Origin of the sequence: Streptococcus infantis, from assembly GCF_047464615.1 — a bacterium.
GTDB lineage: Bacteria > Bacillota > Bacilli > Lactobacillales > Streptococcaceae > Streptococcus > Streptococcus infantis_Y.
Genome location: NZ_JASHBO010000010.1, coordinates 57672 through 106520, shown reverse-complemented (window position 1 = coordinate 106520; position 48849 = coordinate 57672). Strand labels below are relative to the sequence as shown.

General features: G+C 40.1%; 49 protein-coding genes and 3 pseudogenes (1 of these 52 cut by a window edge). 13 read left to right on the top strand and 39 right to left on the bottom strand.

Annotated elements, in window-relative coordinates:
- Positions 1-124 precede the first annotated feature (124 nt).
- The 5 genes and pseudogenes from QM450_RS07350 to QM450_RS07330 form a co-directional block, all read left to right on the top strand.
- Positions 125-736, top strand: a pseudogene (locus tag QM450_RS07350) (site-specific integrase); the annotation flags it as partial.
- Between the two features lie 171 nt (positions 737-907).
- On the top strand, positions 908-1852 hold the full coding sequence (locus tag QM450_RS07345) for a magnesium transporter CorA family protein (protein ID WP_223140287.1): 945 nt from the start codon (positions 908-910) through the stop codon (positions 1850-1852).
- 12 nt (positions 1853-1864) lie between these two features.
- Entirely contained in the window at positions 1865-2539 is a 675-nt protein-coding gene (locus tag QM450_RS07340; RefSeq protein WP_006146142.1) for a DUF1129 domain-containing protein, read from the top strand.
- A 199-nt stretch (positions 2540-2738) separates the two neighbouring features.
- Positions 2739-3002 (top strand): SemiSWEET family transporter, encoded by a 264-nt coding sequence (locus QM450_RS07335; RefSeq protein WP_004250486.1) that lies wholly within the window; start codon positions 2739-2741, stop codon positions 3000-3002.
- A 153-nt stretch (positions 3003-3155) separates the two neighbouring features.
- The gene (locus QM450_RS07330) at positions 3156-4193 is read left to right on the top strand and encodes a S66 family peptidase (RefSeq protein ID WP_414320147.1); all 1038 of its coding nucleotides are present in this window, start codon (positions 3156-3158) and stop codon (positions 4191-4193) included.
- Positions 4194-4238: 45 nt separating this feature from the next.
- On the opposite strand, the gene QM450_RS07325 is transcribed toward QM450_RS07330, so the two are convergent.
- From QM450_RS07325 to mutL, 4 genes are read right to left on the bottom strand one after another with little or no spacing between them, the layout of a single operon-like run.
- The gene (locus tag QM450_RS07325; protein WP_414320146.1) at positions 4239-4913 is read right to left on the bottom strand and encodes a lysostaphin resistance A-like protein; all 675 of its coding nucleotides are present in this window, start codon (positions 4911-4913) and stop codon (positions 4239-4241) included.
- Positions 4910-5473 carry a DNA-3-methyladenine glycosylase I gene (locus QM450_RS07320; RefSeq protein WP_414320145.1) on the bottom strand — a complete coding sequence of 188 codons (564 nt, stop codon included), beginning with the start codon at positions 5471-5473 and terminating at the stop codon, positions 4910-4912. Before QM450_RS07320 ends, QM450_RS07325 begins: the two co-directional genes overlap by 4 nt.
- A 9-nt stretch (positions 5474-5482) precedes the next feature.
- The gene (gene ruvA, locus QM450_RS07315) at positions 5483-6076 is read right to left on the bottom strand and encodes a Holliday junction branch migration protein RuvA (protein WP_414320144.1); all 594 of its coding nucleotides are present in this window, start codon (positions 6074-6076) and stop codon (positions 5483-5485) included.
- 15 nt (positions 6077-6091) lie between these two features.
- Positions 6092-8041 (bottom strand): DNA mismatch repair endonuclease MutL, encoded by a 1950-nt coding sequence (mutL, locus tag QM450_RS07310; RefSeq protein ID WP_414320143.1) that lies wholly within the window; start codon positions 8039-8041, stop codon positions 6092-6094.
- A 335-nt stretch (positions 8042-8376) separates the two neighbouring features.
- Between mutL and tyrS the strand changes: the two genes are divergently transcribed.
- The gene (gene tyrS / locus QM450_RS07305; protein ID WP_000546884.1) at positions 8377-9633 is read left to right on the top strand and encodes a tyrosine--tRNA ligase; all 1257 of its coding nucleotides are present in this window, start codon (positions 8377-8379) and stop codon (positions 9631-9633) included.
- A gap of 76 nt (positions 9634-9709) precedes the next feature.
- Here tyrS and QM450_RS07300 read toward each other — a convergent pair whose 3' ends face one another.
- On the bottom strand, positions 9710-11773 hold the full coding sequence (locus tag QM450_RS07300) for a heavy metal translocating P-type ATPase (RefSeq protein WP_414320142.1): 2064 nt from the start codon (positions 11771-11773) through the stop codon (positions 9710-9712).
- 1 nt (position 11774) lies between these two features.
- Positions 11775-12053 carry a DUF6110 family protein gene (locus QM450_RS07295; protein WP_000910903.1) on the bottom strand — a complete coding sequence of 93 codons (279 nt, stop codon included), beginning with the start codon at positions 12051-12053 and terminating at the stop codon, positions 11775-11777.
- A 257-nt stretch (positions 12054-12310) separates the two neighbouring features.
- Between QM450_RS07295 and QM450_RS07290 the strand changes: the two genes are divergently transcribed.
- On the top strand, positions 12311-13159 hold the full coding sequence (locus tag QM450_RS07290) for a putative RNA methyltransferase (protein ID WP_371607913.1): 849 nt from the start codon (positions 12311-12313) through the stop codon (positions 13157-13159).
- 108 nt (positions 13160-13267) lie between these two features.
- On the opposite strand, the gene QM450_RS07285 is transcribed toward QM450_RS07290, so the two are convergent.
- From QM450_RS07285 to malQ, 3 genes are all read right to left on the bottom strand, one after another.
- The gene (locus QM450_RS07285) at positions 13268-13474 is read right to left on the bottom strand and encodes a hypothetical protein (RefSeq protein ID WP_083301321.1); all 207 of its coding nucleotides are present in this window, start codon (positions 13472-13474) and stop codon (positions 13268-13270) included.
- A gap of 392 nt (positions 13475-13866) precedes the next feature.
- Positions 13867-16125, bottom strand: a complete 2259-nt coding sequence (gene glgP / locus QM450_RS07280; protein WP_414320141.1) for a glycogen/starch/alpha-glucan family phosphorylase — start codon at positions 16123-16125, stop codon at positions 13867-13869.
- A gap of 22 nt (positions 16126-16147) precedes the next feature.
- On the bottom strand, positions 16148-17665 hold the full coding sequence (gene malQ, locus QM450_RS07275; protein ID WP_414320140.1) for a 4-alpha-glucanotransferase: 1518 nt from the start codon (positions 17663-17665) through the stop codon (positions 16148-16150).
- A gap of 421 nt (positions 17666-18086) precedes the next feature.
- Between malQ and QM450_RS07270 the strand changes: the two genes are divergently transcribed.
- From QM450_RS07270 to QM450_RS07250, 5 genes are all read left to right on the top strand, one after another.
- Positions 18087-19355 (top strand): extracellular solute-binding protein, encoded by a 1269-nt coding sequence (locus QM450_RS07270; RefSeq protein ID WP_414320139.1) that lies wholly within the window; start codon positions 18087-18089, stop codon positions 19353-19355.
- A gap of 96 nt (positions 19356-19451) precedes the next feature.
- Positions 19452-20741 (top strand): ABC transporter permease subunit, encoded by a 1290-nt coding sequence (locus QM450_RS07265; RefSeq protein ID WP_414320138.1) that lies wholly within the window; start codon positions 19452-19454, stop codon positions 20739-20741.
- Position 20742: 1 nt separating this feature from the next.
- The gene (locus QM450_RS07260; RefSeq protein WP_006149616.1) at positions 20743-21585 is read left to right on the top strand and encodes a sugar ABC transporter permease; all 843 of its coding nucleotides are present in this window, start codon (positions 20743-20745) and stop codon (positions 21583-21585) included.
- A gap of 206 nt (positions 21586-21791) precedes the next feature.
- Positions 21792-22592 (top strand): DUF1189 domain-containing protein, encoded by an 801-nt coding sequence (locus QM450_RS07255; protein WP_075232325.1) that lies wholly within the window; start codon positions 21792-21794, stop codon positions 22590-22592.
- Between the two features lie 9 nt (positions 22593-22601).
- Positions 22602-23588: a LacI family DNA-binding transcriptional regulator gene (locus tag QM450_RS07250; protein WP_075232324.1), complete on the top strand. Its 987-nt coding sequence runs from the start codon at positions 22602-22604 to the stop codon at positions 23586-23588.
- Between the two features lie 122 nt (positions 23589-23710).
- On the opposite strand, the gene QM450_RS07245 is transcribed toward QM450_RS07250, so the two are convergent.
- The 15 genes and pseudogenes from QM450_RS07245 to QM450_RS07175 all read right to left on the bottom strand — a co-directional run bounded on the left by QM450_RS07245 (position 23711) and on the right by QM450_RS07175 (position 35457).
- Positions 23711-24652: a YitT family protein gene (locus QM450_RS07245; RefSeq protein ID WP_075232323.1), complete on the bottom strand. Its 942-nt coding sequence runs from the start codon at positions 24650-24652 to the stop codon at positions 23711-23713.
- Positions 24630-26393, bottom strand: coding sequence for an aspartate--tRNA ligase (aspS, locus tag QM450_RS07240; protein WP_075232322.1), 1764 nt, complete (start codon positions 26391-26393; stop codon positions 24630-24632). The genes QM450_RS07245 and aspS overlap by 23 nt, the downstream gene beginning before the upstream one ends.
- Before the next feature lie 148 nt (positions 26394-26541).
- Positions 26542-26757 (bottom strand): hypothetical protein, encoded by a 216-nt coding sequence (locus QM450_RS07235; protein ID WP_060955102.1) that lies wholly within the window; start codon positions 26755-26757, stop codon positions 26542-26544.
- An 18-nt stretch (positions 26758-26775) separates the two neighbouring features.
- Positions 26776-27417, bottom strand: a complete 642-nt coding sequence (locus tag QM450_RS07230; RefSeq protein WP_153224585.1) for a CPBP family intramembrane glutamic endopeptidase — start codon at positions 27415-27417, stop codon at positions 26776-26778.
- 9 nt (positions 27418-27426) lie between these two features.
- Entirely contained in the window at positions 27427-28125 is a 699-nt protein-coding gene (locus QM450_RS07225; RefSeq protein ID WP_414310716.1) for an ABC transporter permease, read from the bottom strand.
- The gene (locus QM450_RS07220) at positions 28118-28942 is read right to left on the bottom strand and encodes an ABC transporter ATP-binding protein (RefSeq protein WP_414310717.1); all 825 of its coding nucleotides are present in this window, start codon (positions 28940-28942) and stop codon (positions 28118-28120) included. Before QM450_RS07220 ends, QM450_RS07225 begins: the two co-directional genes overlap by 8 nt.
- A gap of 10 nt (positions 28943-28952) precedes the next feature.
- Positions 28953-29666 (bottom strand): DUF3169 family protein, encoded by a 714-nt coding sequence (locus QM450_RS07215; RefSeq protein WP_414310718.1) that lies wholly within the window; start codon positions 29664-29666, stop codon positions 28953-28955.
- 55 nt (positions 29667-29721) lie between these two features.
- Positions 29722-30456: a DUF3169 family protein gene (locus QM450_RS07210; protein ID WP_414320137.1), complete on the bottom strand. Its 735-nt coding sequence runs from the start codon at positions 30454-30456 to the stop codon at positions 29722-29724.
- A gap of 13 nt (positions 30457-30469) precedes the next feature.
- A complete protein-coding gene (locus QM450_RS07205) occupies positions 30470-30820 on the bottom strand; it encodes a PspC domain-containing protein (protein ID WP_414310720.1) in 351 nt (116 codons plus the stop codon).
- Positions 30817-31020 (bottom strand): hypothetical protein, encoded by a 204-nt coding sequence (locus QM450_RS07200; protein WP_414310721.1) that lies wholly within the window; start codon positions 31018-31020, stop codon positions 30817-30819. The genes QM450_RS07205 and QM450_RS07200 overlap by 4 nt, the downstream gene beginning before the upstream one ends.
- Positions 31020-31226 carry a helix-turn-helix transcriptional regulator gene (locus tag QM450_RS07195; RefSeq protein ID WP_001176235.1) on the bottom strand — a complete coding sequence of 69 codons (207 nt, stop codon included), beginning with the start codon at positions 31224-31226 and terminating at the stop codon, positions 31020-31022. The genes QM450_RS07200 and QM450_RS07195 overlap by 1 nt, the downstream gene beginning before the upstream one ends.
- A 9-nt stretch (positions 31227-31235) precedes the next feature.
- Positions 31236-31703: pseudogene (locus QM450_RS07190) on the bottom strand (hypothetical protein).
- Between the two features lie 96 nt (positions 31704-31799).
- On the bottom strand, positions 31800-33089 hold the full coding sequence (hisS, locus tag QM450_RS07185) for a histidine--tRNA ligase (RefSeq protein ID WP_414315071.1): 1290 nt from the start codon (positions 33087-33089) through the stop codon (positions 31800-31802).
- Between the two features lie 80 nt (positions 33090-33169).
- Complete coding sequence (locus QM450_RS07180; protein WP_414320136.1) at positions 33170-34417, bottom strand: transporter; 1248 nt, start codon at positions 34415-34417, stop codon at positions 33170-33172.
- Positions 34418-34605: 188 nt separating this feature from the next.
- Positions 34606-35457: an Rgg/GadR/MutR family transcriptional regulator gene (locus QM450_RS07175; RefSeq protein ID WP_414310724.1), complete on the bottom strand. Its 852-nt coding sequence runs from the start codon at positions 35455-35457 to the stop codon at positions 34606-34608.
- A gap of 131 nt (positions 35458-35588) precedes the next feature.
- On the opposite strand from QM450_RS07175, the gene QM450_RS07170 reads away from it, so the two are divergent.
- Positions 35589-36158, top strand: coding sequence for an MptD family putative ECF transporter S component (locus QM450_RS07170; protein WP_414320135.1), 570 nt, complete (start codon positions 35589-35591; stop codon positions 36156-36158).
- 195 nt (positions 36159-36353) lie between these two features.
- Here QM450_RS07170 and QM450_RS07165 read toward each other — a convergent pair whose 3' ends face one another.
- The 15 genes and pseudogenes from QM450_RS07165 to tsaD all read right to left on the bottom strand — a co-directional run.
- Positions 36354-37046 (bottom strand): methionine ABC transporter permease, encoded by a 693-nt coding sequence (locus tag QM450_RS07165; RefSeq protein ID WP_004250431.1) that lies wholly within the window; start codon positions 37044-37046, stop codon positions 36354-36356.
- Position 37047: 1 nt separating this feature from the next.
- Positions 37048-38109 carry a methionine ABC transporter ATP-binding protein gene (locus tag QM450_RS07160; RefSeq protein WP_414320134.1) on the bottom strand — a complete coding sequence of 354 codons (1062 nt, stop codon included), beginning with the start codon at positions 38107-38109 and terminating at the stop codon, positions 37048-37050.
- Positions 38102-39475, bottom strand: coding sequence for a M20 family metallopeptidase (locus tag QM450_RS07155; protein ID WP_414320133.1), 1374 nt, complete (start codon positions 39473-39475; stop codon positions 38102-38104). Before QM450_RS07155 ends, QM450_RS07160 begins: the two co-directional genes overlap by 8 nt.
- A 119-nt stretch (positions 39476-39594) precedes the next feature.
- Positions 39595-40449, bottom strand: coding sequence for a MetQ/NlpA family ABC transporter substrate-binding protein (locus QM450_RS07150; protein ID WP_414320132.1), 855 nt, complete (start codon positions 40447-40449; stop codon positions 39595-39597).
- Between the two features lie 153 nt (positions 40450-40602).
- On the bottom strand, positions 40603-41445 hold the full coding sequence (locus QM450_RS07145; RefSeq protein WP_414320131.1) for a transporter substrate-binding domain-containing protein: 843 nt from the start codon (positions 41443-41445) through the stop codon (positions 40603-40605).
- A gap of 102 nt (positions 41446-41547) precedes the next feature.
- The gene (locus QM450_RS07140; RefSeq protein ID WP_414320130.1) at positions 41548-41871 is read right to left on the bottom strand and encodes an AzlD domain-containing protein; all 324 of its coding nucleotides are present in this window, start codon (positions 41869-41871) and stop codon (positions 41548-41550) included.
- Entirely contained in the window at positions 41861-42556 is a 696-nt protein-coding gene (locus tag QM450_RS07135) for an AzlC family ABC transporter permease (protein ID WP_414320129.1), read from the bottom strand. Before QM450_RS07135 ends, QM450_RS07140 begins: the two co-directional genes overlap by 11 nt.
- A 157-nt stretch (positions 42557-42713) precedes the next feature.
- Positions 42714-43940, bottom strand: a complete 1227-nt coding sequence (locus QM450_RS07130; RefSeq protein ID WP_414320128.1) for an MFS transporter — start codon at positions 43938-43940, stop codon at positions 42714-42716.
- A gap of 70 nt (positions 43941-44010) precedes the next feature.
- On the bottom strand, positions 44011-44676 hold the full coding sequence (locus tag QM450_RS07125) for a lysostaphin resistance A-like protein (RefSeq protein WP_414320127.1): 666 nt from the start codon (positions 44674-44676) through the stop codon (positions 44011-44013).
- Between the two features lie 11 nt (positions 44677-44687).
- On the bottom strand, positions 44688-45365 hold the full coding sequence (locus QM450_RS07120) for a lysostaphin resistance A-like protein (RefSeq protein ID WP_414320126.1): 678 nt from the start codon (positions 45363-45365) through the stop codon (positions 44688-44690).
- Positions 45366-45488: 123 nt separating this feature from the next.
- Positions 45489-46157 carry a lysostaphin resistance A-like protein gene (locus tag QM450_RS07115; RefSeq protein WP_414320125.1) on the bottom strand — a complete coding sequence of 223 codons (669 nt, stop codon included), beginning with the start codon at positions 46155-46157 and terminating at the stop codon, positions 45489-45491.
- A gap of 11 nt (positions 46158-46168) precedes the next feature.
- Positions 46169-46843 carry a lysostaphin resistance A-like protein gene (locus tag QM450_RS07110; protein ID WP_414320124.1) on the bottom strand — a complete coding sequence of 225 codons (675 nt, stop codon included), beginning with the start codon at positions 46841-46843 and terminating at the stop codon, positions 46169-46171.
- Between the two features lie 18 nt (positions 46844-46861).
- Entirely contained in the window at positions 46862-47071 is a 210-nt protein-coding gene (locus QM450_RS07105; RefSeq protein ID WP_414320123.1) for a hypothetical protein, read from the bottom strand.
- A gap of 152 nt (positions 47072-47223) precedes the next feature.
- A pseudogene (locus tag QM450_RS07100) lies at positions 47224-48088 on the bottom strand (XRE/MutR family transcriptional regulator).
- Positions 48089-48197: 109 nt separating this feature from the next.
- Positions 48198-48849: the 3' portion of a tRNA (adenosine(37)-N6)-threonylcarbamoyltransferase complex transferase subunit TsaD gene (tsaD, locus tag QM450_RS07095; RefSeq protein WP_414320122.1), read on the bottom strand. Its footprint extends 359 nt past the window's final position; the window shows 652 of its 1011 coding nt (coding positions 360-1011); the start codon falls outside the window, past its right edge; it ends in the stop codon at positions 48198-48200.

Here is a 48849-nt window from a genome sequence, read left to right as displayed (position 1 = left end):
GCTCCTTGAAGCTTTGACCTTGCTTTCTAAGTTCATAGATCTGAACTTTATCATCATAAGTTAATTTCATAATAAAAATACCCCAAAAGTTAGTTTTTTTCTGTCTAACTTTTGGGGTGCAGTTCAAAATCCAGAATTAAAAAAGTTTCTTGTTTATCTCGATAATTTAGATAGCGATAGATATCGTTATTACTATGAGGCAACGCTCTATAAGTTCCTATTGGCTACTGGTTGTCGCATCAATGAAGCTTTAGCCCTTTCCTGGTCTGATATTGACTTAGACGGTGCCATTGTACACATCACCAAAACACTAAATCGGGATCTAGAAATCAATAGCCCAAAATCTAAGGCTAGTTATCGGGATATAGATATAGATCAAGCGACTGTTAGCATGCTGAAGCAGTACAAACTACGCCAAACTAAAGAGGCCTGGAAGATAGGACAACGTGAAAGCGTGGTATTCTCTGATTTCATTCATGAATATCCTTGCAGTTCAAAACTTAAAAGAAGATTGCTAACACATTTTAAGCGTGCTGATGTTCCTAACATTGGCTTTCACGGATTCCGTCATACTCACGCTAGTTTATTGCTTAACTCTGGCATTTCTTACAAGGAACTTCAGCACCGTTTAGGTCATTCTACTTTATCCATGACTATGGACATTTATAGCCACCTCTCAAAAGAGAACGCAAAAAAAGCAGTCTCATTCTACGAAACTGCACTAAAAGCACTATAAGGGGAGCAAAAAGGGGAGCAAATTAAAAAAGCAACATTTCAAGACAAAACGAAAAGCCAATAACAACGGTATTTTTGTAAGATTTTATTTGAAAAAAGCCGATTTTGTAGTATAATAGTACGGTGTCAAAAATCACTTAAACACAGAATAGATTAGGAAAGGATAGGAGATATGAAACAAGTCTTTCTCTCAACAACAACTGAATTTAAAGAGATTGATACGCTCCAGCCGGGCACTTGGATCAATCTCGTCAATCCTACCCAGAGCGAATCGATGGAAATTGCTTCTGCTTTTGATATTGATATCGCTGACCTCCGTGCACCACTCGATGCCGAAGAAATGTCTCGTATTACCATTGAAGATGAATACACTCTGATCATCGTAGACGTCCCAATCACAGAGGAAAGAAATAACCAGACCTACTACGTGACTATTCCCTTGGGGATTATCATCACAGAAGAGGCTATCATTACTACTTGCTTAGAGCCTCTACCACTTCTAGATGTCTTTATCAATCGGAGACTTCGAAATTTCTATACCTTTATGCGTTCGCGCTTTATCTTTCAAATCCTCTACCGCAATGCGGAGATTTACCTAACCGCCCTCCGTTCAATCGAACGTAAGAGTGAGCAGATTGAGAGTCAACTTCACAAGTCTACTCGAAATGAAGAATTGATTGAACTCATGGAGTTGGAAAAGACCATCGTCTACTTCAAGGCCTCTCTTAAGACAAACGAGCGCGTGATTAAAAAATTGACCAGTGCGACTAGCAATATCAAGAAATACCTTGAGGATGAAGACTTACTGGAAGACACCTTGATTGAAACGCAACAGGCCATCGAGATGGCGGATATCTATGGAAACGTCCTTCACTCTATGACAGAGACCTTTGCCTCTATCATTTCAAACAACCAGAACAATATCATGAAAACCTTGGCCCTCGTGACCATCGTTATGTCTGTGCCGACCATGATTTTCTCAGCCTACGGAATGAACTTTAAGGATAATGAAATTCCTTTAAACGGAGAACCGCATGCTTTCTGGCTCATCGTCTTTATCGCCTTTGCTATGAGTGTTTCTCTCACTCTTTACCTCATCCATAAAAAATGGTTCTAAACAGGAGTTATTATGTCACAGATTGATTTAAAAGAATTAACCAAGAAAAACCAAGAATTTATCCACATTGCAACCCAACAATTTCTCAAGGACGGAAAAACCGACGCTGAAATCAAGGCCATCCTTGAAGAAGTCATTCCTCATATCCTTGAAGAACAACCAAAAGGTGTAACTGCTCGTTCAATTTACGGAGCACCAACTCACTGGGCTCACAGCTTTAGCGAAAAAGAGCAATACGAGAAAGAACATCCAAAGGAAAACGACGATCCAAAATTGATGATGTTGGATTCAGCCCTTTTCATTACAGGACTGTTTGCAGTAGTTAGTGCCTTGATGAGCTTCTTCTCAAACCAACCAGTGGCTTACGGTTTGGTAACACTCATCAGTGTAGGGGCCTTCGGAGGAGTTGCCTTCTACCTTCTCTACCACTTCATCTACCGCTACTACGGACCAGATACTGACCGTAGCCAACGCCCTCCATTCTGGAAATCACTTTTGGTCATGCTAGCAACCATGTTTGCATGGGTCTTCATCCTCTTCTTGAGTAATTTCCTTCCACAAGCCATCAACATTAGTCTCCCACCACTTGTTTTGTTGGTGATTGGAGGAGCTCTCCTTGCCCTACGTTTCTACCTCAAAAAACGTTTCAACATCAAGAGTGCAAGTGCAGGACCTGCTAGATATTAAGATAAACAATAAAAGTAGTGTGTTTTGTAGACAGACTACTTTTTTGTAGTTCCAAATCATTTTTTGATTCTCCAAAGAAAAGTAGCCACATTTTCTAATAACATTCTAATGTAAAGTCTTCCCTTAGAATCCCAAGGTTTTACCCTTGAATCCAAGCTGTTTTTCTGTTATACTAATAAAGCAATAAGGAGAAATATATATGACTAAACAGAGAATTAATCAAATTGTCGGTTCAATTGGTGCCTTTATCGGGATTATTGTATTTATAGCCTACATCCCCCAAATTTTTGCCAATTTACAAGGGAACAAAGCTCAACCATTCCAACCTTTATCAGCAGCTGTTTCTTGCTTAATCTGGGTCATTTATGGATGGACAAAAGAGCCTAAGAAAGACTGGATTCTAATCATTCCAAACTCGGCTGGGGTTATCCTTGGCGGACTGACCTTCCTTACTGCTCTATAAGAATGCAACTACTATAAAAAATGCAACCACATCGAGCGGTTGCTTTTTTGCTTACTTTTGTGATCTAAAAGCCTTTTTCTGATTCTAATTCTTGTTGTTTCCCCTCTTCTTTTGTGATACAATAGCATCAATTTATTTCTAGGAGGATGAGATATGATTTCTACTATTGGTATTGTTAGTTTGTCTAGTGGCATTATCGGAGAAGACTTTGTCAAACACGAAGTGGACTTGGGTATTCAACGTCTCAAGGATCTAGGACTCAATCCTATCTTTTTACCCCATTCGCTAAAAGGCTTAGATTTTATCAAAGAACATCCTGAAGCACGTGCAGAGGATTTGATTCAGGCCTTTTCTGATGATAGTATCGACATGATCCTATGCGCCATTGGTGGAGACGATACCTATCGCTTACTACCTTATCTTTTTGAAAATGACCAACTACAAAAGGTTATCAAACAAAAAATTTTTCTTGGCTTCTCGGATACGACCATGAACCATCTCATGTTGCATAAACTAGGAATTAAGACTTTTTACGGCCAATCATTTTTAGCAGACATTTGTGAGTTAGACAAAGAAATGTTGCCATATAGCCTCCACTACTTCAAAGAATTGATTGAAACGGGAAGAATCTCGGAAATCCGCCCTAGTGACGTTTGGTATGAGGAAAGAACTGACTTCAGTCCCAAGGCACTGGGAACTCCTCGTGTCAGCCATGCAAATACTGGTTTTGAGTTGTTACAAGGCACTGCTCAGTTTGAGGGAGAAATCCTTGGCGGTTGCCTCGAATCCCTCTACGATATCTTTGACAACTCTCTACACGCAGACAGCACAGACCTCTGCCAAAAATACAAACTTTTCCCTGACTTATCCGACTGGAAAGGAAAGATTCTATTGCTAGAAACAAGTGAAGAAAAGTCTGAACCTGATGATTTCAAAAAAATGTTGCAGGCTTTAAAAGAAACTGGGATATTTGAAGTCATCAGTGGACTCTTGGTCGGAAAACCTATGGATGAAACTTTCTATGACGACTATAAAGAGGCACTATTGGATATCATTGACAGCAATACCCCGATTGTCTATAATCTAAACGTTGGCCATGCCACACCAAGAGCAATTGTTCCCTTTGGAGTTCACGCGTATGTAGACGCAACGGAGCAAGTCATTCGCTTTGACTATAACAAAGAAAGCTGAGATGAATTTCTCAGCTTTTTCTCATTATCATTACTGGCATTTTCATCACATACTACTGATAGCTAAAATGATCAAGGAAAGGCTGTTGCTTAACATATGAACAAGTAGGGGATAGTAAATATTCTCCTTTTCTTTCACATAAATAATTGAAAAGGCAAGGCCCCCACCTAGGTAACCGACTGCACCGATCCACTCTGATAAAGACAAACTGTGCATATGAGTAAGCGCAAAGGCAAGGCCGACCAAAAAGACACTCAGCCAAGTTGGTAGATTTTTCCTCAAATATCTCAATAAAATTTGACGGAAAAAGAGCTCTTCCACTAAAGGTCCGATGATACAGGCGAAAACGGCTATCAGTAATGGTTGCTCTTGAAAGGTGCTTTGAATATTCGACTGGTTTAGACCTTGTCCATATAGTCCCAAAAACCGTCTCAACATCTCTGATACAAAGCCAAAGACAACAGTCATCAGAATGAGAAAGAGCCAGCCTGTTAAGACACCAAAGAAGAATTTTCTTTTAGTTTTTCTAATCTCATTCCATTGTTGGATTAATCTATCCTTGAACAAGAAAGAGCCGTATAGTGCTAATACTACATAGACTAGATAATTTGCAATGGTAGATGGCATCAAGGAAGCCAATAATTTAACGCCATCAAACACAAAAAGAATTGTATAGAGGAGCCCAAAAATCAGAATTCCCTTATTTTTGTCAGACATCATTTAAGATCCTTCCATTCACAATTATTCTCGTGGTCGTCAACCAGACCTGCAGCTTGTAAAAATGACAATACGGCGACTGGGCCTGTGAACTTGAAACTACGTTTTTTGAGATCTTTGGCTAACTTCTCAGACAGAGGTGTTTTAGCTGGGGCTTGGCGGTAATCGGGAACATCGTTAACGATCGTTTTCCCCTCAACAAAAGACCAAAGATAGGCATCAAAAGAGCCGTACTCTGCCTGTAGTCGTAGAAAGGCTTGGGCATTAGCGCGTGTAGCAAAAATCTTGGCTCTATTTCGGATGATGGCTGGATTCTCCAGCAAGTCTTCCAATTCGGTATCGGTCATCTCTGCAACTGCTTGAATTTGATAGCCATGAAAGGCTTCTCGGAAAGCTTGGCGTTTGTTAAGTACCGTTTCCCAAGACAGGCCTGCCTGATAAGTTTCCATGCACAACAACTCAAACAATGCTTGGTCATCATGGAGGGGTTGCCCCCACTCCTCATCATGATAGGCGATGTAGAGCGGATTGGTCATCTTGACCCACGAACAACGTTTTGTCATACTCTGCTCCTATTTGACCAACATTTTAAGGGCCGACTTGATATAGTTCTCAGCTGTATCTGTCGTTCCTTCAAAGAATTTCTTGATTTTCTTGAGCTCGGTTGCCTTGTAACCCAAGGCCAACATAGCTTCCATGGCTTCTTCCAATTCTTGGTTGTCTCTGCTAGATGGAACTGTAGCCTTAGCAGGGAGATCGTCTCCTGCCACAACCACCTTGCCTTCCAAGTCCAGCACCATCTGCTGGGCTGTTTTCTTACCGATTTTAGGGAATTTAGTCAAGTAGGTGATATTCTTGGTCTCAATAGCTTGTACAAGCCCTGCATTGTCATCAGCCGCGATAATAGCAAGAGCAGAAACAGGACCAATACCCGACACCGAAATCAAACTAAGAAAGAGCTTTTTCTCATCTTCCGAGCGAAAGCCGTAAAGTAGATGAGCATCTTCACGAACGACTTGATGCACATAGATCTGCGCTTCTTGGTTAACTTGTCCTGAGTAAGCATAGGGATTGGCCACATGCAGGATATAACCGATACCATTTGCCTCAAGGACGATATATTTAGCAGTAATTTTGGTAATAATACCCTTTAGATATTCGTACATAGTTTTCCTTTAAATCTAGTATTTTCCTAGTTCTCGTAGACTCGTGTGATTTTCCTGAATGCGACGGAACATCTTTTCCATGTCTGACTTGGTAAAGTGCACCAAAACAGGACGTCCGTGTGGACAGTTGTAGGGGTTATCACATTGGGAGAGTTGGTATAGAAGTTGTCTAGCCGAGTGGTCATCAATACGGTGGTTAGCCTTGATGGACCGTTTGCAGGACATCATAATGGCTAATTCAGCTCGGTATTTCTTGATAGAAACTTCCTTGGTCAAGAGGAGCATATCACACATCTCATAGATTCCAGACTCGATTTCCTCCTCTGCCATCCAAATAGGATGTTCGCGTAGGATAAATTGATTCTCTCCGTACTCTGCTAGAAAGACGCCTACTTCCTCTAAAAGAGACATTCTTTCCTTGAGACGAAGGGCATCATCCGCAGGAAATTCAAAGATGTAGGGCACTAGGAGTTGCTGCTGGCTCTGGTCAACATTGCCAATACTTTCACGGTACTCCTCATACTTGACCCGTTCCTGAGCAGCGTGCTGGTCTATGATGTAAAGGCCATCTCGACCTTGTGCAAAGAGATAGGTCCCGTGCATTTGTCCGAAAAATTCCAACTCTGGGAAGCTAGATGATTCTTCTCGCTCTAGCTTGTCATAAGCCTTATCAAGACTAGCCATATCCAACTCTGGATGGTCCAGTTGATCGTAGCTGGCAGGCTTTCGCTCTGCAAAATGCAGTTTGGCTGGCTTGGTCAGCTGATCCAAGGTTTCCTTGGCGAACAGGTTCAAATCCTGTCTTTCTTCAGTCAAATTCACCTGATGGTCTGCCACCTCAGCTTGAGTCGGTCTTGCTAGCCCCGTTTTTTCATAGTAGAGGGTATTTTCTCTCAGTGGCAAAGTCGTTTGCTCCACCTTTTCACGATTTCTAACCGCAGATTTGGCTAGATTTTCCAAGGCATCTGGAATCAAAGTCTGTTCCTTGAGACTCTTTGCAATTGCTTCTGAAACCAGCGCCATCAGCTCTCTTTCCTTAGAAATTCGCACCTCTTGCTTGGTCGGGTGCACATTGACATCTGCCAGATATGGATCAATATGGATATGAATAACAGCCAGCGGAAAACGCCCCACCATGAGCTTGCTACCGTATCCATCTAAAATAGCACGATTGAGCAGGAAGTTCTTGATATAACGGCCATTGATAAAAAGGCTGATATAGTTACGATTAGCCCGTGTCAATTCCGGCAATGAGACAAAGCCTGAAATTTCAAAATCTAGGTCAGCATTCTCAATTTCAACCATCTTTTTGGCACTGGCTAAACCATAAATTCCAGCAATGGCTTGGCGCAGTTGACCCGTACCAGCTGTTCGTGTCATTTCCTTGCCATCACTAATCAAACTAAAGGAAATCTCAGGATGGGCCAACCCAAGACGGTTAACAATATCGATGATATGAGACAACTCTGCTTGCTGGCTCTTCATATACTTGAGACGGGCAGGCGTGTTGAAAAAGAGGTCCTCCACACAAACCTTGGTTCCCACAGGACTGGTCGCTGGAATGACTTCTTCAACTTCTCCCCCACGAGCGACCAGCTTGGTCCCATGACTGGCACCTTCAACCGCAGTCAAAAGAGTCAGAACACTGACAGATGCGATAGAAGGCAGGGCTTCACCACGAAAACCAAGTGTCCGAATCCGAAAGAGGTCTGCTTGATTTTTTATCTTACTGGTCGCATGACGACGCAGGGCCAATTCCACCTCATCGTGGGCAATTCCATGACCATTATCTGTGATTTGAATCTTCTTGAGACCAGCTTCCTCAATCTCAATGATAATCTGACTAGAACCCGCGTCAATGGCATTTTCAACTAGCTCCTTAACCACACTAGCAGGGCGTTCGATAACTTCTCCTGCCGCGATTTGATTGGCCAAAACTTCTGGCAATTCAATAATATGAGACATTTTCCAGCCCCTTTCTCAACTATTTTTATCTATTTCTCTGAAAATAATACTCTTCAAAAATCAAATTCAAACCACGTCAGTCTCGCCTTGCCGTATATGTGTTACTGACTTCGTCAGTTCTATCCACAACCTCAAAACGGTGTTTTGAGCAGCCTTCGGCTAGCTTCCTAGTTTGCTCTTTGATTTTCATTGAGTATAAGCTAGTGCTATTATACCATATTTCACTCGTTTCCAAAAAAGTCCGAGTAGCAACTTTCTTCCCGATTTTACTAGGTTATTTGCCAAGTTTGTGGTAAAATAGGTAGACACAATATTTTATAAAGGAGAAAAGACACATGCACATTTTTGATGAGCTAAAAGAGCGTGGTTTGATTTTTCAAACGACTGATGAAGAAGCTTTGCGTAAAGCCCTAGAAGAAGGTCAAGTTTCTTATTATACTGGCTACGATCCAACTGCTGACAGCCTTCACCTAGGCCACCTTGTCGCTATCTTGACAAGTCGTCGTTTGCAGTTAGCAGGTCACAAACCTTATGCGCTCGTTGGCGGTGCTACAGGTCTCATCGGAGATCCGTCCTTCAAAGATGCTGAACGTAGTCTCCAAACAAAAGACACAGTAGATGGCTGGGTCAAGTCTATCCAAGGACAACTTTCTCGTTTTCTTGACTTTGAAAATGGTGAAAACAAGGCTGTCATGGTCAACAACTACGACTGGTTTGGCAGCATCAGCTTCATTGACTTCCTCCGTGATATCGGAAAATACTTCACTGTCAACTACATGATGAGTAAGGAGTCTGTGAAAAAACGGATTGAAACAGGAATTTCATACACTGAGTTTGCCTACCAAATCATGCAAGGGTACGACTTCTTCGTCCTTAACCAAGACCATAACGTAACGCTTCAAATCGGTGGTTCTGACCAGTGGGGAAATATGACAGCTGGTACTGAATTGCTTCGTCGTAAGGCTGACAAGACAGGCCACGTTATCACTGTTCCACTGATCACAGATGCAACTGGTAAGAAATTTGGTAAATCAGAAGGAAACGCAGTCTGGCTCAATCCTGAAAAGACTTCTCCATACGAAATGTACCAATTCTGGATGAACGTTATGGACGCTGACGCTGTTCGCTTCTTGAAAATCTTTACTTTCTTGTCACTTGATGAGATTGAAGACATCCGTAAACAATTTGAAGCAGCGCCACACGAACGCTTGGCTCAAAAAGTCTTGGCTCGTGAAGTCGTTACACTTGTTCACGGAGAAGAAGCCTACAAAGAAGCTCTTAACATCACTGAGCAACTCTTTGCAGGAAACATCAAAAACCTTTCTGTCAAAGAGCTAAAACAAGGACTTCGTGGTGTGCCAAACTACCAAGTTCAAGCAGATGAAAACCACAATATCGTGGAACTGCTCGTCTCATCTGGTGTAGTTAACTCAAAACGCCAAGCCCGTGAAGACGTCCAAAACGGAGCTATCTACGTCAACGGCGACCGCATCCAAGACCTTGACTATGTCTTGAGTGACGCAGATAAGTTAGAAAACGAACTGACTGTTATCCGTCGTGGGAAGAAAAAATACTTTGTATTGACTTACTAAACTGTTCAACATTGATCTATAAATAAAGGAGTTAACCTCGAGAAAGGTAACTCCTTTTTGTTGTTGATAAGCACATCTATCTAGGCTTAATAGACAGACTACGTAGGACTATGCGCAAGGTTGTTAGATTATGTAGGATAGAGAGGTTTGAAGGACTGAGCCAATTAAACAAGCCAAAGCCAATCAAACTACTATTTACGACAACGGTATCTTGAATATTCTTCTTGATGAGTGTTTGCAAAGATGATGATAGCCAATCCAACTCTTGGAAGAAATCCAAGCGATTATCTAACAATAAGATATCGCTCATCTGCTTAGAAATGTCTGCACTCTCATTCATCACCACACCGATATCTGATAGGGTTAGAGCCGCTGAGTCATTCAACCCATCCCCAACCATCAAAATAGTGTGACCTGCTTTCTGCAGTTCCTCTACTAACTCAAATTTTCCATCAGGTTTCAAGTCTGTATAGACCTGATCAAAGGGCAAATCTTTGACTAATTCCTCTGTCCTAACCAAGGTGTCCCCTGTTGCCAGAATCAATTTTTTCCCTTGTGCCTTAAGTTTCTCCAAGGCTGCTTTTGCTTCTTTTCTCAAAGGAGTATGAATGCAGAACATTCCAATCAATTCATTCTGATAAGCCAAGAATAAGAGATTGTAGTGACTCTTGTACTCTTCAATTAAAGCATTTTGTTCTGAACTGATATGAATCTGTTCATCCTGCATCAAGACATAATTCCCAATAAGAACTGGTTGCCCATCTATATGAGATTTAATCCCCTTGCTTGCGATATATTGGAGTTTCCCATGCATTTCCTCATGTTCAATTCCCTCTATCTCAGCTTGCTTGACGATAGCATTAGCAATAGGATGATAAATGTGTTCCTCAAGACAGGCACTGATTCTGAGAATATCTTCCTCACTATAGTCCCCAAAAGGTAACACCTTTTCAACTATAGGATAACTAGTTGTAATTGTTCCCGTCTTATCAAACAAGAAAGTATCAACTTCCAGATATTTCTCCAGAACATCCCCATCCTTAATCACCATTTCACGGTTCAACCCCTCCTTGATAGCTGTTAAATAAGCTACAGGAGTAGAAATTTTCAAAGCGCAGGAGAAATCGACCAATAGGAAAGAAATAGCCTTAGAAAAAGAACCTGTCAATAGGTAAGTCAGCCCAGCCCCCAAGAAATTATATTTGACGACCTTGTCCGCCATCTTGATGAAATAGCGTTGTTTCGTTTTCTTGTTTTCTTCAGATTTTTTCATCAACTCAATCAGTTGTAAAATCCGGCTGTTCATCTGATTATCGGTTACACGAATGCGTAACTCTCCAGTTTCTAATACTGTATTTGCACAAACCAAATCAGACTCTCTTTTTTCAACTGGAAAACTCTCTCCCGTCAAGGAACTTTCGTTGACCATACCTAAACCTGAAACTACTTGTCCATCAAATAGAATTTCATTTCCTTGAGATAAGACCAAGACATCTCCTATTTGAACATCGGAACTCTTGATACTAACAACCGTATCGCCCTGTACTAAGAATACATCGCTCTCTTTTGCAAGAAGACTCTGTTCTAAATCTGTTGCAGTTTTTTTCAAGGACCACTGATCTAAATGATTCCCCAAATCAAGCATAAACATGATATTGCTAGCTGTCTTGGATTGGCTCATAAACAAGGACAATAAAATCGCCGAACAGTCCAAGACCTCCATCGTTAGTTCCTTACGCGCTAGTGTTTGATAGGCTTCTCTGATATAACCCAAAGCCTGATAACAAGTCCATATATAGCGAATAGGATACGGCACAAAACTACGAAAAATCATACGCTTAATCGCTGCACCTGAAACAATAGAATAAGCACTCTCTTCTCTACGAATGGGAAGAGTCATCAACTCAGAAACTTTCCCTTTATCAATTCTTTTTAAAAAGGCTTCTGCATTATCTAATACAGAAAAACCTTCTTTTATACGTAGAGTAAAGTGCTGTTGATCCATGTAAAACTGGATAGACTCAATCCCCTTTTCATCTCTCGCCAAGGAACGAAGATAGTCTTGAATATCCAAGGTGAGTGAAAAAGAAGATGATAGTCGGATATGTTGGTATCCTCTATGTAGCACTTTAAAAGACATATTATTCACCTATAAGGCTATCTAATTGCTCTTCTTTTTTCTCTTGCTCGTACAAATATTTGGCATCTTGCAAGACATCGTCTCCATGTTGCTTCACAACAGAAACAGATGCATCTAGCTCGTCTTTCAACTTGTAAGCCTTAGCCAAAGCTTTAGAATAACCTTTTTTAGCTTCCTTACTTGCCAAGATCTTCAAACCAAGGGTACCAAATGCGACACCACCCAAAAAGAGTGATGATTTTTTCGCAACTTTTGCGACGCTTAATACTTCTTTTAACATACTTATTTCCTCCTTATCATTATTATATAGCAATTTAGATATAAAAGCAATTTTATTTTATAAATTGGAGAATTATACTCAATGAAAATCAAAGAGCAAACTAGGAAACTAGCCGCAGGCTGTACTTGAGTACGGCAAGGCGACGTTGACGTGGTTTGAATTTGATTTTCGAAGAGTATTAGTTTTATTTCTACTGAATCTCCCATCTACTTATTCCTAAAGTTGCTTTCATTTGCCTCTTTTGATACACTTAAACTATGAATACAAATCTCAAACCCAAACTCCAGCGCTTCGCTGCTGCGACCGCCTTTGCCTGTCCTATCTGCCAAGAAAATCTGACTCTGGTAGAGAGCAGTCTCAAATGTAGCAATCGCCATTCTTTTGACTTGGCGAAATTCGGCTATATCAATCTAGCCCCTCAAATCAAACAATCTGCTAACTACGACAAGGAAAATTTTCAAAACCGTCAACAAATCCTAGAAGCCGGCTTTTACCAAGCTATTTTAGATGCTGTATCTGACTTGCTTGCAAACTCAAAAAATGCCAAAACAATTTTAGATATCGGTTGCGGCGAAGGATTCTATTCTCGCAAGCTTCAAGAAAGGCATCCTGACAAAACCTTCTATGCCTTCGACATCTCTAAAGATTCTGTCCAAATCGCTACCAAGAGCGAACCAAACTGGGCAGTCAATTGGTTCGTTGGGGACCTTTCTCGCCTTCCTCTGCAAGATGCCAGTATGGATATCTTACTTGATATCTTTTCCCCTGCCAACTACGGAGAATTCCGACGAGTCTTATCAAAGGACGGCATCTTAATCAAGGTCATTCCTACTGAAAACCACCTCAAGGAAATCCGTCAGATGGTACAGGATCAGCTGACAAAGAAGGATTATTCTAATCAAGATATTAAGGAACACTTCCAAGGACACTTCAGCATCCAATCTAGTCAGATTGCTTCCCTGACCAAGTCTATCACCGTAGAGCAACGCCAAGCCTTGCTCAGCATGACGCCCCTGCTTTTTCATGTCGACCAGAGCAAGATTGATTGGAGCCAACTGACAGAGATCACCATCGAAGCAGAGATTCTTGTCGGGAAAGCCCTGTAAACTAGTTTATGAGATAAAACCAAGCCCGCACCTCTTCTTGAGATGCGGGTTTAAAACACGATTTTTCACTGTCTTTCCGAAAAGTATAAAAAATTTTGACCTCTCCATTTATTTTCGATTTGAAATGACAAATTTATCAATAAATAGCAAGTGATATAAGGCAAGTGACGCCCCATAACAACATCCATGAAAAGAGATTTCTTGATGAGTCAGTGGAAACGAAGAACTATTACCCACATAAAGGCATGACCAAATTACAAGAAGAATCCAAAATAAATCAGTCCATTTATATTTTGAAAAATATTTTTTCCACATAAGAACACCTTCTTTCTTTACTATAATACTATTATAATACTGTTTGTAAACGAATACAAGAAATTTGAGGTAACAGCTAATAAGAACCTGAGGTTTAAAGGTAATACAACCAGCCTTCTTAGTGTTCTCTAGGTCTGATTTTTAAGTCTAGAAATTATTGACAAATTATTTTTTCTTTTGAGACCAGTCAACCTCAAATCCATAACATTCAAAAAAGCGAATTTCAATTGAAACTCGCTTTTTTGCTAGATATGTAATAACTATAAAATTTCGTATCTTATACTCAATGAAAATCAAAGAGCAAACTAGGAAGCTAGCCGCAGGTTGCTCAAAGCACCGCTTTGAGGTTGCAGATAAAGCTGACGTGGTTTGATTTTGATTTTCGAAGAGTATTAGTTCAAGTGCCAGATATCTTCGTTATACTGAGCGATTGTACGGTCAGATGAGAAGAATCCTGCTTTAGAAATGTTAACGATAACTTTGTCCAACCATGCGTCACGGTCTTCGTAGTCAGCCAACATTTGCTCTTTGACTTTGATGTAGTCTTCCAAGTCAAGAAGAGTCATGAACCAGTCTTTGTTGATCAATTCATTGTAAAGACGTTCCAAGCGCTCTTTGTTTCCAGCTGCAAGAACTGCATCGCTAACGATGAAGTCAACCAATGGTTTGATAGCTTCACGAGCGTAGAATTCGCTTGATTTGTAAGCTGCTTTTGCGTAAAGGTCGATAACAGTTTCTGAATCTTCACCAAAGATGTAGATGTTTTCATCACCAACCAACTCAGCGATTTCCACGTTAGCACCGTCCATAGTACCAAGAGTCAAAGCTCCGTTCAACATGAATTTCATGTTACCAGTACCTGAAGCTTCTTTAGAAGCAAGTGAGATTTGTTCTGAGATATCACACGCTGGGATAAGGAAGCTTGCTGCAGTAACGTTGTAGTTTTCAACCATAACTACTTGCAAGTGTGGAGCTACTGCTGGATCATTAGCAATAACTTCTGACATGCAAAGGATTAAGTGAATGATGTCTTGAGCGATTGTGTAGGCTGGAGCTGCTTTACCACCAAAGAAGATTGTGATTGGGCGAGCAGGGATGTTACCAGCTTTGATGTCAAGGTATTTGTGGATTACGTACAAAGCGTTCATTTGTTGGCGTTTGTACTCGTGAAGACGTTTGATTTGGATATCAAAGATAGAGTTTGGATTGATTTCCACACCTTGGTGTTCTTTCAAGTGACGAGCCAATTTACGTTTGTTGTGAGCCTTGATGCTTTCCAATTTTTCTTTGACAGCTGCTTTGTCTTCATAAGACAAAAGTTTTTCAAGCTCATCTGCTTCATGGTGCCAACCTTCTCCAAGAATCTCGTCCAAGTAGTGAGACAATCTTGGGTTAGCATGCATGAGCCAACGACGGAAAGTAATACCGTTTGTTTTGTTGTTGAATTTTTCTGGGTAAAGGTCGTAGAAGGCTTTCAACTCAGAATTTTTCAAGATTTCAGTATGAAGTGCCGCTACTCCGTTAACACTGTATCCGTAGTGGATATCCATGTGAGCCATGTGAACACGTCCGCTCTCATCGATAATTTGAACAGCTGGATCTTTGTATTCTGCTTTCACACGACGGTCCAATTCTTTGATGATTGGTACCAAGTGAGGAACCACTTCTTCCAAGAATTCAAGAGGCCATTTTTCAAGGGCTTCAGCAAGGATTGTGTGGTTAGTGTAGGCAGTCATGCTACGAACGATAGAGATTGCTTCATCAAGCTCGATACCACGTGCTGTCAAAAGACGGATCAATTCAGGGATAACCATTGATGGGTGAGTATCGTTGATTTGTACAACTGCGTAGTCAGCAAGGTCGTGCAAGTTGCTTCCTTTTTCGATTGCTTCATCGATGATCAATTGTGCACCGTTTGAAACCATGAAATATTGTTGGAAGATACGGAGCAATTCACCTTGTTTGTCGCTATCGTCTGGGTAAAGGAAAAGAGTCAAGTTGTGAGCGATATCTGTCTTGTCAAAGTTGATACCATCTTGGATGATTGAAGAATCAACTGAATCCAAGTCGAACAAACGCAAACGGTTTTTAGTAGCTGTTTTGTAACCAGGTACATCGATATCGTAAAGAGTAGATGTCAATGTAAAGTGTGCAAATGGCACTTGGTAGCTACGGCTTGAGCGAACCAACCAGTTTTGGTCAGTCAACCAAGCGTTAGGAATAGTTTCTTGTTGGTTATTTTTAAGGACTTGTTGGAAAAGACCGAAGTGGTAGTTCAAACCAACACCGTCACCATTCAAACCAAGTGTAGCGATTGAGTCGATAAAGCAAGCTGCCAAACGTCCCAAACCACCGTTACCAAGTGATGGTTCCAATTCTACTTCTTCAATTTCGATCAACTCTTTACCTGCATCAGCAAGTTCTTTTTTAACTTCGTCATAAAGACCAAGGTTAATCAAGTTGTTTGACAAGAGTTTACCAATCAAGAACTCAGCTGAGATATAGTAAACTTTTTTCTTACCAGTGTTGACTGGTTTTTGGCTACTTGCAAGTTTGCTGTAGTTAAGAAGAGCAAGATAAAGCTCTTCGTTGCTGCATTCTGCGATAGATTTATTGTAACGATTTTGTACAAATTCTTTTAATGGTAACATTTTTGTGTCTCCTGATAATGTCTTATTTCTTTAATTCTACCAAATTTTCATTGATTCGTCGATAGATTGTTGTCAAGTCAAGCAAGCCTTCCTCGACAGCTGGTGTCAATTGATCCTCAGTCATACGCCAAGACCAGTTTCCGCCAAGGGTAGATGGGAAGTTCATACGAGCTGTCTCATCCAATTCTAGCAAATCTTGCATAGTTGCAATTGCCATGAAGCTAACTGATGAAAAGACTGTACGAAGCATAGCGTGTGGAACTGTTTCGTATTCTTTACGGTTAGTGTAGCGAGCCATGTATTCACGAGTCGCATCATCGATCTCGTTACGGTACCAACCAAGGACCGTGTTATTATCGTGTGTTCCTGTGTACATAACTGAGTTAGCAGGTGCCAAGTGTGGGCTATCGATACTTTCGTCTTCTGGGTTGAAGGCAAATTGAAGAATCTTCATTCCTGGGAAGCCAGTACGTTCACGCAATTCGATAACTTCGTCTGTCATGAAACCAAGGTCTTCAGCGATGATGTTTAACTCACCAAGTTCTTCCTTAACAGCTGCAAAAAGCTTGTAGCCAGGACCTTTGACCCACTCACCAGGTGCTGCTGTATCGGAACCAGCAGGGATTTCCCAGTAAGATTCGAAGCCACGGAAGTGGTCGATACGAACGATATCGTAGATTTTGAAGCTTTCACGCAAGCGTTCAATCCACCATTTGTAGCCGTCTTTGTCCATTGCTTCCCAGTCATAGATTGGGTTACCCCAAAGCTGACCAGTTGCAGAAAACTCATCTGGTGGGCATCCTGCGATGCAAGTCGCCTTACCGTTGACATCTGTTTTGAAGAGATGTGGATTTGCCCACATATCGCTTGAATCTTCCGCTACGTAGATTGGCATGTCCCCAACGATTTCGATGTGGTTGTCGTTAGCGTAAGCTTTCAATTTCAACCATTGTTGGAAGAAGAAGTATTGAGTCACACGGTGGTAAACCAACTTGTCTGCCAATTGCTCACGATAGCTTTCAAGTGCTGAAGCTTTACGAGCACGAGCGTCTGCATCTGGCCATTCAGTCCAAGCAAGATTGTCAAAATGCTCTTTGATAGCCATATACTCTGCAAAAAGTTCAAGCCATGATTGGTTCTCTTGAGCAAATTTCTCAAAATCTTTAACATCTCCTACTTCCAAGAAACGTTTTACCGCTTTTTCTAAAAGAGGACGACGTGCATAGTAGATTTTAGCATAGTCAACTTCAGACGCATCGCTACCAAAGTCAACTCCTTCAAGATCACTTGCTTCCAACAAACCTTGTTCCACCAAGATATCCAAATCGATGAAATGAGTGTTTCCCGCAAAGGCTGAGAAAGATTGGTAAGGAGAATCCCCGTAACTAGTTGTTCCTAATGGAAGGATTTGCCAGTAACATTGTTTTGTACGAACCAAGAAATCAACGAAGTCGTAAGCACTTTTACCAAATGATCCGATTCCGTATGCTCCTGGAAGAGAAGAAATGTGCATCAACACACCACTTTGACGTTTTTTCATAATAAGCACCTCATGTGTTTATAGTTAGATATTACATTTTTACGAACGCAAACGTTTGCGCTAACTAAAGTATAACCCATTTCTAAAATAAATGCAAGCGTTTCAACAAAATCTTTTTCAAATTATTTGTCTTTATAGCTTTGCTATAAAACTATATTCTTATTTTTTTCACATCTACAAAAATATCTACAAACTATGCAATCGTTTTCCTTCAATTATTTTTGAATTGAAATTTATATGATTTCACCTTTTTCTTCCTATTATATAACCAAATTTAGGAATTATTCAGTTACATGCTTTTTAAAAATTTTTTCAAAAAACGCTTGCAACCGTTTTCTGTTTGTGCTATACTAAGTTCATAAGAGAAAACGTTTGCGTTTCCTCGGAATCAAAATTTGTTATTCTTTAGGAGGAATACATTATGTCAACTAAATTCATGAAGAGCGCTGCTGTACTTGGTACTGCTACTCTTGCTAGCTTGCTTTTGGTAGCTTGCGGAAGCAAAACTGCTGATAAAGCAGCTGATTCTTCTGCATCAGGAAGCCAAGAAATCACTTTCTATGTTGAAGACCAATATAAAGCATTCGCAGAATCAGCTGCAAAAGCTTACGAAAAAGAATCTGGTGTAAAAGTTACTATTAAAACTGGTGACCAATTAGGTGGACTTGACAACCTTTCACTTGATAACCAATCAGGTAAAGCTGCTGACGTTATGATGGCTCCATACGACCGTGTAGGTAGCCTTGGTACTGACGGACAACTTTCAGAAGTTACTTTGAGCGACGGTGCTAAAACAGACGACACTACTAAATCTCTTGTAACTGTTGGTGGTAAAGTTTACGGTGCTCCTGCTGTTATCGAGTCACTTGTTATGTACTACAACAAAGACTTGATTAAAGAAGCTCCAAAAACATTTGCTGAATTAGAAGAACTTGCTAAAGATAGCAAATACGCTTTCGCTGGAGAAGACGGAAAAACTACTGCATTCCTAGCTGACTGGACTAACTTCTACTACGCATACGGACTTCTTGCTGGTAACGGTGCCTACGTGTTTGGACAAAACGGTAAAGACCCTAAAGATATTGGTCTTGCTAATGATGGTGCTATTGCAGGTATCAACTACGCTAAAACTTGGTATGACAAATGGCCTAAAGGTATGCAAGATACTGAAGGTGCTGGAAACTTGATCCAAACTCAATTCCAAGAAGGTAAAACAGCTGCTATCATTGATGGACCTTGGAAAGCTCAAGCATTCAAAGATGCTAAAGTAAACTACGGTGTTGCAACTATCCCAACTCTTCCAAACGGTAAAAACTACGCAGCCTTTGGTGGTGGTAAAGCTTGGATCATCCCATCAAGCACTAAGAACCTTGAAGGAGCTCAAAAATTCGTAGACTTCCTTGTTTCAACTGACCAACAAAAAGCATTCTACGATGCAACAAACGAAATCCCAGCTAACACTGAAGCTCGTACTTACGCTGAAGGTAAAAATGATGAGTTGACTACTGCTGTTATCAAACAGTTCAAGAACGCTCAACCAATGCCAAACATCTCTCAAATGTCAACAGTTTGGGACCCAGCTAAAACAATGCTCTTTGACGCTGTAAGCGGTAAGAAAGATGCTAAAACAGCTGCAAATGATGCTGTAACATTGATCAAAGAAACAATCCAACAAAAATTTGGTAACTAATTGATTGATTCAAGGGGGATTTAAAACTTATCCCCCTTGATTTTTAGATATTAACAGAACTCAGCTTGACGTTCACATCTTATGAAAGGAGTACTCATGGAACAACAACCAAGAAAAGCAGCCTTGCTTTCATTGATTCCTGGGTTGGGGCAAATCTATAACAAACAAAAAGCCAAAGGTTTTATCTTCCTTGCTGTAACATTAGCTTTTGTCCTCTATTTTATAGTACTTGCAGCACCTGAATTGAGCAACTTGATCACACTCGGTGAAAAACCTGGCCGTGACAACTCTCTCTTTATGTTGATTCGTGGTGCATTTCACTCTATTTTTGTAATTGTTTATCTAGCATTTTATATTCTCAATATTAAAGATGCTCATACCATTGCAAAACGTATCAATAATGGCATTCCTGTCCCATTGACACTTAAGGATATGATTAAAGGTATCTATGAAAATGGATTCCCATACTTGCTCATTATCCCATCTTACGTTGCCATGACATTTGCCATCATCTTCCCAGTTATTGTAACCTTGATGATCGCCTTTACTAACTATGATTTCCAACATTTACCACCTAATAAATTGTTGGACTGGGTTGGATTGACCAACTTCACAAATATCTGGAGCTTGAGTACCTTCCGTTCAGCCTTTGGTGCCGTTCTTTCTTGGACTATTATCTGGGCTTTGTCTGCATCAACTTTACAGATTGTAATCGGTATCTTCACAGCTATTATTGCTAACCAACCATTCATCAAAGGGAAACGTATCTTTGGTGTTATCTTCCTTCTGCCTTGGGCAGTTCCAGCCTTCATCACTATCTTGACATTCTCAAACATGTTTAACGATAGTGTTGGTGCTATCAATACTCAAGTTTTGCCACTTTTTGCTAAAGTTCTTCCATTCCTCGATGGGGCACTCATCCCTTGGAAAACAGACCCTACTTGGACTAAAATTGCCTTGATTATGATGCAAGGTTGGCTTGGATTCCCTTATATCTATGTCCTTACTCTCGGTATCCTACAGTCTATTCCAAACGACTTGTATGAAGCAGCTTATATCGACGGTGCAAACGCTTGGCAAAAATTCCGCAACATCACTTTCCCAATGATCTTGGCTGTTGCGGCGCCTACTTTGATCAGCCAATACACCTTCAACTTCAACAACTTCTCTATCATGTACCTCTTCAATGGCGGTGGTCCTGGTAGTGTCGGTGGTGGAGCTGGTTCAACCGATATCTTGATCTCATGGATTTACCGTTTAACAACAGGTACAGCTCCCCAATACTCTATGGCAGCTGCTGTTACCTTGATTATTTCAATCATTGTCATCTCTATTTCTATGATTGCCTTCAAGAAACTACACGCATTTGATATGGAGGACGTCTAAGATGAATAACTCAATCAAACTAAAACGTAGACTGACTCAAACCCTCACTTACCTCTACTTGATCGGACTTTCAATCGTCATTATCTACCCACTTTTAATCACGATTATGTCTGCCTTTAAGGCCGGTAACGTTGTGGCCTTTAAACTCGACAGCAATGTCAACTTTAGTCTTGATAACTTCAAAGGGCTCTTTACAGAAACCTTGTACGGTACATGGTACCTTAATACTTTGATCATCGCTTTGATCACCATGGTTGTACAAACAAGTATTATCGTACTTGCTGGTTATGCCTACAGCCGTTACAACTTCTTGGCTCGTAAGCAAAGTTTGGTCTTCTTCTTGATTATCCAAATGGTGCCTACAATGGCTGCTTTGACTGCCTTCTTCGTTATGGCCCTCATGTTGAACGCCCTTAATCATAGCTGGTTCCTCATCTTCCTCTACGTCGGTGGTGGTATCCCTATGAATGCATGGTTGATGAAAGGTTACTTTGACACCGTGCCAATGTCTCTTGATGAGTCTGCAAAACTTGATGGTGCAGGACACTTCCGCCGCTTCTGGCAAATCGTTCTCCCTCTTGTTCGCCCAATGGTGGCGGTACAAGCACTCTGGGCCTTCATGGGACCTTTCGGAGACTACATCCTCTCTAGTTTCTTGCTTCGTGAGAAAGAATACTTTACAGTTGCCGTTGGTCTACAAACCTTCGTTAGCAATGCGAAGAACTTGAAGATTGCCTACTTCTCAGCAGGTGCTATCCTCATCGCTCTTCCAATCTGTACACTTTTCTTCTTCTTGCAAAAGAACTTTGTTTCAGGACTTACAAGCGGTGGCGACAAGGGGTAATATACCCCCCGCCACCCTTTTTCATTTTGGAACTTGTCCTTACTTAGATAATCTGATGAGAAATAAAAGTTTAAGGTAAGGCTTCTTGTTTGTGAACAATTTAAAGCAAAAGCCTACTTTCAACCAGCATTGTACCTGACCCACTTGAAATTAAACACATTTCTCTATATAATACTCATATAGAAAAATGCCTTAGAAAGAGAATTATGTTGCCATATCCATTTTCTTATTTTAATAGTATCTGGGGATTCCGTAAGCCCCTATCTCAACGTTTTGGTCTCAACTGGTTCCAACTGATTTTTACCAGTATCTTCTTGATTAGCTTGTCGATGATCCCTATTGCTATCCAAAACAGTTCTCAGGAAACTTATCCTTTAGAAACTTTCATCAATGATGTCTACACTCCTTTGACGGATAGTGTGGTTCAGGATTTGGCTGCCAATGCAAAGATTGTAGATGGTAAGTTGAGCTATGCAGGTTCATCTCCTCATCAAGCTTCTATCCAAATCGGAGACCCTTCTAGTTCAAACTTCCCTGAGGAATTACTTCTGAACTTTGAACCTGAGAAACTCATCATCAGTAAGCAAGGAAAAGAATTGACCAGCATTCGCTATCACGCGATAACGACTGAGAGCTTCCAAAGCAAGGAAAGCTTAACACAAGCCATTTCTAAAGACTGGTATCAACAGAATCGCGTCTATATTAGTCTCTTTCTTGTGCTAGGTTCTAGCTTCCTCTTTGGACTTAATTTTTTTATTGTTGCTTTAGGTGCTAGCCTCTTGCTCTACTTCACGAAAAAATCGCGTCTCTTTTCATTTAAAAGCTACAAAGAGTGCTATCATTTCATTTTGAACTGTTTAGGATTACCAACCTTACTTGCTATGATTCTAGGTCTCCTAGGCCAAAATATGGCCACTTTAATTACTGTTCAAAATATTTTATTTGTTCTATACCTGGTCACTATCTTTTACAAAACGCATTTCCGTGATCCAGACTACCATAAGTAGGAGATTATTATGCCTGTTACGATTAAAGACGTGGCCAAGGCTGCTGGTGTTTCACCTTCAACCGTAACCCGTGTTATTCAAAATAAATCAACCATTAGCGATGAAACAAAAAAACGCGTTCGCAAGGCTATGAAGGAGCTCAATTACCACCCCAACCTCAACGCTCGTAGCTTGGTAAGCAGTTATACCCAAGTTATTGGCTTGGTGCTTCCTGACGACTCAGATGCCTTCTATCAAAATCCTTTCTTCCCATCTGTCCTCCGTGGTATCGCCCAAGTCGCCTCTGAAAACCACTACGCCATTCAGATTGCGACAGGTAAAGATGCCAAAGAGCGTCTTAAAGCTATTTCTCAGATGGTCTATGGTAAGCGTGTAGACGGTTTGATTTTCCTCTATGCCCAAGAAGAGGACCCTTTGGTTAAGTTAGTAGTAGACGAGCAATTTCCTTTCCTTATCTTAGGTAAATCTCTATCTCCCTTCATTCCACTTGTCGATAATGACAATGTCCAAGCTGGTTTTGATGCGACAGAGTATTTCATCAAAAAAGGATGCAAGCGAATTGCCTTTATCGGAGGTACTAAGCGACTCTTCGTAACACTAGACCGTCTGACAGGTTACGAGCTAGCTCTCAAACAATACCAACTTCCTCTCGATACTAATCTGACTTACTTTGCTACTGAATTTCTTGAAGATAATGGTTATCGCTTTAGTAGACTTCTCTTCAAACACAATCCAAATATTGACGCTATTATTACCATTGATAGTCTCCTTGCTGCAGGGGTCTGTGATTACATCGCAAAACACCAACTGGATGTCCCTGTCCTCAGCTTCGACTCAGTCAATCCCAAGCTCAACTTGGCGGCCTATGTCGATATCAATAGTTTGGAGCTTGGTCGTGTTTCCTTTGAAACTATTCTCCAGATCATCAATGATGCTAAAAACAACAAACAAATTTGTTACCGCCAGTTGATTGCCCACAAAATCGTTGAAAAATAAAAAAGCCCAACTCTGACAATATGTTCAAGAGTTGGTTTTTTCGTTCTATTCATTGTTATAAATAACTATTAGTAAACTAGAGCAAGGTATCACTAATGGAATTTGAAGATGTCCTGAAATCTTTAGTTTTCGACTTCGACAAATCGTCCTAGGATATGAACATTTTCTGAAACAGAAACAAAGGCCGTCGGATCAACTTGCTTCATGATTAATTTAAAATCATTGAACTCTGCACGAGTGATAACCGTAATCAAAACAGCCTTACGCTGGTGATTATAAGTTCCTTCAGCATCATGGATCATGGTTGCGCCACGGTGCAATTTATTATGGATCTTCTCAATGACGGCATCTGGATTGCTAGTAACAATCATGGCCTGCATGCGTTTTTGCTTGGTGAAAACTGCATCTGTCACACGACTTGAGACAAAGATGGTAATCATGGAATAAAGGGCATATTTCCAACCAAAGGTCACTCCAGCAATCAACATGATGGTACCGTTCACCAAGAAAGAGATACTTCCGACGTTGCGACCTGTCTTCTTACGAATGGTTAGGCTGACAATATCTGTTCCGCCACTGGAGATGTTATGTCGTAAAGCAAAGCCGATCCCCAATCCCATGACGACTCCCCCAAAAAGGGCATTGATGATTGGATCCTCTGTCAAGACCACCACAGGCACAAACTGGATAAAGAGCGAGCTCATGGATACCGTGATAAAGGTAAAAATCGTAAACTTATGTCCAATTTGGTACCAGGCTAAAATCATCAGCGGGATATTGATAGCGTAAAATGCTACTGAAATTGGGAAATGAAACCCAAACCAGTGGTTACTTAGAGCAGATATAATTTGGGCCAAACCTGTCGCACCACTTGAATAAACGTGCCCTGGTTGGAAAAAGAAATTAACGGCTACTGCTGATAGAAAACCATATACCAGAGAAGCTGAGATTTTTTCATCGTATTTTTCTCGAGAAATACTTTGTAAAACACGCAAAATCTTTACTCGATAAGCAAAGCGGCGAAGATAATGGTACCACTTTTTAGTTAGTTTCGTTTGTTTCATCTTGTTCTACTTGTAGATTAAGTTCCTCTAGTTGTTTAAGAGCTACTGTTGATGGTGCTTGCGTCATTGGGTCAGTTGCCTTATTGTTCTTAGGAAAGGCAATAACTTCGCGGATATTTTCTTCTCCAGCGAGCAACATGACAAAACGGTCAAGACCGATAGCCAAACCACCGTGTGGTGGGAAGCCATAGTCCATAGCTTCCAAAAGGAAACCAAACTGGTCATTTGCTTCTTCGGCTGAGAAACCAAGAGCCTTGAACATACGTTCTTGAAGGTCTTTTTGGTTGATACGAAGGCTACCGCCACCAAGTTCATAACCGTTTAGGACGATATCATAGGCAATGGCACGGACCTTAGCCAAATCACCTTCAAGCTCATGAGTAGTTTCTGCTTGAGGAAGGGTAAATGGATGGTGGGCACTCATATAACGGCCTTCTTCTTCAGACCATTCAAACATTGGCCAGTCAACTACCCAGAGGAAGTTAAACTTGTCGTTATCAATTAAGCCAAGCTCTTTGGCAATACGTCCACGAAGAGCCCCAAGTGTTGCATTGGCTACTTCAAGCGTATCAGCCACAAAGAGAACCAAGTCTTTATCTTCAAGAGCAAGCGCTGTTGTCAATTCTTCTTGGATACCAGTCAAGAACTTGGCAACTGGTCCGTTTAATTCTCCATCAACCACCTTGACCCAAGCAAGACCTTTAGCACCATACTGCTTGGCCACCTCTGTCATCTTGTCAATATCTTTACGAGAGTAGTTGTCTGCTGCACCTTTAACTACAATTGCTTTAACCGCAGGAGCTTCTGTGAAGACTTTGAAATCTACACCCTTGACAAGATCTGTCAAGTCTTGAAGCAACATCTCAAAACGAGTATCAGGCTTGTCAGAACCATAAAGAGCCATGGCATCATCATACTTCATACGAGGGAATGGCAGTGTTACTTCGATGCCTTTTGTTTCCTTCATCACGCGCGCAATCAAACCTTCTGTGATATCTTGAATTTCTTGCTCAGTAAGGAATGAAGTTTCCAAGTCGACCTGTGTAAACTCAGGTTGACGGTCTCCACGTAAATCTTCATCGCGGAAACATTTGACGATTTGGTAGTAACGGTCAAATCCCGCATTCATTAACAACTGTTTTGTAATCTGCGGACTTTGAGGAAGGGCATAGAAATGACCCTTATTGACACGAGAAGGCACCAAATAGTCACGCGCCCCCTCTGGTGTTGACTTAGAAAGGAATGGCGTTTCCACATCAATAAATTCCAACTCATCCAAGTAGTTGCGGATAGAATGTGTTACTTTGGCACGAAGTTTAAGATTTTCCAACATTTCTGGACGACGAAGGTCAAGATAACGGTAACGTAGACGCGTATCATCGTTCGCTTCAATGCCATCCTTGATTTCAAATGGTGTTGTTTTGGCTGTGTTAAGTACAGAAAGAGCTGTTACATTCAATTCAACTGCACCAGTCGCCAACTTATCATTGGCTTGCTCACGTGCAGCAACTTGACCAGTCACCTCGATGACAAATTCACTACGAAGGCTTTCAGCTGTTGCCATCACCTCTGCAGATACTTTTTCTGGGTTGATAACCAACTGCATGATTCCTTCACGGTCACGAAGATCGATAAAGATCAAACCACCAAGGTCACGACGACGGGCTACCCATCCTTTCAAGGTAATTTCTTGTCCGATGTGTTCCTCACGAACACGACCAGCATACATACTACGTTTCATGTTTTCTCTCCTCTTTTATTCTGTTACTATTTTACCATAAAAGCGCAGGCTCTTCATGAAAATCATCAGAAAAGTTGAGAAGAATCCTGCTATAAATGAAAAAATCCAGCAAAATCATTCGCTGGACCTTATTTTACTTGGTATTTCTTTATTTTTTTCGCTTTTCAGCAATCTCTGCAGCCTTTTTAGGGAGAACAATCTCCGTTGCATAGGCTGTCGCAAATCGCATAATACCTGCGATTGGTGCAAAGATAACTGCTAGATGGTTATAAAAGAAATCCCCTTTAAAAGCATAGGCAAGCGCTCCAATAATGAAGAAGAGTACAACTGCCTGAATCACTGCTAATAATATCACTCGTTTCATGACTTCCTCCTGAGTCTATTATAGCATGAGAATCATTAAAAATCCGATTAAATTATTTAAAGCATGTAAAGCAATGCTGTATGCCAAACCACCTTTGCTGATATATGCCAAGCCCAAGCTCAAACCGAGGGAACCATACACTAGGAATTGTTGAGGAGTGCCAGGGAAATGAACAAGGGCAAAAATGATAGTACTTACAAGAAGAAAGAGTACTGTCTGCTTGACGTTATCCTGCTGAGGGAAGACATAACGAGCTAACAGACCTCTAAAGGTCAACTCTTCTGTCAGGGGTGCAAAGACAACAATCATGAAGAAAGAGAAGAGAGGTTGATTATGAGTCAATTGTTCTGCCGTCTGTTGACTGACAGATGGATCATTTGGTAAGAAATTTTGTACAACAATGATAAGAACCCATACCAAGGCAGGCAACCAGATGTATTTGTTAAGGCCCGTTTTTTCTATCGTAACAGTTCCTGTCTTATACCACTTGTATGTTAAGAAGGTAAAAGCTCCTGCTAATAGAATATAAAGCGGAAGAACACCGACTATAGGTGCACCTGAACCAAGAGCAATCAGAGGTAAAGTCTGAATAAAACCGTAGATAAACAAAAATGATAAGAAAGCAAGAACAAACCAGCCAATGTTTTTAAGTGTTTTCATAAGATTCTCCTATTTTCCTTTATAACTATTTTTCAATACAAAGAGACATGCTAGGCCTAGAACAAGGACCCATGACAATAAAAGACCAAGATTTCCCAGAGACAATTCTCCTCCACCTTCTTTTAATAGACCTACAAAAGGACCGATAAAAGAATAGTCCAACAGTTTTTGAACCGTATCATTTTGAGAAGCAATCGTGGGTAAAAAAGAGACAATTAACATAGGAAAGATACTATAGACTTGCGCTTTAGATTGAGTATCTGATACTGCACCGATTAGAAGGTTGAGAAAAATAATACAAATAGTTGCTAGAAGCAAATAGATAGCATAGGCAAATAAATAACCAGATACGTTTACTTTAAGATAGATGGGAAGCACAATCATAGCAAGTAACATTATCAGAATAGGGAGAACAAGCATACTGAAAGTATATTCTGTTGCTGTCACACCACTTAGAATAAGTGATTTGAGATTTCGTTTTTCCTTATCTTCTGCCATCATAATCGATACCATATAACCACTTCCCATGCTCAAGACCATCGTCAAGCTAGAAGATAGTAAAAATAGGCTCACTTCTCCATTCTTATTTAAAAATTCATTTAATAAAACAGCAATACCAAAAGGCATCAATAAAGTTGCTAACAAAGTTGAATTGCTAATAAGAACTTGTAATCTTAACCATAGTAGGGCATTTAATTTTCTAAACATCTAACTTTTCTCCTGTTAATCTGATAAAGATCTCTTCTAAAGTTGGTTCACAAGAGTGAACGACCATCAAATCTGTCGTGTCTAAATGTGGCAATTCTTCAAACAGAACTATTTGTTCTCTTCCATCTTTATAACCTACACGTACTTTCTTATCCACATGGTATTTTTGAATAATCTCTTGTGGACTTCCATACTCTATTAAATTTCCCTTATTTAAAAGAGATAAGCGATCACAAAGCAAAGTTGCTTCATTCATATCATGCGTGGTCAGAAAGATAGTTGTCCCAGCTTGCTTTAATTCTTGAAGTAGGGTATGAATCATCTTAGATGTTGTAGGGTCTAGCCCACTGGTTGGCTCATCTAGAAAAAGAATCTTAGGAGCATTAAGAAGGGCACGGGCCAAGAACATTCTTTGTTTCATTCCTGTAGACAGTTTTTCTGCGATAATATCTCTAGCATCTGCCAATCCAACCTGTTTGAGCACCTGATTTACTATATCTGACTTGAGGCCATATAACTTAGCGTAAATGAGAAGATTTTTATAAAGACTCATCTTTTCATAAAAACCACTGCCATCACTAACAATACCGATTTGTTCCAAATCATTTGAGGTTAAATCTTGAGAATTCTTGCCTAACAAAATTGTGTTACCTTGATCTGCAGTTAACTGGCCTGTTAAGACATTGATCATGGTTGTTTTACCTGATCCAGAAGGCCCAAGAAAACCAAAGATTTCACCTTCCTTAATCTCAAAAGAAATCTGATGAAGAGCTTTTTTGCTCCCAAAACTTTTGCTTACATTTTCAACACGAATCATAGAAACTCCTTTATTTAAAATAACGTTTTGTTTTTCTTAATTGTGCGATAGTTATATAAAGATGAATGACGACTAAAAGAACTAAGGCAACCACTTGTATTTCTCGTAAAATAACTGATAATACTATCAATAAAATATAGAGTGCGGGCAGTAAAATTTGATCCAGCCTAAACAGAGTTAAAAAGGCACTCTCCATCTCTGCCTGCTTTTCTCCCTCATCATAACTGTTAAGATAGGTTAAAATATCTTTTGGAGTGTAATAAGCAGACAGTTTATAGTGTCGAACGATAAAAATAGTTCGCAACAAGTAATTGGCAACAATAATGTATAAGCATAATAGAATAAGAGTAGGAAGAATTAGCAAGGTATTCTTAAATATCGGAGAAATCAGTATAATCCCACTGGTCATCATTGCTATCATCAAAACATTGGAAGAAACTGAACCATAATCTAAGTAACGATAAGCTCTTACATAGGTTTGGTTACTATCTTCTTCCTCTGTCGCCCTTTGATAAAGAGTATAAATTTCGCGACTTTTACCAAGATAATACATGGCTAAAACGAAGGAAAGTCCTCCAATAACAAGAGCGATTCCATAAATAGTAGGTAAGACTTGTTCCATTTGAATCTGTTCAACTATCCCTCTAAGAGTGTAGGCAAAGGCTACTACAAAAGCACTTAACATACACATTACTACTCTCAACCATCTACGATTATTATTCATTTTCTGACCTCTATCTAAACTAGCCAATAACCTTAAGTAGTTTCAGTGATCTTTCCTATTTAAAATAACGTTTCACCATAGGTAACTGCATCACATTGATATAAATATGGATTACTCCTACAAGCAAGAAAGCTAGTAGCTGAATTTCTCCTGTAAGTAAGGAAAAGAGAACAATTAGAATGTAGAGACCTGGCAAGACATACTGATTTAATTGGAATAAAATCTGAAAACTCTGTTCCAAATTAGCCTTGCGCTCCCCTTCATCGTAAGAATTGATATAGTTCAAAACATCCTTTGGTGTAGAGAAAAGAGCCAAATCAAACTGACGCACAATCGCAATTGTTTTAGAAAGAGATTTTTGAGCGAGTAAGAATACCACAAAGAGTAAGAAAGAAAGGGAAAATGTTTGATGGCTTGTATTCAATATAATCACTTCATTTAATGAGATGAAAAGAGATAATAAAGTCGCTACGCTTGTGATATTAAAGGCAATGCTTCCAAACTCAAGATTCCGATACATTTGCACATAATAGCTTTCATTCAGATCATCATCCATTTCCTCTTGATACAAGGAATGAAACTTTCTGCTTTTCTTTAGGAAATTGAAAGTCAAAAGAACGCTAATGAAACCTAACAGTAAACAAATAGCTGATATCCATGGTATCAAGACTTTTACATCTAAAATGATTCCGTGGGATTCGGCACGTGCCTTAAACATCCCTATAAACATGCCCAAGAAAGCTCCCAAGACAACTACTGCTAAAAATAATAATCCACGTTTCTTTTTCATTTTCATCCTCCCTCTAAACTAATCCAGCCAACCACTGACCAAAGGCTCTACCTGCTTCAAAAATAGCTGTCAATCCCTCTGCTCCAAGTGACACCAAAAGCAAACAAATAACAAGTAACATAATAGCTTGATTTCTTGCTTTTTTCGCTCCATCTCCCAAGGGCTCTTTACCTAGCCAACCTGCTAGATAAGCATAGAGAGTCACGGTTATAATCCCAATCTCCGTCGAAGAGAGAAACAAGAAGACTGTCACCAAACGAACGATATTGGCTTGAATGTTAAAATAATTTCCTAGACCTGCACAGACACCTGCAAGTTCTTTGTTCTCAGTATCTACTTGAAAACCTGCTAAAAATTCTTTCATAATTTTTCTCCTTTTACGATCTCTTTAAACTTTATCTTTCTCTCTACCCATCTAAAGACCAATAGTAGAACTAAATTTATCCAGAAGAGATACTTACTTTCAATGATCGTAAACCAACCAAATAGGGTTCCAATCATAGCCAAAAGATTAACGATAAACACAACGATACATAAATAATAAATCACTTTATACTTGTTCATCACTCATCCTCCTCTAAGCGAAAAACTGACTCGACTGGCTCATTGAAGATCTGAGCAATCTTCAGGGCGATGACGATGGATGGAGTGTACTCATCCCGTTCCAGCAAACTGATGGTTTGCCTAGACACGCCAGCTAGTTTGGCCAGTTCGGTTTGATTGAGACCATCGCGAGCTCTAAGCTCTTTTAGACGATTTTTAAGTTGCATGTTACACACCTACTCTCCGTCAAATTGAATCGTTTGGATGTCCTCAATGCGTTGTAGTTTGAATTTTTCTTTTCCCTTTTTATCTACACGACGTAGCTTGACCCATTCGTCATCAACATCCACTACTTCCCAATTATCTGTCCCAAACAATTGTCCAACGATGACTGGCGTTCTCCCAATCAATTCTTTTAATAATCTTGACATTTCTGTATTTCCTTTCTCTTTTCGCTCAAACTTTTTGATTTTATTCCCTAGTTTCTTGACCTTTTGGGTATGGTCGAGATAAAAGATTATCATAAGAGGTACAAATCCTAATGCCCACATAATCGTTCCTTTCTGCTATACTTTTCTTAACTTGATTTCATTGTAACACATCTTTTTCTTTTTGACAATCATATTTGTCAAAAAGTTTAGTATTTTTGTCATTTTGCAAAAGAAAAAGGTCAGGAGTAAGATCCTGACCAGTTTATCTGTTATTAATACTCTTCGAAAATCAAATTCAAACCACGTTAGCTTCACCTTGCCGTACTCAAGTACAGCCTGCGGCTAGCTTCCTAGTTTGCTCTTTGATTTTCATTGAGTATAAAATCCTAATTTTTCAAAGATTTCTGAGAAGTTTTGGCTGATTGCTTCAAGTGAAACTTGAACTTCTTCGCGAGTTTGGTTGTTCTTGACTGTCACTTGTCCGCTTTCGACTTCGCTCTCTCCAAGAGTGATAAGAGTCTTAGCAGCAAAAACATCGGCTGACTTGAATTGCGCTTTGAGTTTACGGTTGAGGTAATCACGCTCTGCTTTGAAACCTTGTAGGCGAAGAGCTTGTACCAACTCCAAGGCTTTAAGATTTGCTCCTTCACCGAGAACGGCGATATAGACATCTAGGGCGTTTTCGATAGGGAGAGACACACCTTGCTTTTCAAGGATGAGAAGCAGACGCTCTACACCAAGTCCAAAACCAAATCCAGCAGTCTCAGGACCACCAAAATAGGCAACCAAGCCATCGTAGCGACCACCTGCACAGACTGTCAAGGCATTGCCCTCAATCTCAGTGATGAATTCAAAAATCGTGTGGTTGTAGTAGTCCAAACCACGAACCATATTGGTATCGATGATGTAATCTACTCCAAGATTTTCCAGCATCTGACGGACAGCAGCAAAGTGGGCTTGGCTTTCTTCATCAAGGAAATCCAAGATAGACGGCGCATTCTCTACTGCCACCTTGTCTTCTTTTTCCTTAGAGTCCAAAACACGGAGAGGATTTTCCTCCAAGCGACGTTGGCTATCCTTAGACAAGGTCTCCTTGAGCGGTGTCAAATAATCAATCAAGGCTTGGCGGTAGGCTGCACGGCTCTCAGGATTTCCAAGCGTGTTGAGGTGTAATTTGACACCTTGGATGCCGATTTCTTTCAAGAAATGAGCTGCCATAGCGATTGTTTCCACATCGGTAGCTGGATTGCTAGATCCAAAGCACTCCACACCAATCTGGTGGAATTGGCGCAAACGCCCTGCCTGTGGACGCTCATAACGGAACATTGGGCCCATGTAGTAGAATTTACTTGGCTTTTGCACTTCTGGGGCGAAGAGTTTATTTTCCACATAGGAACGGACAACGGGCGCTGTTCCTTCTGGACGGAGGGTAATATGACGGTCACCCTTGTCATAGAAATCATACATTTCCTTGGTTACGATATCAGTCGTATCTCCGACAGAACGACTGATGACTTCGTAGTGCTCAAAAATTGGGGTACGCACTTCTGCGTAGTTGTAGCGTTTGAAAATTTCACGCGCAAATCCTTCAACGTACTGCCATTTGGCAGACTCAGCAGGTAAAATATCCTGCGTTCCTTTTGGTTTTTGTAATTTCATAGGGAATCCTCTTTATAACTTAATAGTCCTATTTTACCATAAATGAAAGAATTGGGACAGTGTGAAAAGAAGACGAACACCTAAATTTCATTTTTGAGATTAAGACTAGCTAGGAGAATCGCAAGCAAGGAAAGCCCAACAAACAGAGCCCATGTTAACTGTATATCCCATACTGCCACCAGTGAAAAACAGGCCGTCCCCACTGGTATAGATAGAGTAAACAACAAACCTAAAAAATTACTGGTACGAGAGAGAACCTCTGGAGCAAGATTTTTCATGAGCAGAGCACTAATTTTTGGAGAAATTTTCCCAGAAACATACATGGTAAAAAAGACGAAAAGCATCCCGAGCAAGACTTGGTTTAACAAATTAGATAGACCAACTAGACTGGCTCCTAATGTAACCCACATCATCAATCTAGGCAGAGATTGCTTCCCAAAATAATCATTGCCCGTAAGGCTACTGATGATAACCGCTAATAAGGTAATCAATTGTAAGATAAACAATGCATCCTTGTAGGAAAAATTCAGTAAGGAATGATTTAAAAGGAAGATGTTATAGATCCCACCTAAGGCACCACCCAAAGCATTGATAAGCAAGATAGCAAAGAGCATAAAACCAAAGTTTTTATGTCCACTTTTAAGAAAAACGAGACGTAAGTTTCGGTAAATCGTTAAAAATTGATCTTTGATAGAAAGTTTCTCATTTTTCAGTGATTTACTATCAACAAGTGGAGTTGATAAGCTTAATTCAGCCCTTCCTAAAAAGAGAATGAGAGCTGACACTAGGAAAAATATGGCATTGATTCCCGCTACAAGCGAAAAGTTCTGTGTTGACACCCCTAATAGCCAAACTCCAAAAGCTTGGCCACCAATAGCAGAAATATAGGTAATAAACTGGGAAAATGAGTAAGCCTCCATCAAATCTTGCTCCGCGACCTTTTCTTTAACGAGAGGCATTCGCAAGCCACCTGCAAAATCACTGGCTACATCACTAATGACATTGATGAGACAAAGGGTCGAAAAGGCAAAGAAACTAGCTTGCTGAACAACTAGGGCTGCTAGAAAAAATAAAACCGCCTGAAATAAACCGACATAGGTCATCCATTTGACCTTGTCCTTGGTATAATCTGCCCGAATTCCCACAAAAACTGTAAAAAGAGTTGGAAGCATCATCACAACATTCGCCATGGCAACGGCAACAGAAGCCTCTGGCAAAGTCGAGGCATAGACCACAAATACTAAATTAAAAATGGAAGCTCCAAAAGCATTGAAAAATCGTGATAAACTCAAAACTCTGTAAGCTTGATTTCTTAGTAATAGTTTCATATAGATTCCTCTCTTTCTCACATACTACTTTTATGGTAGCTCTAGTATAGCATCAAGAATCCCTCGAGAATGATTTTTTGAATATATGCAACAGATTAAACGAATAACGAAAACGCTAGAATTTTCTACTACTAATAAGTATCTTCACAGTCCTATCGTTTCAAGTTATTTTATCTAGTTGCAGATATTCAACACTCCATGGCACTTCTATAATAGTCTGCAGATTTGCTACAACCGATCATCTCGAAAATACGGATAGCGTCCTCCATCTTTCTCTGTCCTTCCTCCGCTCTTCCTTGCTTACTATCAAGCAAACCTTCTGCCCATAGGTAGACTATTCGAAAATAGGTTTCATTTTCTTCAAAGAAGTTCTTTTCAATTTGTTTTTTGAAATAGAGGGCATTGGTAAAATCATCAATTTCAATACAGGCCATAAAAGCATTGAGGAGCAAGGTATGCATTATATTTCGATTTTTCCCAACTCCTTGCAAGAAATCTGACTTCCGCAACATTTCCCGAGTATACTTTGTCAAAAGCTGGACTGATAAAAGAGGAGAGCAGGAAGAAAAGAACAACAGTTCATAGAGCCCCCAAATTTCAACAGAAAATAGATAATCATGTAGGACTCTTTCTTCCTCAGAGGTCAATGTAACTGTCTCATCAATGGCTTTCATATAGGATTTTATCAAAATAGCATTGAGAATGTGTTGCTGTCTATCCTTTGAAAAAGGAAGTTGTTGATATTCTCTCTGGTAGATAGTGCGCAAAGATGTTAAATCTTGAGGGTCGATAGCCTCAACTATTCTGTTTCTAAATTCAGAATAGGCATCCTGTTGAAAACCTCTCGCCAAAAATAACAATTCTTCCATACTCGCATGAATATTCTCCAAAGCTGTGATTAACTTTGGAGCAGATATTTCACTCTGACCATTTTCAAAACGCGACAATAAGGATGCTGAAAAGCGTCCACCTGTTGCTTTTCTCAAGGAAATTTTTCTTGATTCTCGTAGCTCTTTAAAGACTTTTCCTAAATTCTTCATACTCTTACCACTCGTCTTTTATTTTTTCCTATTTTACCACATTTCCTAATAAATACTAGTTCCAAACCAGCATTTACAATCTGCCACAGGCATGATACAATGAATAACATCAGATATACGAAGGAGAATTTATGAAAAAGAATATCTTGACGCCCCTTGTGGCTGCCCTTGTCTACTTTCTCTGCATCGGAGTAGGGGTTCTACTAGGAAACCTTGTCGATCACACTGGAAATATGTTTTATGCCCCTGCCTTTTCTGCTCTTGTGGGCGGTAGCGTCTATATGCTACTTTTAACAAAAGTACCTCGTTTTGGAGCGATTACTACGATTGGACTTGTTATCTCTCTCTTTTTCCTCGGGAGTAAGCATGGTGCTGGTGCCTTTCTGCCAGGAATCATCTGCGGTCTTGCAGCAGATGGCATTGCTCATCTTGGCCACTACAAAGATAAGGTCAAGAACCTTCTTTCCTTCCTAGTTTTTGCTTTTGGTACTACTGGTCCCATCCTACTCATGTGGTTGACACCTCAAGCTTACATAGCAACCCTAGTTGCTCGTGGAAAATCTCAGAACTATATCGATCGCATTATGGTTGCACCGAATCCTGCTAATATCCTCCTCTTCATCACAAGTGTTCTCATCGGCGCTTTACTTGGTGCCCTTATTGGACAAGCGCTGAGTAAGAAGTTTGCAAATAAAATATGATAGAAAAAGAGCCACACGGCTCTCAGTAAGTAGACAAACCCTTTCGGTAATTTTACTACATCTTGAAAACTCTTAGAAATGCTGATACATGCTATTTTTAAGAGTTTTTTTATTTTCTCTAGTAAAAGAAAAAGATTGAAGAAAATTGTCCAAAATTGACTTTTTCTTCAATCTGAGAGCTAGCTGGCTCTTTTTTTATTTATGACTTAATTTCTTGGTCAAAAAGTCTCCCAAGAACTGAATTGTAAAGATAATCAGGATAATGATGAGTGTCGCAAGGACTGTTACATCATGATTGAAACGGTTAAATCCATAGGCGATAGCTACGTTACCGATACCACCTGCTCCGACCGCTCCCGCCATAGCTGTTTCACCAACTAGTGAAATCAAGGTCACAGTTGTCACACGGATCAAGTCTGGTAGACCTTCCGATAGGTAAACACCTACGATGTCCCAGAAAGTAGCTCCGCTAGCTTGAGCTGCCTCGATGACACCGCCATCTAGCTCTGCCAATACCACCTGTACCTGACGAGCAAAGAAGGCAAAGACTGCAAAAGATAGGGGTACAATAGCCGCATTTGGTCCGATACTTGTCCCTACGATTAGATGAGAGAAGGGTGACAAGACAGCCAAGAGAATGATGAATGGCACCGCACGGAAGATAGAGGTAATCTTGTCCAAAATCCAGAAAACAACTTTATTTTCCAAGACACCACCTGGAGCTGTCAAGACAAGGAAAAGCCCTGCAACCAGCCCTAGGAAACCTCCGATGATGAAGGAAAGAACCGTCATATAAAGGGTCAAGTAAATTGCTGTTCCCCAGCCAGCCTGACCAGACCAACCCATCTTATAGACGTTTGGTAAGTATGCTTTAATCAATTCTGCCATCTTACTGTCCTCCCTTCAATACTTTTAGTTGCACACCAGCCTGACGAATGGCATCTTGAGCGCTTGTCAAGGCTTCTTTTTCTCCTGACAAGACAACTACAAGTTCACCCACAGGAGTACCATCCAAAATTTCAATGTTTCCATAGAGAATATTGGCTGTTACTTGGTAATGTTTGTACAATTCATTCAGAAGTGGTTCATCTGTAGAAGCGCCTGCATACTTGAGTTGTACCAAAATGCTATTTTCAGATAAGTGCTCTACGATTTCTTGTTTCTCAATCTTGACCATTGCTTCATCAATACCTGTCGCAGTTGAGATAAAGTCCTGAGTCAATGGTTGCTTAGGATCAGAGAAGATTTCAAGAACGCTACCTTCCTCAATCAAGCGACCATCCTGCATCACTGCCACACGGTTAGCAATGTCTTTGACAATCTGCATCTCGTGTGTAATCAAGACAATGGTCAAACCTAGTTTACGGTTCAATTCTTGCAAGAGTGACAAGATTTGTTTCGTTGTCTTTGGATCAAGAGCTGAAGTTGACTCGTCTGAAATCAAGATTTTTGGATCATTGGCCAAGGCACGCGCAATAGCCACACGTTGTTTTTGACCACCAGATAATTGTGAAGGATAGTTTTCGGCACGATCTGCAAGACCAACTAAGTCCAACAACTTAGCTACTTTAGCCTTCTTTTCTTCCTTGCTGAGTCCAGAGTGTTTAAGGGCAAAGGCTACATTTTCCTCTGCTGTTTTCTGGCTCATCAGGTTAAAGTGTTGGAAAATCATCCCAATATCTTGACGTTTATGACGTAATTGCTCCGCAGTTAAGGTAACCTTGCCATCAAAAATTACATCATTATCTACAGTAATTCGACCTGCAGATGGTTTTTGCAAGAGGTTAATCACACGAACTAGGGTTGATTTCCCTGCCCCAGAATATCCAACGATTCCGTAGATATCCCCTTCTTGGATGTGAATAGTCACATCCTTGACCGCTGTGATGGTTCTTTTCTTTTGGTGAAAAGTCACATCGATCTGATCTAACTTGATAATATCTCTACTCATAGCTTCTAATCAGCTCCTCTACTAATTCAATATGGGTGTAATAATCGGCGATTCGTACATTCTCGTCTCCACCATGGTCTCGGCTATTAGCATTTCCTAGACCAAAGGCAACCATAGGTACTTCTAAGGCATCGAATACCGTATGCATAGGACCTGTCCCAGCAGTTGTTGGCAAGACAGATACGCCCTGTGGATAGAATTTCTTGGCTAACTCAATAACATTGAGAATAGATGGTGCACTCATATCGCTTCGATAACTCATCTCACCCAAGGTATAGTATAATTCTACCTTATCAAAGCCGTTTTTGTCTAGTTGTTTCCGGATTTTATCCAAAACATCATGCGGGTCCAAGCCAGGAACCAAACGAACTTCTAGCTTGGCACTAGCCTCTGCTGGTAGAATCGTTTTAACTCCTTGCCCCTGATAACCAGACTGAATTCCTTCGATATTGAGTGCTGGTTCAAAGAAGAAACGCTTTAGAAAGGCTGTACGTTCCTCTTGTAAAAGTGGCAATTCCAAGCCATAAATCTGGCTGATTTCCTCTGGATTGCGTTGAGCATAGGTTTCAACCAAGGCTAACTCACGTTCGTTAGGCTCTTGGACCTCATCGTACAAGCCCTCAACTAAAATACGTCCATCTGCAGCTCGCAAACTGGTCAAGGCTTGAATCAGATACCATGGAGCTGACTCTACAATGCCGCCATAGCTAGAGTGGATATCCACATCGGCACTCTTGACCTTAGCATCAAAGGTTACAATTCCTTTGTTCCCACCAGAGATTTCTAGCTGTTCCAAGGCATTTTTGGTCCCTTGTTCCCAGACCAATAAATCTGCACCACGAAGCTTGTCCGCATGTTTTTCTAAATATTTGTCCAAGTCCATAGAGGCAGACTCTTCAGCTCCTTCCATGATGAAACTGATATTGACTGGTAGATCATCATGATGCTGCATGTATTTTCTAAGAGCACTCAAGCGGGCAGTGATATGCCCCTTGTCATCATCAACCCCGCGTCCATACATAATGCCATCACGCACAGAAAGCGTAAATGGATCCTCTGTCCAGACTTGGTCGCCATCCGCAGGTACTGTATCATAGTGGTTGTAGAAAATGATAGTCTTGGCATTTGGGCGTGAACTTTTAAAATGCGCCATGACAAAGGGTGCCGTATAACTCTCATCAATCTCCACTTCAGCCCCAACACGCTTGAAAATCTCACCCAGATAGTTTGCGACTTCTTTAAGGCCGACTTGTTGGGCAAAGACTGATTTTTTAGAAATCAAGGTCCGCAACACTTCAAAATAATGTTGCGCTACATGATCCTTTTCAAATTTTTCAATTTGTTCTTCTTGGCTAGGAAAAACCATTTTCTCACTACCTTTCTACCGAGGACTAGTATCCTTGGGACAACTACTAACTCGTCTTAATCATCAAGACTTTATACAAAAGCAAGAGGTGGAAAATCTCTCCCACCTCTTATATCTTATTACCAAACTGGTTGATCCAAGCCGTCTGAAGTTTCTTCGATAACTTTTTTCACTTCATCAGTGTGGTAAGCTGCGATAATTTTCTTGATTGCATCAGCTTTAGGTGATGATTCCCAATCTTTTTTCGCAACGATGATGTTGTACCATTGTTTTGAGTTTTCGTCAGCTTGCTCTTTAAAGAGTGCTTTCTTGTAGTCCAATTTTGCTTCTGTAACGAAAGTATTGTTTACAACAGCTGCATCTACTGATGACAATGAACGAGCTGTTTGGCTTGCGTCCAATTCAGTAATTTTCAAGTTCTTTGGATTTTCTGTGATGTTTGCGATTGTCGCAAGAGCAGTTCCTGAAACGTCCAATTTGATCAAACCAGCTGATTGAAGCAAGTAAAGAGCACGGCTTTCGTTTGTAGCATCGTTAGGTACAGCGATTTCTCCGTTTGCTGGGATGTCTTCGACTTTAGTGTACTTGTTTTCACTTCCGTTCAAACCTGAGTAAAGACGGATTGGTGAGATGTAAGTATCTGCAATCGCAACAAGGTCTTTACCGTTTTCTTTGTTCCAGTTGTTTAAGAAGTTGTAGTGTTGGAAAGCGTTCAAGTCAACTTCCCCATCAGCAGTTGCTTTGTTTGGTTGTGAGTAGTCTGTAAACTCTGTGAATTCCAATTTAATTCCGTCTTTTTCAACTAATTCTTGGACTTTATCCCAACGTGCTTCCTCAGAACCGCTACGGTTCACTGTTGCAATTTTAACAACTGTTCCGTTGTCTGCTTTCTTTTCTGAATTTCCGCAAGCTGCAAGTGCAAGGCCTGCTACTGTAGCGATAGCTGCTACGCCTAACCATTTTTTGATTTTCATGATTCGTTCTCCTTTAAAAATAATACTGTAATAGTATCTCATACTTTATTTGATTTAGCAAATTGTTTTAAGATAGGTAGACTTATAGTTTAAAACTATATAGTCAAAGAGGACAAAATCATCCACCTACGAGAGAATGGATGATTTACAAACTTATTTGATGTCAGCTTCTGCTGGGAGGTAAGAACCACCAAAGAACTGTTGAGATAATTTTTCAAGAGTTCCGTCTTTGTAGAGTTCTTGGATGCGTTTGTCAACAAATGATTTCAATTCATCTTGACCTTTTGCAAGAAGTGGGTAAACGTAAGGTTGTTGGTCGCTTGGAAGTTCGATGACTTTCAAGTTATCCAAACCTTGGTTTTTGATAACTGTTTCTACACCGATTTTATCAAAAATCTTGTAGTCGAATTGTCCGTCGCTCAAACGTCCCATGATTTGTTGGAAGTCAGCTTTTGTGTAGTTTAGGACAGTTGGGTTATCTGCGTGTCGTTTGTTGTATTCTTCCAATTGTTTAGCTGATGTTGTTCCTTGAACGACTTCAGTAGATTTTCCACCGATATCATCAAGCGACTTTATACTGTTATCATCTTTCTTAACTACGAGAACGTTAGGGTTTTTAGCAGTTGGTGCTGCGTAAAGGTACTTTTCTGCACGTTCTTTAGTGTAGCTGATGTTGTTAACTGCCATTTGGTAACGATCTGCGTCAAGGCCTGCAAAGATTCCTGACCATTCTGTCTTTTCAAACTTGACATCATACTTGTCAGAGTCTTTAAAGATAGCACGAACAACCTCAATCTCAAAACCAGTCAACTCACCGTTTTCTTCATAGTTAAATGGTTTTGGTGACGCGTTAGTTGCTACAACGATTTCTTTTTTACCAGATGTTGCTTCACCAGATGCAGCATCTTTCTTTTCACCACCTGAGCAAGCTGCCAATACACCTGCGGCTACAAGCCCTAGGGCAGCAAGTGATGAATACTTAACGATTTTTTTCATGATATTTCCTCCAAAATAGAATACAATCTTATCTTAACAGAAAAAAAGGAATTACGCTATTATATGATTTCTATATTTGTGATAGGTTTTCTTTATGGCTGATTAAAAGACCAAACGTAGGACTGCTATCAAGACCACCCCAAAGAGAACAGTTCCCACCAGATTGCGGTAACGAAAGGCTACAAAAGCCGTTGGAAAGACTGCTAAAAAGTCTAACCACTTTATCTGCGGAAGGCTTCCAACTTTTCCTGTCACCACACTTGAAAGAATCAAGGCAAAGATAATAGAAACTGGTAGAAATTTCAAAAAGCGCTCTACGATAGGCGACAAACCCTTGTACTTGGCTAGGATGAAAGGAATCATTCTTGGAATCCAAGTCACCAAGCCAGAAAAGACAATTGCTAATAAAATATACTTACTGACCATCCAAGACCACCCCCATGGTACAACCTAGCAAGGTCGCAAACAGAACAGCTAATGACTGAGACACCACCGTCAAGAGCAAGAAGAAAGATACAGCTACAACTGCTAAAATTATGAAGAGATTGCGCAAAGGAATCCGTTTTTGCATAATCTGAAACTGGGAAGTAAAAATCCCAATAAACATCCCCACTAGGGCAAAATCTAAGCCAAAAATTTCTGGATTTGGTAGAAGTCCACCTAGAGCAGTTCCGACAACAGTTCCGAAAAACCAAGCTACATAACTGTTAAGGTTGTTCCCGTGCATCCACATGGGGTTAACCTTATTCGTATGCACCAACTCGCCCATCAAAACGCCATAGGTCTCATCAGTCAAGAGGCTAGACATACCGATGTTTTGCCAAAGACTGGTATGACGGAAATAAGTCGACGCATGCAAACTCAGCAAGAAGAGACGCAGATTAATCAAAAAAACCGTCATGGCAATAGCAGCCACTGGAGCTTGAACTGCAATCAAGGCTATCATGGCAAACTGGGCACTTCCAGCATAGACAAAGAGACTCATTAGGCCCATTTCTACTGGTGTTACATAGGGCGCACCGATAATGCCACAGGCAAGACCGATGCTGACATACCCCAGAGCCGTTGGCATGGCTGCCTGCACACCTTCCCAAAATCCTTTTTCTTTCATAAATTCCTCACTAATCATTCCTTCAGCAACTGCTTTTCAAACAGTCACAGCAAACATTATTATAACATATTCGTAAAATAGAACAAAGTCTGCTGATTGACAAGAACAGAAAAAGACTGGGAGGCCAGTCTCAAACATGTATTATACAAATTTTTCGCTAAATATTTTCACGGATATTCAAGAGCATGACAAAGGCAACTAGAAGGAATAGCAATAAAACAAAGCTAACTGCCTGAGTTCCAAAGCTAGTAGCAATGGTTACCAAAGCTATTGTAAATAAACTAGGTAAAACAACCGTAATAGCACCGATAGAGGATTGAACTGCTCCCATTGACTCCTCAGGTATTTGTTTAAAAATGAGTTCCTGTAATCGAGGAGAAAGAATACCTGCGAAGAAGGCATCCAAGGCACTAAAGATAAGAATCCAGTCAAAACGAACTGCCACAAAGCCAACTAAAAGGAGTAATTGGATAATCAGCGAGGCATATAGGGCTAGTTTTATGGAGATTGTATTCTTCAGATAGCCACTCACGAGGCTTCCGACAATAAGGGCTGATAATTCAAGAGTAGATAACAAGGCAAGAGATTGACCTGTTTGTAAATTCAAAAAGGGCTGATTCCTCAAAAACAGAGTAGAGACAGGAACTGTAACATTTATCACTGCTTGACTAATAGAGATAATAAACAAAACTAAGAGTACCTGATTCATATTCCATATCAATTTCGATGATTGGACCAAATGCTGGCAAAAGGATTTTACAGAGAGCCCTTCTTGATAGCTAATCGTTTTTTCTACTTTCAAGAGGTCGTTTTTTATGAAAAGAACACCTAAAAATGCGATTAAAAAGGTAAGAGCGTTCAGTAAGGAAATAAACTGGATAGATAGAATACCTAGTAAGACTCCTCCTAGAATATTACTGATTGTTTTCACTAAACTAACGGTTGACTGTTTAAATCCAATAGCTTCTGCCAGATGGTCTTGTCCAATAATTCTAATGAAAATCGGAGTGAGCATGGCGCCTGAAAAATAACTCAATGTGTCAGACAAGAGGTTAATCAGACAAATAAATGCTACTAATAACAAGGAAAAGGACTGCCCTGAAAGCGATAGGGACACTATAGAGTAAAGCAAAAATTTTGCAAAACTAATAATTGTATATTTTAGGACACGATGATGTTGAAAATCCGCTAAAACTCCCAGAAAGATTTGTAGAACTTGAGGAAGGGTTTCTGAAATCGTAATGAGTAAAATCGCCAAAGGGGCAAAAGATGCATCTGCCACATAATTCAGAAATGCCAGATAAAAAATCGTATCCCCAATCGTTGAAATCCACTGGTTGATGGTTAATTGCCTAAAATCTCTATTTTGAATAAATACTTTCATCACAACTCCTTTTTAAATTCAAATGGGAAGCATTCCCCAAGGATAGACCAATATTACTCAGCAAGTAAAATTACAGCAACAGTAAAATTTGAGCAATGGTATTATCAACTATATGCAGTCCAATAGGCCAATAAATTGACTTTGTTGCTCTAAATAAGACTGCCATTATTAGACCACCACCCATATATACGAAAAAGTCTGTCAAGACCCAACCATGACTACTGATATGCAGAATTCCAAATAAAGTAGCAGAACCGAGCACATCCAGTCCCCATTTTTTCCCTTTTTCCAAAGCGGTCATCACCAATCCACGATAGATCATCTCTTCAAAAATGGGGCCTGCAATCACAGGATAGAAAAAATACATCAAAAATGCCGTAGCTCCTGTAAAATTCGGAGTGGACAGTTGATAAGAAATTTCATTTCGGGTAGGTGGGAAAATAAAAAATGTGACGAAATTCCAAACCAAAAAAGCAAGAAGAGCTAAAAAGGAATAGAAAAGATAAGAACCTTTAAATTTTCTACTGTTGATTTGTTGCCATTTCCCTGACCAAACCATAACAATAAAAATAAGCAGAACCACAAGAAAATGCAACATTAGCCTCGATAGATAAAATGCAAAATCAGATAGATCAGCAGCCAAGTCACTGTGTAAAACCAGACGGATGAGGAACTGGTCCGCAATGATAAGTAGAATGGCTACAAAAAAGTAGTAGCGTGAGATGATCTTTTTCATATATCACCCTTCTAAAATCCAAACACCAATAAACTAACAATAAGCAAGAAGGTATTCCATGAAGCATGTAAAGCTATGGCCCAATAAATAGAGCGTGTATAGCGAAACATCATGCAAAATATCAAGCCCATTACAAAGTAGAGTATGAAATCTGTCGTTATCCAACCATGCTGTAAAACATGCATAGCGCCAAATATGGCAGCAGAAACAAGAACATCGATATAGTAGTTTTTGAATTTAGACAAGCTTGTCATCACAAAACCACGACAAACAACCTCTTCTGCCACAGGTGCGATAATGCAAGTATAAACTATCCGCGTAATAAAATAGCTAAACCCTGTCAAACTAGTGGCTACTTCCACTACCGTACTTCCATTTTGCGAACGAGGAAAGATACGAGTTGCTAGATTTACCCACACGAATAATAAGAAAAAACAAAGAAAGAAAACACTTAGGTAAGACCAACGAAACTGGAACCGACCATATTCTTTCCAATGTTCACTTTTGACAAAAATAATTGTTGCTACAGTTCCCAGAATAAATACCAATAAAACCTGAAATACATAGTAAATCTCATCAGACAAAGTACCAGTAAAATCTAAGTCTGGTATGACATTAAAAATGAGGTAATTAGTCAAAATCAACAAGCCGGTTACTAGATGAAATTTCATTTCTTTCATTTTCTTCATTAAATCAACTCCTATAGTATCCTATCTTCTACTACGCTCAAACAACTCAACTGATAGATCTATAGCCCAAGCAAAAGCACCACGATTAGGACTCATCCCTTGATTTATGATTATCAAAATCCTCTAAAACAGCAAAGGAAGTATATGCCCGATACCGTTATAGACTATATGCAGTCCAATAGGCCAATAAATAGACTTTGTCACTCTAAACAAGACCGCAAATATAATACCGCCGCCCATATATACGAAAAAGTCTGTCAAGACCCAACCATAATTACTGATATGCAAAATTCCAAATAAAGCAGCAGAACCAAGCACATCCAGTCCCCATTTTTTCCCTTTTTCCAAAGCGGTCATCACCAATCCACGATAAATCATCTCTTCAAAAATGGGACCTGCAATCACAGGATAGAAAAAATACATCAAAAATGCCGTAGCGCCTGTAAAAGTCGGAGCAGCGAGTTGGTAAGCAAGTCCATTTTGGGTAGGTGGGAATAGGAAAAATTTAATAAAATTCCAAATAAATAAAGCAAGAAAAGCTAAAAAGGAATAAAAAAGATAGGATCGTTTAAATTTTCTACTGTTGATTTTCTGCCATTTTCCTGCCCCTACCATAAAAATAAAAACAAGCAGAACCACAAGAAAGTTCAACATCATATCCGAAAAATAATAGCCAAATTTAGATAGACCAGCAGCAAAGTCGCTGTATAAAACTAGACCACTGAACTCCTGGTAAGCTATGACCAGTAGCATGGCTACAAAAAAGTAGTAGCGTGAGATTATCTTTTTCATATTTCACCTTTCTAAAATCCAAACACCAATAAGCTGACGATAATTAAAAAGCTATTCCACAAGATGTGGAGTGCCATTGACCAATAAATTGAACGTGTATAACAAAAGAGCATACAGAGTATCAGACCTGCTCCTGCATAAACGATGAAGTCTGTTAACACCCATCCATATTGTAAAACATGGATGAGACTAAAGAGTGTGGAAGAAATGATGACGTCAATATAGTATTTTTTAAATTTAGATAGGGCTGTCATCAGAAGTCCACGGAAAACTAACTCCTCAACTATCGGAGCAATGAGACTACCATATAAAATGCGCGTTATAAAGTAACTAATTCCTGTCAAATTAGCTGCTTCTTTCACAATTGCACTCCCATTTTGCGTACTAGGAAAGATCCGAGTCGTTGTATTTACCCACAAAAACATCAACATAAAGGAAAGAAAGAAGATACCCAGATAGGACCAACGAAACTGGAATCGACCGTACTCTTTACAACGTTGACTCTTTACAAGAATGACAGTAGCAACAATTCCCTCAATTACTATCAATAAAATTTGCATCCCATAAAATCCAAAATCGGATAACTGGTTCACTGAGTCTAATTTTGCTACAAGATTAAAAATCAAGTAATAGGACACGAGCACTAAAATGGTCTCTAGATAAAATTTCGTTTCTTTCCTTTTCATAGTTGATCCTTTTAAGTTTTATTTGCGTCTTCTTTCAGCCAAACCTACCCAGAGTCCTTTCATCCAATCAAAAGCTCCGTAAGGGCTTGGTCCAATACCTCCGCCTCCCCAAATCGGTAAAGCAATTCCACCACCATTGCCTAGATTAACCACAAGGTTTCCTCCATAAACTGTCTCCAACTCCACTTCTGTTAGTTCCATTGTTTCTGCAAATTGTAAATTCAACATTATTTACACTCCTTCAATTATTTTATTCGTAAACCACTTCCGCGACCTAGGATTTGCTATATATGGACAGTATAACACGAAAACTTATATATTTTAGAAAATCGCATATTTGACATTTTTTCTGATGGAAATTTCACATTTGCGATTTCTAGCTAATCAATAAGTTCTTTGTATTGCTGTAAGCGTAATTCAAAAAGGGCTGTTAATTGTGGATTTTCTAATATTTGCAGAGATTGGATAAAGTGTTCAATCTCTTTTTGATTGCTTCCCTTGGTCTGAAGGAAAACACTCATTTTCTTTAAAAACTGCCACAGTAATTTCTCAAAAACATCATACGGGCGAAGCATACTCTCCAACTCGGCTTCAAAGATTGGGATGTAAGAGAAAAGTTTGCGCTCCATGAGCTCTGAGATGATATTGAGATAACCACCTTTCAAATACAATCGATTGTGCACTAACTCTTTAAATTCCTTGGTTTTTTTCAAGCAAAGAGGTCGATAAAAAGATCAGATCTTGATTACTCAAGAAGGGCATAGTATTGCAAAAAATATAGAGTTCAAACCAGGTCCAAGATTCGATAGCATAGAGATAGGTAGTTAAAAACTCACTATCCTCCTCTGCTAGTGGGTAGCTTTTATCTAGTGAATGGATAGCATCTTTAATCACAATAGAGTTCAAACGACGATAGGTCTGCGCCATCTGTTCTTGCTCGACTTCTTTCAACAATTGCTCTAAACCAGCTATATCCTGATGGGCAAAGCGATCCACAACCCTTCTACCAAATCGCATATGTGGAGATTCTTGGTAGTTATTGAGCTTGTGACCAAACTCATCAAAGGTCACATTGATCCCTTGGATCGCTAGGATCAACTTATCCGCAGATAGCATAGACTGCCCTAACTCAAACTTGGATAACTGAGATGCTGTTAGTCCAGCACAAGCTACATCTGACTGCTTGAGCTTTCTCGCCAGGCGTAATTCCTTGTAAAATTCTCCTAATTCCTGTTTTTCAATCATGACCAAACACCCTTTAAATATTCCCTTTACTATTCTATTCGTAAAAACTTTTACTTTTTTAATATATTATAAAATATTTTAGCAAAAAAGCCAGCTTAAAGCTGACTTTCTATTCTATGGTATCAAAAGCAAGACTTGGTTTGGCATTTAGCTCCAAGCCTGCAAAGTTTTCTTTGTTCCACTCGCTAACGCTGGCATAGGCAATCATACCTGCATTGTCTCCGCAAAGCCGAAGAGGTGGAATGATAACCTTGACGTCAGTGATTTCCTCTGCTAGGCGTTCTCTGAGTCCTTTATTAGCCGCCACACCACCAGCCACAACTAGGGTTTTAACAGGGTATTTTTCTAAGGCTTTGTTTGTTTTTGCCATGAGAATATCCAGAACTGCTGCTTGGAAGGAGGCACACAAGTCCTCTGTAGACAGGCTTTCTCCCTTTTGCTCAGCATTGTGGTGAAGATTGATAAAGGCAGACTTCAAACCTGAGAATGAGAACTCCAGATTATCTTCCTTAATCATGGCACGTGGGAAATCATAAATATCCTGACCTTGGTGGGCTAACTCGTCAATCTCCCGACCTGCTGGATAGGTCAAGCCCATGACACGACCGACCTTGTCATAGGCTTCACCAACCGCATCATCACGAGTTTCACCAACAATCTTATAATCACCAGCCTCAGAAACATAGACCAACTCTGTGTGTCCACCACTGACTAATAGAGCTAGTAAGGGGAATTCCAAGGGCTCGACACTTTGAGCTGCC

Coding starts and splice junctions, on each gene's coding strand:
- QM450_RS07265 (WP_414320138.1), top strand. CDS start 19,452: ATGGAACAACAACCAAGAAAAGCAGCCTTGCTTTCATTGATTCCTGGG.
- QM450_RS07290 (WP_371607913.1), top strand. CDS start 12,311: ATGAATACAAATCTCAAACCCAAACTCCAGCGCTTCGCTGCTGCGACC.
- QM450_RS07215 (WP_414310718.1), bottom strand. CDS start 29,666: ATGAATAATAATCGTAGATGGTTGAGAGTAGTAATGTGTATGTTAAGT.
- QM450_RS07175 (WP_414310724.1), bottom strand. CDS start 35,457: ATGAAGAATTTAGGAAAAGTCTTTAAAGAGCTACGAGAATCAAGAAAA.
- QM450_RS07135 (WP_414320129.1), bottom strand. CDS start 42,556: ATGAAAGAAAAAGGATTTTGGGAAGGTGTGCAGGCAGCCATGCCAACG.
- QM450_RS07105 (WP_414320123.1), bottom strand. CDS start 47,071: ATGTTGAATTTACAATTTGCAGAAACAATGGAACTAACAGAAGTGGAG.
- mutL (WP_414320143.1), bottom strand. CDS start 8,041: ATGTCTCATATTATTGAATTGCCAGAAGTTTTGGCCAATCAAATCGCG.
- QM450_RS07320 (WP_414320145.1), bottom strand. CDS start 5,473: ATGACAAAACGTTGTTCGTGGGTCAAGATGACCAATCCGCTCTACATC.
- QM450_RS07300 (WP_414320142.1), bottom strand. CDS start 11,773: ATGTCTTTTAAAGTGCTACATAGAGGATACCAACATATCCGACTATCA.
- QM450_RS07230 (WP_153224585.1), bottom strand. CDS start 27,417: ATGAAAACACTTAAAAACATTGGCTGGTTTGTTCTTGCTTTCTTATCA.
- QM450_RS07220 (WP_414310717.1), bottom strand. CDS start 28,942: ATGATTCGTGTTGAAAATGTAAGCAAAAGTTTTGGGAGCAAAAAAGCT.
- QM450_RS07345 (WP_223140287.1), top strand. CDS start 908: ATGAAACAAGTCTTTCTCTCAACAACAACTGAATTTAAAGAGATTGAT.
- QM450_RS07120 (WP_414320126.1), bottom strand. CDS start 45,365: ATGAAGAAAATGAAAGAAATGAAATTTCATCTAGTAACCGGCTTGTTG.
- QM450_RS07270 (WP_414320139.1), top strand. CDS start 18,087: ATGTCAACTAAATTCATGAAGAGCGCTGCTGTACTTGGTACTGCTACT.
- QM450_RS07150 (WP_414320132.1), bottom strand. CDS start 40,449: ATGAAAATCAAAAAATGGTTAGGCGTAGCAGCTATCGCTACAGTAGCA.
- QM450_RS07110 (WP_414320124.1), bottom strand. CDS start 46,843: ATGAAAAGGAAAGAAACGAAATTTTATCTAGAGACCATTTTAGTGCTC.
- QM450_RS07250 (WP_075232324.1), top strand. CDS start 22,602: ATGCCTGTTACGATTAAAGACGTGGCCAAGGCTGCTGGTGTTTCACCT.
- QM450_RS07115 (WP_414320125.1), bottom strand. CDS start 46,157: ATGAAAAAGATAATCTCACGCTACTACTTTTTTGTAGCCATGCTACTG.
- QM450_RS07235 (WP_060955102.1), bottom strand. CDS start 26,757: ATGAAACGAGTGATATTATTAGCAGTGATTCAGGCAGTTGTACTCTTC.
- QM450_RS07180 (WP_414320136.1), bottom strand. CDS start 34,417: ATGAAACTATTACTAAGAAATCAAGCTTACAGAGTTTTGAGTTTATCA.
- QM450_RS07125 (WP_414320127.1), bottom strand. CDS start 44,676: ATGAAAAAGATCATCTCACGCTACTACTTTTTTGTAGCCATTCTACTT.
- malQ (WP_414320140.1), bottom strand. CDS start 17,665: ATGAAAAAACGTCAAAGTGGTGTGTTGATGCACATTTCTTCTCTTCCA.
- QM450_RS07285 (WP_083301321.1), bottom strand. CDS start 13,474: ATGTGGAAAAAATATTTTTCAAAATATAAATGGACTGATTTATTTTGG.
- QM450_RS07255 (WP_075232325.1), top strand. CDS start 21,792: ATGTTGCCATATCCATTTTCTTATTTTAATAGTATCTGGGGATTCCGT.
- QM450_RS07200 (WP_414310721.1), bottom strand. CDS start 31,020: ATGAACAAGTATAAAGTGATTTATTATTTATGTATCGTTGTGTTTATC.
- ruvA (WP_414320144.1), bottom strand. CDS start 6,076: ATGTACGAATATCTAAAGGGTATTATTACCAAAATTACTGCTAAATAT.
- QM450_RS07335 (WP_004250486.1), top strand. CDS start 2,739: ATGACTAAACAGAGAATTAATCAAATTGTCGGTTCAATTGGTGCCTTT.
- QM450_RS07160 (WP_414320134.1), bottom strand. CDS start 38,109: ATGAGTAGAGATATTATCAAGTTAGATCAGATCGATGTGACTTTTCAC.
- QM450_RS07245 (WP_075232323.1), bottom strand. CDS start 24,652: ATGAAACAAACGAAACTAACTAAAAAGTGGTACCATTATCTTCGCCGC.
- QM450_RS07205 (WP_414310720.1), bottom strand. CDS start 30,820: ATGAAAGAATTTTTAGCAGGTTTTCAAGTAGATACTGAGAACAAAGAA.
- QM450_RS07195 (WP_001176235.1), bottom strand. CDS start 31,226: ATGCAACTTAAAAATCGTCTAAAAGAGCTTAGAGCTCGCGATGGTCTC.
- QM450_RS07210 (WP_414320137.1), bottom strand. CDS start 30,456: ATGAAAAAGAAACGTGGATTATTATTTTTAGCAGTAGTTGTCTTGGGA.
- QM450_RS07295 (WP_000910903.1), bottom strand. CDS start 12,053: ATGTTAAAAGAAGTATTAAGCGTCGCAAAAGTTGCGAAAAAATCATCA.
- QM450_RS07170 (WP_414320135.1), top strand. CDS start 35,589: ATGAAAAAGAATATCTTGACGCCCCTTGTGGCTGCCCTTGTCTACTTT.
- hisS (WP_414315071.1), bottom strand. CDS start 33,089: ATGAAATTACAAAAACCAAAAGGAACGCAGGATATTTTACCTGCTGAG.
- QM450_RS07130 (WP_414320128.1), bottom strand. CDS start 43,940: ATGAAAGTATTTATTCAAAATAGAGATTTTAGGCAATTAACCATCAAC.
- QM450_RS07340 (WP_006146142.1), top strand. CDS start 1,865: ATGTCACAGATTGATTTAAAAGAATTAACCAAGAAAAACCAAGAATTT.
- QM450_RS07155 (WP_414320133.1), bottom strand. CDS start 39,475: ATGGTTTTTCCTAGCCAAGAAGAACAAATTGAAAAATTTGAAAAGGAT.
- aspS (WP_075232322.1), bottom strand. CDS start 26,393: ATGAAACGTAGTATGTATGCTGGTCGTGTTCGTGAGGAACACATCGGA.
- tyrS (WP_000546884.1), top strand. CDS start 8,377: ATGCACATTTTTGATGAGCTAAAAGAGCGTGGTTTGATTTTTCAAACG.
- QM450_RS07165 (WP_004250431.1), bottom strand. CDS start 37,046: ATGGCAGAATTGATTAAAGCATACTTACCAAACGTCTATAAGATGGGT.
- QM450_RS07145 (WP_414320131.1), bottom strand. CDS start 41,445: ATGAAAAAAATCGTTAAGTATTCATCACTTGCTGCCCTAGGGCTTGTA.
- QM450_RS07225 (WP_414310716.1), bottom strand. CDS start 28,125: ATGTTTAGAAAATTAAATGCCCTACTATGGTTAAGATTACAAGTTCTT.
- QM450_RS07260 (WP_006149616.1), top strand. CDS start 20,743: ATGAATAACTCAATCAAACTAAAACGTAGACTGACTCAAACCCTCACT.
- QM450_RS07330 (WP_414320147.1), top strand. CDS start 3,156: ATGATTTCTACTATTGGTATTGTTAGTTTGTCTAGTGGCATTATCGGA.
- QM450_RS07325 (WP_414320146.1), bottom strand. CDS start 4,913: ATGATGTCTGACAAAAATAAGGGAATTCTGATTTTTGGGCTCCTCTAT.
- glgP (WP_414320141.1), bottom strand. CDS start 16,125: ATGTTACCATTAAAAGAATTTGTACAAAATCGTTACAATAAATCTATC.
- QM450_RS07140 (WP_414320130.1), bottom strand. CDS start 41,871: ATGGTCAGTAAGTATATTTTATTAGCAATTGTCTTTTCTGGCTTGGTG.